General features: G+C 72.2%; 53 protein-coding genes and 4 tRNA genes (2 of these 57 cut by a window edge). 24 read left to right on the plus strand and 33 right to left on the minus strand.

Annotated elements, in window-relative coordinates; translation table 11 throughout:
• Window positions 1–629: the 5' portion of a glycerophosphodiester phosphodiesterase gene (locus ABZ261_RS03180; protein WP_356854834.1), read on the minus strand. 202 nt of this gene lie to the left of the window's left edge; the window shows 629 of its 831 coding nt (coding positions 1–629); the start codon lies at window positions 627–629; the stop codon falls past the left edge of the window.
• Between the two features lie 241 nt (window positions 630–870).
• Between ABZ261_RS03180 and ABZ261_RS03185 the strand changes: the two genes are divergently transcribed.
• Window positions 871–2,301 carry a trypsin-like peptidase domain-containing protein gene (locus ABZ261_RS03185; protein ID WP_356854835.1) on the plus strand — a complete coding sequence of 477 codons (1,431 nt, stop codon included), beginning with the start codon at window positions 871–873 and terminating at the stop codon, window positions 2,299–2,301.
• An 85-nt stretch (window positions 2,302–2,386) separates the two neighbouring features.
• On the opposite strand, the gene ABZ261_RS03190 is transcribed toward ABZ261_RS03185, so the two are convergent.
• Window positions 2,387–3,040 carry a CAP family protein gene (locus ABZ261_RS03190; RefSeq protein WP_356854836.1) on the minus strand — a complete coding sequence of 218 codons (654 nt, stop codon included), beginning with the start codon at window positions 3,038–3,040 and terminating at the stop codon, window positions 2,387–2,389.
• 194 nt (window positions 3,041–3,234) lie between these two features.
• Between ABZ261_RS03190 and ABZ261_RS03195 the strand changes: the two genes are divergently transcribed.
• A tRNA-Ser gene (locus ABZ261_RS03195) sits at window positions 3,235–3,319 on the plus strand.
• Between the two features lie 71 nt (window positions 3,320–3,390).
• Here ABZ261_RS03195 and ABZ261_RS03200 read toward each other — a convergent pair.
• The 4 genes from ABZ261_RS03200 to ABZ261_RS03215 all read right to left on the minus strand — a co-directional run bounded on the left by ABZ261_RS03200 (window position 3,391) and on the right by ABZ261_RS03215 (window position 7,997).
• A complete protein-coding gene (locus ABZ261_RS03200) occupies window positions 3,391–3,711 on the minus strand; it encodes a hypothetical protein (protein WP_356854837.1) in 321 nt (106 codons plus the stop codon).
• 217 nt (window positions 3,712–3,928) lie between these two features.
• Window positions 3,929–4,597, minus strand: a complete 669-nt coding sequence (locus tag ABZ261_RS03205) for a response regulator transcription factor (RefSeq protein ID WP_356854838.1) — start codon at window positions 4,595–4,597, stop codon at window positions 3,929–3,931.
• Complete coding sequence (locus tag ABZ261_RS03210) at window positions 4,594–5,793, minus strand: sensor histidine kinase (RefSeq protein WP_356854839.1); 1,200 nt, start codon at window positions 5,791–5,793, stop codon at window positions 4,594–4,596. The genes ABZ261_RS03205 and ABZ261_RS03210 overlap by 4 nt, the downstream gene beginning before the upstream one ends.
• A gap of 5 nt (window positions 5,794–5,798) precedes the next feature.
• The gene (locus ABZ261_RS03215; RefSeq protein WP_356854840.1) at window positions 5,799–7,997 is read right to left on the minus strand and encodes an MMPL family transporter; all 2,199 of its coding nucleotides are present in this window, start codon (window positions 7,995–7,997) and stop codon (window positions 5,799–5,801) included.
• A 206-nt stretch (window positions 7,998–8,203) separates the two neighbouring features.
• Here ABZ261_RS03215 and ABZ261_RS03220 point away from each other — a divergent pair, with 206 nt between their 5' ends.
• Window positions 8,204–8,533: a DUF6234 family protein gene (locus ABZ261_RS03220; protein WP_356854841.1), complete on the plus strand. Its 330-nt coding sequence runs from the start codon at window positions 8,204–8,206 to the stop codon at window positions 8,531–8,533.
• Between the two features lie 36 nt (window positions 8,534–8,569).
• On the opposite strand, the gene ABZ261_RS03225 is transcribed toward ABZ261_RS03220, so the two are convergent.
• Entirely contained in the window at window positions 8,570–9,442 is an 873-nt protein-coding gene (locus ABZ261_RS03225) for a bifunctional DNA primase/polymerase (RefSeq protein ID WP_356854842.1), read from the minus strand.
• A gap of 309 nt (window positions 9,443–9,751) precedes the next feature.
• Here ABZ261_RS03225 and ABZ261_RS03230 point away from each other — a divergent pair, with 309 nt between their 5' ends.
• Together ABZ261_RS03230 and ABZ261_RS03235 are read left to right on the plus strand one after the other, a co-directional pair.
• Window positions 9,752–10,309, plus strand: coding sequence for a SigE family RNA polymerase sigma factor (locus ABZ261_RS03230; protein ID WP_356854843.1), 558 nt, complete (start codon window positions 9,752–9,754; stop codon window positions 10,307–10,309).
• Window positions 10,310–10,406: 97 nt separating this feature from the next.
• Window positions 10,407–12,062, plus strand: coding sequence for a long-chain fatty acid--CoA ligase (locus ABZ261_RS03235; RefSeq protein WP_356854844.1), 1,656 nt, complete (start codon window positions 10,407–10,409; stop codon window positions 12,060–12,062).
• Between the two features lie 238 nt (window positions 12,063–12,300).
• On the opposite strand, the gene ABZ261_RS03240 is transcribed toward ABZ261_RS03235, so the two are convergent.
• Window positions 12,301–13,515, minus strand: coding sequence for an MFS transporter (locus ABZ261_RS03240; RefSeq protein WP_356854845.1), 1,215 nt, complete (start codon window positions 13,513–13,515; stop codon window positions 12,301–12,303).
• Window positions 13,516–13,668: 153 nt separating this feature from the next.
• On the opposite strand from ABZ261_RS03240, the gene ABZ261_RS03245 reads away from it, so the two are divergent.
• Window positions 13,669–14,253 (plus strand): TetR family transcriptional regulator, encoded by a 585-nt coding sequence (locus tag ABZ261_RS03245; protein WP_356854846.1) that lies wholly within the window; start codon window positions 13,669–13,671, stop codon window positions 14,251–14,253.
• Window positions 14,254–14,298: 45 nt separating this feature from the next.
• On the opposite strand, the gene ABZ261_RS03250 is transcribed toward ABZ261_RS03245, so the two are convergent.
• A complete protein-coding gene (locus ABZ261_RS03250) occupies window positions 14,299–19,284 on the minus strand; it encodes a PAS domain-containing protein (RefSeq protein ID WP_356854847.1) in 4,986 nt (1,661 codons plus the stop codon).
• A gap of 238 nt (window positions 19,285–19,522) precedes the next feature.
• A complete protein-coding gene (locus tag ABZ261_RS03255; protein ID WP_356854848.1) occupies window positions 19,523–19,993 on the minus strand; it encodes an SSI family serine proteinase inhibitor in 471 nt (156 codons plus the stop codon).
• Between the two features lie 348 nt (window positions 19,994–20,341).
• On the opposite strand from ABZ261_RS03255, the gene ABZ261_RS03260 reads away from it, so the two are divergent.
• A tRNA-Ser gene (locus tag ABZ261_RS03260) sits at window positions 20,342–20,432 on the plus strand.
• Window positions 20,433–20,635: 203 nt separating this feature from the next.
• Window positions 20,636–20,708 (plus strand) — tRNA-Arg (locus ABZ261_RS03265).
• A 77-nt stretch (window positions 20,709–20,785) separates the two neighbouring features.
• Here ABZ261_RS03265 and ABZ261_RS03270 read toward each other — a convergent pair.
• The 10 genes from ABZ261_RS03270 to ABZ261_RS03315 form a co-directional block, all read right to left on the minus strand.
• Window positions 20,786–22,021 carry a site-specific integrase gene (locus tag ABZ261_RS03270; protein WP_356854849.1) on the minus strand — a complete coding sequence of 412 codons (1,236 nt, stop codon included), beginning with the start codon at window positions 22,019–22,021 and terminating at the stop codon, window positions 20,786–20,788.
• The gene (locus tag ABZ261_RS03275; RefSeq protein WP_356854850.1) at window positions 22,009–22,215 is read right to left on the minus strand and encodes a helix-turn-helix domain-containing protein; all 207 of its coding nucleotides are present in this window, start codon (window positions 22,213–22,215) and stop codon (window positions 22,009–22,011) included. Before ABZ261_RS03275 ends, ABZ261_RS03270 begins: the two co-directional genes overlap by 13 nt.
• Entirely contained in the window at window positions 22,212–23,492 is a 1,281-nt protein-coding gene (locus tag ABZ261_RS03280; protein ID WP_356854851.1) for a replication initiator, read from the minus strand. The genes ABZ261_RS03275 and ABZ261_RS03280 overlap by 4 nt, the downstream gene beginning before the upstream one ends.
• A 159-nt stretch (window positions 23,493–23,651) precedes the next feature.
• Window positions 23,652–23,897 carry a SpdD protein gene (locus ABZ261_RS03285; RefSeq protein ID WP_356854952.1) on the minus strand — a complete coding sequence of 82 codons (246 nt, stop codon included), beginning with the start codon at window positions 23,895–23,897 and terminating at the stop codon, window positions 23,652–23,654.
• Between the two features lie 25 nt (window positions 23,898–23,922).
• The gene (locus tag ABZ261_RS03290) at window positions 23,923–24,117 is read right to left on the minus strand and encodes a hypothetical protein (RefSeq protein WP_356854852.1); all 195 of its coding nucleotides are present in this window, start codon (window positions 24,115–24,117) and stop codon (window positions 23,923–23,925) included.
• A 16-nt stretch (window positions 24,118–24,133) separates the two neighbouring features.
• A complete protein-coding gene (locus ABZ261_RS03295) occupies window positions 24,134–24,325 on the minus strand; it encodes a mobile element transfer protein (RefSeq protein WP_249457435.1) in 192 nt (63 codons plus the stop codon).
• Between the two features lie 11 nt (window positions 24,326–24,336).
• Entirely contained in the window at window positions 24,337–24,957 is a 621-nt protein-coding gene (locus ABZ261_RS03300; protein ID WP_356854853.1) for a DUF2637 domain-containing protein, read from the minus strand.
• 33 nt (window positions 24,958–24,990) lie between these two features.
• Window positions 24,991–26,367 (minus strand): FtsK/SpoIIIE domain-containing protein, encoded by a 1,377-nt coding sequence (locus ABZ261_RS03305; protein ID WP_356854854.1) that lies wholly within the window; start codon window positions 26,365–26,367, stop codon window positions 24,991–24,993.
• Window positions 26,367–26,723, minus strand: a complete 357-nt coding sequence (locus ABZ261_RS03310; protein ID WP_356854855.1) for a hypothetical protein — start codon at window positions 26,721–26,723, stop codon at window positions 26,367–26,369. Before ABZ261_RS03310 ends, ABZ261_RS03305 begins: the two co-directional genes overlap by 1 nt.
• Before the next feature lie 169 nt (window positions 26,724–26,892).
• Complete coding sequence (locus ABZ261_RS03315) at window positions 26,893–27,681, minus strand: GntR family transcriptional regulator (RefSeq protein ID WP_356854856.1); 789 nt, start codon at window positions 27,679–27,681, stop codon at window positions 26,893–26,895.
• 109 nt (window positions 27,682–27,790) lie between these two features.
• On the opposite strand from ABZ261_RS03315, the gene ABZ261_RS03320 reads away from it, so the two are divergent.
• The 4 genes from ABZ261_RS03320 (at window position 27,791) to ABZ261_RS03335 (ending at window position 30,295) form a co-directional block, all read left to right on the plus strand.
• Window positions 27,791–28,198: an NUDIX hydrolase gene (locus ABZ261_RS03320; protein ID WP_356854953.1), complete on the plus strand. Its 408-nt coding sequence runs from the start codon at window positions 27,791–27,793 to the stop codon at window positions 28,196–28,198.
• 46 nt (window positions 28,199–28,244) lie between these two features.
• A complete protein-coding gene (locus ABZ261_RS03325) occupies window positions 28,245–28,673 on the plus strand; it encodes an ATP-binding protein (RefSeq protein WP_356854857.1) in 429 nt (142 codons plus the stop codon).
• Entirely contained in the window at window positions 28,667–29,050 is a 384-nt protein-coding gene (locus tag ABZ261_RS03330) for a hypothetical protein (protein ID WP_356854858.1), read from the plus strand. Before ABZ261_RS03325 ends, ABZ261_RS03330 begins: the two co-directional genes overlap by 7 nt.
• 972 nt (window positions 29,051–30,022) lie before the next feature.
• Window positions 30,023–30,295 (plus strand): hypothetical protein, encoded by a 273-nt coding sequence (locus ABZ261_RS03335; RefSeq protein WP_356854859.1) that lies wholly within the window; start codon window positions 30,023–30,025, stop codon window positions 30,293–30,295.
• A gap of 232 nt (window positions 30,296–30,527) precedes the next feature.
• On the opposite strand, the gene ABZ261_RS03340 is transcribed toward ABZ261_RS03335, so the two are convergent.
• Window positions 30,528–31,202, minus strand: a complete 675-nt coding sequence (locus ABZ261_RS03340) for a hypothetical protein (protein ID WP_356854860.1) — start codon at window positions 31,200–31,202, stop codon at window positions 30,528–30,530.
• A 375-nt stretch (window positions 31,203–31,577) separates the two neighbouring features.
• Between ABZ261_RS03340 and ABZ261_RS03345 the strand changes: the two genes are divergently transcribed.
• Window positions 31,578–32,483 (plus strand): hypothetical protein, encoded by a 906-nt coding sequence (locus ABZ261_RS03345; protein ID WP_356854861.1) that lies wholly within the window; start codon window positions 31,578–31,580, stop codon window positions 32,481–32,483.
• 418 nt (window positions 32,484–32,901) lie between these two features.
• Here ABZ261_RS03345 and ABZ261_RS03350 read toward each other — a convergent pair whose 3' ends face one another.
• Entirely contained in the window at window positions 32,902–33,384 is a 483-nt protein-coding gene (locus ABZ261_RS03350) for a helix-turn-helix domain-containing protein (protein ID WP_356854862.1), read from the minus strand.
• A gap of 83 nt (window positions 33,385–33,467) precedes the next feature.
• On the opposite strand from ABZ261_RS03350, the gene ABZ261_RS03355 reads away from it, so the two are divergent.
• The 8 genes from ABZ261_RS03355 to ABZ261_RS03390 all read left to right on the plus strand — a co-directional run bounded on the left by ABZ261_RS03355 (window position 33,468) and on the right by ABZ261_RS03390 (window position 43,261).
• Window positions 33,468–33,845 carry an HGxxPAAW family protein gene (locus tag ABZ261_RS03355; protein ID WP_356854863.1) on the plus strand — a complete coding sequence of 126 codons (378 nt, stop codon included), beginning with the start codon at window positions 33,468–33,470 and terminating at the stop codon, window positions 33,843–33,845.
• A gap of 167 nt (window positions 33,846–34,012) precedes the next feature.
• A complete protein-coding gene (locus ABZ261_RS03360; protein ID WP_356854864.1) occupies window positions 34,013–34,885 on the plus strand; it encodes a DUF2797 domain-containing protein in 873 nt (290 codons plus the stop codon).
• Between the two features lie 190 nt (window positions 34,886–35,075).
• Window positions 35,076–35,816, plus strand: coding sequence for a response regulator transcription factor (locus tag ABZ261_RS03365; RefSeq protein WP_356854865.1), 741 nt, complete (start codon window positions 35,076–35,078; stop codon window positions 35,814–35,816).
• Window positions 35,813–37,399 carry a HAMP domain-containing sensor histidine kinase gene (locus ABZ261_RS03370; protein WP_356854866.1) on the plus strand — a complete coding sequence of 529 codons (1,587 nt, stop codon included), beginning with the start codon at window positions 35,813–35,815 and terminating at the stop codon, window positions 37,397–37,399. The genes ABZ261_RS03365 and ABZ261_RS03370 overlap by 4 nt, the downstream gene beginning before the upstream one ends.
• A 13-nt stretch (window positions 37,400–37,412) precedes the next feature.
• Window positions 37,413–38,777: a bifunctional glycosyltransferase family 2/GtrA family protein gene (locus ABZ261_RS03375; protein WP_356854867.1), complete on the plus strand. Its 1,365-nt coding sequence runs from the start codon at window positions 37,413–37,415 to the stop codon at window positions 38,775–38,777.
• On the plus strand, window positions 38,774–40,948 hold the full coding sequence (locus ABZ261_RS03380; RefSeq protein WP_356854868.1) for a glycosyltransferase family 39 protein: 2,175 nt from the start codon (window positions 38,774–38,776) through the stop codon (window positions 40,946–40,948). The genes ABZ261_RS03375 and ABZ261_RS03380 overlap by 4 nt, the downstream gene beginning before the upstream one ends.
• Before the next feature lie 66 nt (window positions 40,949–41,014).
• Window positions 41,015–42,400, plus strand: coding sequence for an MFS transporter (locus tag ABZ261_RS03385; protein WP_356854869.1), 1,386 nt, complete (start codon window positions 41,015–41,017; stop codon window positions 42,398–42,400).
• 102 nt (window positions 42,401–42,502) lie between these two features.
• Window positions 42,503–43,261, plus strand: a complete 759-nt coding sequence (locus ABZ261_RS03390) for a TetR/AcrR family transcriptional regulator (protein ID WP_356854954.1) — start codon at window positions 42,503–42,505, stop codon at window positions 43,259–43,261.
• 168 nt (window positions 43,262–43,429) lie between these two features.
• Here ABZ261_RS03390 and ABZ261_RS03395 read toward each other — a convergent pair whose 3' ends face one another.
• The 3 genes from ABZ261_RS03395 to ABZ261_RS03405 all read right to left on the minus strand — a co-directional run bounded on the left by ABZ261_RS03395 (window position 43,430) and on the right by ABZ261_RS03405 (window position 47,379).
• Window positions 43,430–44,251, minus strand: a complete 822-nt coding sequence (locus ABZ261_RS03395; RefSeq protein ID WP_356854870.1) for a YceI family protein — start codon at window positions 44,249–44,251, stop codon at window positions 43,430–43,432.
• Window positions 44,252–44,348: 97 nt separating this feature from the next.
• Window positions 44,349–46,862: an MFS transporter gene (locus ABZ261_RS03400; RefSeq protein WP_356854871.1), complete on the minus strand. Its 2,514-nt coding sequence runs from the start codon at window positions 46,860–46,862 to the stop codon at window positions 44,349–44,351.
• A 13-nt stretch (window positions 46,863–46,875) separates the two neighbouring features.
• Window positions 46,876–47,379 carry a MarR family transcriptional regulator gene (locus ABZ261_RS03405; RefSeq protein ID WP_356854872.1) on the minus strand — a complete coding sequence of 168 codons (504 nt, stop codon included), beginning with the start codon at window positions 47,377–47,379 and terminating at the stop codon, window positions 46,876–46,878.
• Window positions 47,380–47,607: 228 nt separating this feature from the next.
• Here ABZ261_RS03405 and ABZ261_RS03410 point away from each other — a divergent pair, with 228 nt between their 5' ends.
• Window positions 47,608–47,802 (plus strand): hypothetical protein, encoded by a 195-nt coding sequence (locus ABZ261_RS03410; protein WP_356854873.1) that lies wholly within the window; start codon window positions 47,608–47,610, stop codon window positions 47,800–47,802.
• Window positions 47,803–48,192: 390 nt separating this feature from the next.
• Here the strand turns inward: ABZ261_RS03410 and ABZ261_RS03415 are convergent, their stop codons facing one another.
• From ABZ261_RS03415 to ABZ261_RS03435, 5 genes are all read right to left on the minus strand, one after another.
• Window positions 48,193–49,134 (minus strand): RNA polymerase sigma factor SigF, encoded by a 942-nt coding sequence (locus tag ABZ261_RS03415; protein WP_356854874.1) that lies wholly within the window; start codon window positions 49,132–49,134, stop codon window positions 48,193–48,195.
• 347 nt (window positions 49,135–49,481) lie between these two features.
• A complete protein-coding gene (locus ABZ261_RS03420) occupies window positions 49,482–50,318 on the minus strand; it encodes an RNA polymerase sigma factor SigF (RefSeq protein WP_356854955.1) in 837 nt (278 codons plus the stop codon).
• 191 nt (window positions 50,319–50,509) lie between these two features.
• Window positions 50,510–50,803, minus strand: coding sequence for a Dabb family protein (locus ABZ261_RS03425; RefSeq protein ID WP_356854875.1), 294 nt, complete (start codon window positions 50,801–50,803; stop codon window positions 50,510–50,512).
• 10 nt (window positions 50,804–50,813) lie between these two features.
• A complete protein-coding gene (locus tag ABZ261_RS03430) occupies window positions 50,814–50,993 on the minus strand; it encodes a hypothetical protein (protein ID WP_356854876.1) in 180 nt (59 codons plus the stop codon).
• 396 nt (window positions 50,994–51,389) lie between these two features.
• The gene (locus ABZ261_RS03435) at window positions 51,390–51,605 is read right to left on the minus strand and encodes a hypothetical protein (RefSeq protein ID WP_356854956.1); all 216 of its coding nucleotides are present in this window, start codon (window positions 51,603–51,605) and stop codon (window positions 51,390–51,392) included.
• Window positions 51,606–52,386: 781 nt separating this feature from the next.
• Here ABZ261_RS03435 and ABZ261_RS03440 point away from each other — a divergent pair.
• A complete protein-coding gene (locus ABZ261_RS03440; RefSeq protein ID WP_356854877.1) occupies window positions 52,387–52,620 on the plus strand; it encodes an excisionase family DNA-binding protein in 234 nt (77 codons plus the stop codon).
• A gap of 78 nt (window positions 52,621–52,698) precedes the next feature.
• On the plus strand, window positions 52,699–53,940 hold the full coding sequence (locus ABZ261_RS03445; RefSeq protein WP_356854878.1) for a site-specific integrase: 1,242 nt from the start codon (window positions 52,699–52,701) through the stop codon (window positions 53,938–53,940).
• A gap of 840 nt (window positions 53,941–54,780) precedes the next feature.
• Here ABZ261_RS03445 and ABZ261_RS03450 read toward each other — a convergent pair.
• From ABZ261_RS03450 to ABZ261_RS03460, 3 genes are all read right to left on the minus strand, one after another.
• Window positions 54,781–54,865: transfer RNA gene (locus tag ABZ261_RS03450), tRNA-Ser, on the minus strand.
• 55 nt (window positions 54,866–54,920) lie between these two features.
• Window positions 54,921–55,352 carry a tRNA adenosine(34) deaminase TadA gene (gene tadA, locus ABZ261_RS03455; protein ID WP_356854957.1) on the minus strand — a complete coding sequence of 144 codons (432 nt, stop codon included), beginning with the start codon at window positions 55,350–55,352 and terminating at the stop codon, window positions 54,921–54,923.
• A 59-nt stretch (window positions 55,353–55,411) separates the two neighbouring features.
• A protein-coding gene (locus ABZ261_RS03460; protein WP_356854958.1) for a hypothetical protein crosses the window boundary here: on the minus strand, window positions 55,412–55,548 show its 3' portion. 403 nt of this gene lie beyond the right edge of the window; the window shows 137 of its 540 coding nt (coding positions 404–540); its start codon lies beyond the right edge, outside the window; its stop codon occupies window positions 55,412–55,414.

Consider the following 55,548-nt stretch of genomic DNA (forward strand, 5'->3'; position numbering starts at 1 on the left):
GGCAGCCGCCCGTCGCGCAGCCGGGGCGAGACGAACTGCATCAGGTAGACCGTCGGCAGCGTCGGCGACGCCGCCCGCACCCGGTGCAGCGAACGTGCGGAGAAGCTCATGATCCGGACCGGCGACGCGTCGGCGGAGGCCGGCGCGTCCAGCCCGAACCTCTTCAGCAGCGCCAGCAGCCGCTCCTCGACCTGGCCCGCCCAGCGCGTGGGGTGCTTGGTCTCGATGGCCAGCTCCACCCGCCGCCCGGCGTCCGCGACCAGCTCCAGCAGCCGCTCCAGGGTGAGCACGGAGGTCTCCTCGCGGTCCTCCGGCCGGTGCTCCCAGTCGGGCTCCTCGTCCCGCCCGCGCCAGGCCTCGCGCGTCTTCCAGGAGCCGAAGTCGAGGGCGGCGAGATCGGCCAGTTCCAGCGCGGAGACCGCCCCGCGGCCGTTGGAGGTACGGTTCACCCGTCGGTCGTGGACGCAGACCAGGTGGCCGTCCGCGGTCAGCCGGACGTCGCACTCCAGGGCGTCCGCGCCGTCCTCGATGGCCTTGCGGTAGGCGGCGAGGGTGTGCTCGGGGGCGTCCTCGGAGGCGCCCCGGTGGGCGACGACCTGGATCGGGGGCTGCTGTGGTGCGTGGGTCACCGCGTCATGGTGCCACCGTCGCCGGGCACTCGTGACGGTGCGGGCGCGACCGTGGGACGAGCGGTGGCACCCCTCCGATCATTTATATAACTTTTGCCTGGATGATCCCATAGAGAGCTATATAAAGAGGACCGCCGAACCCACAGCCACGGCTTATGGTGCTCTGACGGCGCGTGGGAAAAGCTGACTGCAGACCAGATGCGACCGACGACGACACAGGCGTGGATCGAGGAGTAGAGCTGTGAGCACCGAGAACGAGGGCAACGCGGTACCCCCGGCCCCGTCCGCACCTCCCGTGCCGGTGGCCTCTCCCGACGCCTCCCCGCAGGGCCCCGCACCCCACGGCAGCGCGCCGACGGCTCCGCTCCCGCCCGTGCCGCAGGACGCCCCGGCGGCGTCCGCGGCGCCCGGGCACGGCCCGGCGCACCGGCCCGGCCCCGCCCCCGACGGCTCCTGGCCGCCGCCGCCGGTCACGCCGGCGTACGCCGACGGCGGCGCCGGCGGCGCGGGCGCCGGCTGGGCAGCCCCGTACCAGCAGCCCGCACCGACGCCGCGCAGCGGGCGCGGCGGACTCGTGGCGGCGGTCCTGGCGGCCGCGCTGGTCGCGGGCGGCCTCGGCGGCGGCCTCGGCTACACCCTGGCCAGGAACCAGGACGACCACGGCTCCACCACCGTCTCCGCGGACAGCAGCGCGGCCCAGGTCAAGCGCGCGCCCGGCACGATCGCCAACGTGGCCGCCCATGCGCTGCCCAGCACGGTCACCATCGAGGCCGAGGGCACCGACGGCGAGGGCGGCACGGGCACCGGCTTCGTCTTCGACACCCAGGGCCACATCGTCACCAACAACCACGTGGTCGCGGACGCCGTGGACGGCGGCAAGCTCACCGCCACCTTCCCGAGCGGCAGGAAGTACGACGCCGAGGTCGTCGGCCACGCGCAGGGGTACGACGTCGCCGTCATCAAGCTCAAGAACGCCCCGTCGGACCTGAAGCCGCTCCCCCTCGGCGACTCCGACAAGGTGGCCGTCGGCGACGAGACCATCGCCATCGGCGCCCCCTTCGGCCTGTCCAACACGGTGACGACCGGCATCATCAGCGCCAAGGACCGCCCGGTGGCCTCCAGCGACGGCAGCTCCGCCAGCAAGGCGTCCTACATGAGCGCCCTGCAGACCGACGCGTCCATCAACCCGGGCAACTCCGGCGGCCCGCTGCTGAACGCCTCGGGCGCGGTCATCGGCATCAACTCCGCGATCCAGTCCACCGGGAGCGGCGGCTTCGGCACCGGCCAGTCCGGCTCGATCGGCCTGGGCTTCGCCATCCCGATCAACCAGGCCAAGTACGTCGCCCAGCAGCTGATCAAGACGGGCAAGCCGGTGTACGCCAGGATCGGCGCGTCCGTCTCCCTGGAGGAGTCCACCGACGGCGCGAAGATCACCGAACAGGGCGCGGGCGGCGCCGCCGCGGTCGAGTCGGGCGGCCCGGCGGACCGGGCCGGCCTCAAGCCCGGTGACGTCATCACCAAGCTCGACGACCACGTCATCGACAGCGGCCCCACCCTGATCGGCGAGATCTGGACCCACAAGCCGGGCGACAAGGTCACCATCACCTACACGCGCGGCAGCCGTGAGCACAAGGTCGAACTGACGCTGGGCTCCCGGACCGGCGACAGCTGACCCGCTCCGGCGATGCCAAGGGGCGCCCCTCGGGAAGGGGCGCCCCTTCGCATCGGACGTCCGGAAGCAGCGCCGGACCGGCGCCTCAGCCTCCGACCGGCTCCCCCACGTTCTGCCGGAAGCGGCCGACGACGTTCCCCGCCGGGCCGTAGGCGCAGACGATGTACGTCTGGTACGCCTCCCCGTCGGCCGGCCGCCCCGCGGCCCGACCGCAGCCGAGCACGTCGGTGTCCCTCCACACGACCTGCGTGAAGGACCCGGTGTCGGGCGAGTAGCCGGGCCGGTCCCAGTCGTAGCCGCCCGTCCAGCGGGCCTCGTACCACTGCTGCACCGCCGCCGCGCACGACGCGGGCGCGTTCTCCTCCGTCGCCGTCCAGAAGCGGTTCTCCCCGTAGCCCGTCGACCCCGGCCCCGGCGGCCGGGTGAGCCCGTCCCGCGCCGAGGCGGCCCGGGCGCGCTGCACGGCCTGTGCGACGGCCGCATCGTCCAGGACCAGCGGCGGGGCGCCGTGCCGGGCGCGGAAGGAGTTGTGCGCCGCGAGGCACTCCTCGTCGAACGCCTCGTCCGTGGCGTCGGGGAGGGGCGGACGCTCGTCCGCTTCCCGCGACGCCGGAACGGGGTGCGCCGGGACGGCCGGGGCCGGAAGCGGTGCTGGTGCGGCCGCCTCGGCGAGGGCCGCGGCGGGCAGGACGGCCGCGCCGGCGAGGACGACGGCGATGAGGTGCTTGGTTGCCTTCATGCCGGAAGAACGGTCATCAGGCTCTGTCGTCACGCCCCCTCGCCGATCCAGGCGAATCGGCCAGGGCGCACACCCGCACAGCATGGCACCTCCGGGCGGAGGCGAGCCGGCGGACCCCGTGTGGACCACGGCCACCGCGCCAGGCTCGATCCCGGTAGGCTGTAGCCCGCTCCGTCCCAGGTGGGCGGCGGCGAGGTGGGTTGCCCGAGCGGCCTAAGGGAACGGTCTTGAAAACCGTCGTGGCGCGAGTCACCGTGGGTTCAAATCCCACACCCACCGCAGCAGGTCAGAAGGGGTGCGGCTCTCCGGAGCGGCACCCCTTCCGCGTGCGGCCAGCCTGCGGCCAGGATTCACGGCTTCGCCGTCAGGTCGGCGACGGTGTCGGGAAGGTCGTCGTCGTGGGTGTCCGCTACGAGTTCGGCGAGGGTGAAGTGAGCTTGGTCCGAGTAGCCCCGGTGACTGACGCGGACGAAGTAGCTGCGCTCAGAGACGCGGAAGACTTGTCGCTGCTGGCGTTTGCTCGGCCTTGCGCTGTGCGCCTTCTGGAAGGCGTCGACCGCGTTCTGCAACGCGGCCAAGGCTTCACCCTCGCTTCCTTCGAGTTCACTGGCGATGTAGTACCGAGAGGATTCCGCGTCTCCATGAGCTGTCACGATTGCCCAGCGAGGCATGGTGTTCTCCAGTCCGTGTCCGTGGGGCGACGTGAGCGTGAAGCTGCGCAGCTCCGTCGCGCAGTCGGCCCGAACCCGGGAGCGGGCTCGGGGATCTCGGCGCTCGGCGCGCGTCGCGGACGGCAGCTCCGACCGGCGGGAGTCGGCCAGGGTTCTGGTCGCGGACTGGCCCTCGGGCCCCGCTGTGGTGTCGGGCGGGTGTTCGGCGGGGGTGGCCTCAATCGGTGGCCCGCGCCGGGGAGGAGGAGTGAGGCCGCGGCAGAAGCCCTCTCTCCATCGCCACCACCACCGCCCTCGTACGGTCGTTCACGTCGAGCTTGGCGAACAGGCGCAGCAGATGCGTCTTCACCGTGGCCTCGGCGATGACGAGGCGTCTGCCGATCTCGGCGTTGGTGAGGCCGTCGGCCACCGCGGCGAGGACGTCGGTCTCGCGGTCGGTCAGCGGCTCCTGGGCCGGCCGGCGCATCCGCGCCACGAGCTTCGCGGCGACCCGGGGAGCGAGCACCGTCTCGCCGCGTGCCGCCGCGTGGACCGCGTCGACGAGCTGCTGCCGAGTGGTGTCCTTGAGCAGGTAGCCGATGGCACCGGCCTCCACCCCGCGCTCGATGTCGGCGTCCGTGTCGTACGTCGTCAGGATCAGCACCCGGGTGCGCGGGTACCTGGCGACGATCTCGGCCGTCGTCGCCACCCCGTCCAGCACGGGCATCCGCAGATCGACCAGGGCGACGTCGGGGGCGAACCGCTCCACCAGGTCCAGCGCCGCGCGTCCGTCCCCCGCCTCGCCGACGATCTCGATGCTGTCCTCGCCGGCGAGCAGGGCGACGACCCCGGCGCGCATCACGGTGTGATCGTCCACCACGACGATGCGCACGCCCTCCCCGCTCATGCCTCTGCCTCGTCCGCCATGGGGATCATCGCCAGGATGCGCGTCCCGTCGCCCACCGAACTCGTCACCGTGAGCCTCCCGCCCAGTTCCGCCAGTCGTTTTCGCATGCCGTCGAGCCCGAAGCCCGTCGTCCGGCCCGCGACGAAGCCCGTTCCGTCGTCGGTGATCTCCAGCTCCACTCCGTGCGGCCGCCGCACCAGCACCACGCCGACCGTGGACGCGCACGCGTGCTTGCGCACGTTGGCCAGGGACTCCTGGGTGCAGCGCAGCAGCGCGATCCGGGTCCGCTGGTCGCAGTCGAGGTCCGCCAGGTCGGCCTCCACGGTGAGCTCGGTGTCCTCCGCGAAGCGGTCCAGGGTGCGGCGCAGCGTCTGCGCCACCGAACCGGACACCACCCGGCCCGGACCCGGCTGCCCGGCCGAGGCGACCAGCTCACGGGCCTCGGCGAGATTCTCCCGGGCGGTTGACTCGATCGACCGCAGTTGCTGGGCACTGCGCGCCGGATCGCCGGACATGCCCGCCCGTGCCGCCTCCGCGAGGACGATGATCGACGCGAAGCCCTGCGCGAGCGTGTCGTGGATGTCCCGTGCGATGCGTTCGCGTTCGTCCGCCGCGCCCTGGCGCTGGTGGGCCTCGGAGAGCCGCGCCTGTGTCCGCTCCAACTCCTCGATGAGACGCGCCCGTTCGCTGCTCTGGGCGACGACCGAGTGCGCCCACAGGCCGATCAGCACGCCCACCGCGACGACGATCAGCGTGGACACCAGCGTCTCGCCGAAGAACTCCGCCGACCAGCCCTGCCGGACGAGGCTCCCGCCCAGCGTGGCGCCGGTGGCGAGCCCGAGGAAGACCATCGAGGCCCGCGGGGTGCGCCCGAACATCCAGTAGTGCGGCAGCGTCACCATGAACAGGGCCGCGTAGCTGCTGCCCAGGTACGCCAGCCCGCCGAGCGCGAGGACGAGCACCGACAGGTAGGCCTGCGGGCGTACGACGGGATTGGCCGGGAAGCGGTCGAGGACGGCGTAGCACAGCACCACGCAGCTGAGCAGCGCGAGGGACGTGTACTTGCTCCCGCCGGGCGGAGCCGTCGTCACCAGCCCGACGGCCATCGCGCCGAACAGCACCCAGCACACCGTGTTCCACCGGCGCAGCGACGCGGCCCACAAGCCGTCGGCCGGGGGAGCGCTCAGAGTGGTCATGCCCGTCAACGTACGTCGGCCGCCGGCCGCCCGTCGGTCTTTTCGGCCGAGACCGCCGCCGTGCGCACCGGGGGCCGCGCGGGCCACCAGCTCACCTCCCCGAGCAGCAGCATCGCCGACGGGAGGATCATGATGCGGACGACGAAGGCGTCGAGCAGCACGGCCGTGGCGAGGACGAAGCCGATCTGCTTCATCTCGATGATGTGCAGGAAGACGAAGCTGACGAAGACCGTCGTCATCACCACCGCCGCGCTCGTCACCACGCTCGCCGACCGGCGGATTCCGTCGAGTACCGCCTGCCGGGTCGGCACGCCCGCGAGCACGGCCTCCCGGATGCGGCTCACCACGAACACCTGGTAGTCCATCGAGAGCCCGAAGAGGATCACGGAGAGGAACAGCGGCACGCGCGACCCGATGGAACCCGTGGAGCGGAAGTCGAGCAGTCCCTCGGCCCACGACCCCTGGAAGACCAGGACGAGCAGCCCGAGCGACGCGGCCGCGGAGAGCAGGTTCAGCGCGACGCCGATCAGTCCCAGCACCACCGAGCGGAACGCGTACGCGGTCATCGCGAAGGTCACCAGCAGCAACGCCCCGAGGACCAGGGGGAGTCTGCTGTTCTGGTGAGCGGGATAGTCGGTGTACCGGGCGACATCCCCGCTCACCCCGAACTCGGCTCCGGCGACCCGGCCGACGGTCGCGGGCAGGTGGGACGTGCGCAGATGCTCGAGGGACGCGTACGCCTGGTCGGAGTCGCCCTGGAACGGCACCCTCAGTTCGAGTGTGCTGATGCGTCGGTCGGCGGACGTCCGGATGCCCGACGCGCCGGTGAACAGCGGGTCGTCGCCGGCGCGTCGGGCCAGCCGGCGCAGGGCCCTGGTGACCTCGCCGGAGCGCGCGGCGTCGGCCCGTACGACGACCTGGTGCGTGACCCGCCGGTCCGGGAACGCCTCGTTGAGCCGGTCGTACACGCGCATGGCGGGGATGTCGCGGGAGTGCGTGTCCCGGCTCATCTCCGTGATCTTCAGCCCGGCCAGCGGGGTGGCGAGCGCGAGCAGGGCGAGGACGGAGACGCCGAGGGTGGCCAGGGGGCGCCTGCTCGCGGGGCGCAGCAGAGCGGCCCACACGCGGCCGCCGTCGTCGTCCCGCAGCCGGCGCGCCGGCTTTCCGCGCGCGGCGCGGCGCAGCGTCCTGCGCTCCTGTCGTTCGCCGAGCTTGACCAGGAGGGCCGGCAGCACCGTCAGGGAACTGGCCACCGCGACCAGGACGACCACGATGGTGCCGGTGGCCAGCGAGGAGAAGATGACGTCGGAGGCGAGATACAGCGTCGCGGTGGAGGCCACGACCGCGAGTCCGGACACCACGACCGCCCGGCCCGAGGTCGCCGCGGCCAGCTCCACCAGCGCCCGGGAACTCAGCCGGCCGCCCGAGCGGACACGCTCCTCCCGCTCCCGCTTGAGGTAGAAGAGCGTGTAGTCGACGCCGACCGCCAGGCCGATCATGAGGATGACGTTCGTGCCGACACCGGCGTCGGGAGAGAGGTGCGACGCGACCATCGACAGCCCGACGGCCGCCGCGATCGAGGACAGCGCGAGCAGCAGCGGGACTCCCGCCATGGTCACGGACCCGAAGACGAGCAGCAGGGTGATCAGGGTGACGGGCAACGTGATCTTCTCCGAGAGCGCCAGGTCGTCTCCGCGCTGCCGGTCGACTCCCTTGCTGATGGAGGGGCTGCCGGTCTCCTCCAGCGACAGTTCCGGATAGGCCCTCCCCACGGCCTCGGTCTGCTCGGTCAGCGCGTCGACCTTCTCCTTCGCGTCCCGTTCCTCGCCCTTCAGGGCCACCTCGACCATGAGGATCCCGCGCTCTTCGGACAGCAGCGGGGCGGCCACGCCCGCCACCTCGGGCAGCCGCTGCATCCGGGCGGTCAGGTCCCGCGCGGCGGCTTCGGCCGCCTTCCGGTCGACCGGACCCGACCGGGAGGAGATCAGCACCTGCTCGGTGGGTCTGCGCTCCAGATGCCCCTCGGCGGCCATCGCCTCCGCCCGGCCGGCCTCGCCGACCCGGTAGTCGGCCGTCGTCGCGCTGTGGGTGCCGACGGCGCTGCCGATCCCCAGGCACAGCGCCACGAACACGAGCCAGCCGACGATGGCCCGCCAGGGGTGCCGGGCGCTCCAACGCGCCGTTCGCACAGTGAAGGAAGTCATACCTGAAGGCTGGCCGGGCGGGGCGGTCGGCGGACAGAGGCGACGGGTTGAACTCCGGGTCCACCGATCGGTGGACCCTCGTCACCGGGCGGTCCCTAGGGGGCGAGGCGTCTGAGTAGCCGTGCTCATGTGCCGTGGCCGGCCCCGCGGCAGGCTGGCGGTGTGCGTGCGACGAGGTGCCGGCGGCGGGCGGGGCGGTGGTGGGCGTGACGGGTGGCAGCGGGCGGAGCGGGCGGAGCGGGCCGTCGGCCGGCCGGCAGATCGCGGTCGGCGTGGCGTTCCTCCTCGTCGACCTGGTGGTCGTCGGCTATCTCCTCTTTCTCCGCCACGGGATGACGAGCTGGGCCGACGCCTATGACGCGGGGAATCCGCCGGACGCGCCCGGGGAGGCGTTGCGGGGGATGTGGATCCTGCTCGGCGGCGCCGTCGTCACGGGCGGCGGCCTCGTTCTTCTGCGGTGGCGGATCGCGGGCGTCGTGCAACTGGTCGTCCTGGGGGGCGCGGCGGGGCTGCTCGGCGGCCTGGCCGCCCGCTGACCGGTGCGCGTCCGCCGCCGTGGCCGCGGAGGCCCCTCACGGGCGGTGGCCGGTCGTCCGGGCCGCCGAGGCGATCGTCGCGCGGGCCTCGCGTTCCGACAGGCCGGCGTGGCGGGCCGCCTCGGTGAGCGGGGCGGCCAGGGCGGGCCCGATGCCGTTCTCGTAGGCGCGGCAGGCCGCCCAGAACAGGCGGGTGTTGCGCCGGCCCGGGTGTGCGCCGAGCACGAACCGGACCAGGCCGCGGCCGTGGTCGCCGGGGGCGGACGGGGCCGGGCGGCCGGAGCGCGGCGGGGGCAGGAGGAGGCGCAGCAGGGGCGGCGGGCACGGGGCCGGGGCCAGTCCGGCGGTGCCGGGTGCGGCGGTGTAGACGCCGTGGCAGGTGCGGGAGCCGGGGCCGACGAGGTAGCCGCCGGCGCCCCGGATGTCGATGCCGGGGGCGAGGCGGCCGGCCGAGTTGGGGACCACGGTGTCCGGCGGGCCCGTCAGCCACAGGTGGCGGCCCCCGCTCGGGGTGCGCACGACCACCGTCTCCGGGATCGTGAACAGGTGGCGCAGGGCCAGCTCGCGCAGGGCGGCCGAGGAGTCCGTGTCGCACGTGGTGTCCAGATCGACCCCGATCAGGTGGTACGGCGGCAGCCCGCACGCGATGCCGTAGCCGGTGGCCCAGGGGGCGGCGGCGAACAGGTCGCGGACGCGGGCCGGGTCGGCGGACGCGTCGTGCACGCCGTGGCCGAAGCGGCCGCACTCGCCGTGACAGCGCGGCGCCGCGGGGTCCGCGTCGCCGCGGTGCGGGGAGCGCAGGGCCGGGAGCTTCGTCCGGCACAGGGGGATGACGGCCAGGCCGCGGTCGGCGGCGGACAGGGCGTGTGCGAGGGCCGGCGTCATGGCCCGCCGGTCGATGACGGCCATGCGTTCATGTTCGTACGTATGTTCGAGAAAGGGAAGAGCGCGGAAGCGGCGCTTCGCCCGGCGGGGCGACCTGGTGCCGGCGGCCGCGGCGTCGCGCTCATGCCTCGGCGGCCGGGTCCGCGCCCCGGTGGCGGCCGGGCCGGTCGCGGTGCGGGCGGGGGCGTTCTCAGGGTCGTACCCGCAGGCGGGGCGGACCCGTGGTCCACCTTCAGGAGGTGGAGCCGGCCCCACCCCTACAACCTGAGGGGGACTCCGCTTCGGCACCTGCGGCCGATCCGCCGCCACGGGGCCCGCTCCTAGCGTGGGGTCATGACCGCACCCGTCTGCACCAGCGCCTCGGTCGCCGCCGCACCAGCGCGGCAGACCCCCGCCTACCCGTCGTTCGCGTCGTACGTGCGAGCCCGCCAGCCGGTCCTGCTGCGCACCGCGCGCTCGCTGACCGCGAACCCGAGCGACGCCGAGGACCTGCTGCAGACCGCGCTCGCCAAGACCTACGTGGCCTGGGAGCGGATCGAGGACCAGCGGGCGCTCGACGGGTACGTGCGCCGGGCGCTGCTGAACACCCGCACCTCGCAGTGGCGCAAGCGCCGGGTGGACGAGTTCGCGTGCGAGGAGCTGCCCGAGCCGGAAGCCGTGCCCGGCGACGACGACCCGGCCGAGCGGCAGGCGCTGCACGACGCCATGTGGCGCGCGGTCCTGAAACTGCCGGCGCGGCAGCGGGCGATGGTCGTCCTGCGGTACTACGAGGATCTCAGCGAGGCCCAGACCGCCGAGGTGCTCGGCGTGTCGGTGGGCACGGTGAAGTCGGCGGTCTCACGGGCGCTCGGCAAGCTCCGCGAGGACCCCGAACTGGTGCTCGCACGCTAGGCCAATTTCCCGTCCCCTAGTGACATACCGCGCGGTATGTGCGCAGAATCAGCGCAACCTCTACCACCGCGTAGGCAATGTCGCCCGGGAGGACGCCGTGCTGAGCACCATGCAGGACGTACCGCTGCTGATCTCGAGGATCCTGACCCACGGGTCGACGATCCACGGCTCGTCGCGGGTGACCACCTGGACCGCGGACTCCCGCCCGCAGCACCGCACCTTCGCCGAGATCGGGGCCCGCGCCGCCCAGCTGGCGCACGCCCTGCGCGACGGACTCGGGGTCCGCGGCGACGACCGGGTGGCCACGCTGATGTGGAACAACGCCGAGCACGTCGAGGCCTACTTCGCGATCCCGTCGATGGGCGCGGTGCTGCACACGCTCAATCTGCGGCTGCCCGCCGACCAGCTGGCGTGGATCGTCCAGCACGCGGCCGACAAGGTCGTCATCGTCAACGGCTCGCTCGTCCCGCTGCTCGCGCCCCTGCTGCCGAAGCTGCCGACGGTGGAGCACATCGTCGTCTCCGGACCCGGCGACCGCACCCCGCTGGCCGGCGCCCGCGCGCGGGTGCACGAGTACGAGGAGCTGATCGCCGGCCGGCCCACCGCCTACGACTGGCCGGAGCTGGACGAACGCCGCGCCGCCTCCATGTGCTACACCTCCGGCACCACCGGCGACCCCAAGGGCGTGGTCTACAGCCACCGGTCGATCTACCTGCACTCCATGCAGGTCAACATGACCCAGTCGATGGGCCTGACCGACCAGGACACCTCGCTGGTCGTGGTCCCCCAGTTCCACGTCAACGCCTGGGGCCTGCCGCACGCCACCTTCATGACCGGCGTCAACCTGCTGATGCCCGACCGCTTCCTGCAGCCGGCCCCGCTCGCCGAGATGATCGAGCGCGAGCGGCCGACCCACGCGGCCGCCGTGCCCACCATCTGGCAGGGGCTGCTCGCCGAACTCACCGCCCGCCCCCGCGAGGTCTCCTCCCTCACCCAGGTGACGATCGGCGGCTCGGCCTGCCCGCCCTCCCTCATGGAGGCGTTCGACCGGCTCGGCATGCGGGTCTGCCACGCCTGGGGCATGACCGAGACCTCCCCGCTGGGCACGGTCGCCCGCCCGCCGGCCCACGCCGTCGGCACCGAGGAGGAGCTCGCCTACCGCCTCACCCAGGGCCGCTTCCCGGCCGGCGTCGAGGCCCGCCTCACCGGCCCCGGCGGCGAACGCCTGCCCTGGGACGGCGAGTCGGCCGGCGAGCTGGAGGTACGCGGCCCGTGGATCGCGGGCGCCTACTACAACGGCCCCGACGCCGAACCGCTGCGCCCCGCCGACAAGTTCAGCGAGGACGGCTGGCTGAAGACCGGTGACGTCGGCACCATCTCCCCCGACGGCTTCCTCACCCTCACCGACCGCGCCAAGGACGTCATCAAGTCCGGCGGCGAGTGGATCTCCTCCGTCGAGCTGGAGAACGCGCTGATGTCCCACCCGGACGTCGCCGAGGCGGCCGTGGTGGCCGTGCCCGACGAGAAGTGGGGCGAGCGTCCGCTGGCCACGGTCGTCCTGAAGGAGGGCGCCACCGCCGACTTCCGGACCCTGCGCGCCTTCCTCGCCGAGGAGGGGCACATCGCCAGGTGGCAGCTGCCGGAGCGCTGGACGCTGATCGAGTCGGTGCCGAAGACGAGCGTGGGCAAGTTCGACAAGAAGGTCCTGCGCAGGCAGTACGCGGACGGCCGGCTGGACGTCACCCACCTCTGACGGCGCCCGGACCGGTGCCCGCGCCGGCGCCGGTCGGGGCTCCCTCGCCGACGTCCGGTTCGCCGCCGTCCGGCGGTCCGGGAGACCTCCCACTGCTGGGGGAGGCCGTCCCGCTGCCGCTCGGCCGGGGGACTTCCTCGGCCGCCCGGAGGGAACCCGCAGCCGGTCGGTTCGGGGGCGCCTGTGCGTGCCGTCCCCCTCGGGGCGCCCCGCTGCCGTCCGGGCCGGGCGGTGCTGCTCACCGACGCCCGGCCGGAGCCGCCGTCGCCCCCCACCCCAGCACCAGCCACAGGCCCGCCACCCCGCACACCCCGGCCCAGCCCCAGTGCCCGAAGGCGGGGCCCGCGGCGGCCGAGGCGAGGGCGCCGCCGGCGAAACCGGAGACGACGTAGGCGGTGTTGGCGGTGGCCGGGGCGGACGTGGTGGTCAGCGCCAGCGTCTGATTGGCGACGTGGGAGGCCACCAGCGCGGCGTGGATCGCGATCGAGGCCGCGAACAGCGCCGCCAGGACGTGCCCGCCGAGCCAGAACAGCGGCACCGACACCGCGGCCAGCAGATACGCCGCGCCGACGACGCGCGCGGCGCCGAACCGGTCCACCAGGCCCCCGGCCAGCGGCGCCACCGCGCTGGCGGTCAGCCCGAACAGGCCGAACAGCCCGGCGGTCGCGGTGGACAGGCCGTAGGAGGGGCCGGTCAGCAGCAGGGCGAGGGAGGTCCACAGGGCGCTCCAGGCGCCGAACATCCCCGCCTGCCGCAGGCACGCCCGCCACAGCTCGGGCGAACCGCGCAGCAGCCCCGGAATCTCCGCGATGCCCGCCAGCAGCCCGCCCTGCCGGGTGCGCCGTTCCACCGGCAGAGCCAGGGCGGTGGCCAGCCCGAGGACGAGGGTCAGCGCCGCGGACCCGCCGAACACCCAGCGCCAGCCGAAGGCCTGCCCGGCGAGACCGCCGAGGACGCGCGCCGCGACGATGCCGGTGAACAGCCCGGCTATGACGGCGGCGACGTGCCGGGCGCGCCGGTCGGCGGGCGCCCGCTCGGCGACCAGCGGGACGAGCAGCTGCGGTACGACGGTCGCCGCGGCGGCGGCGAACACGGCGGCGGCGAGGGCCGTGGTGCCCGGGGCGGCGGCCGCGACGACCAGCGCGGCGGCGGTGGCCACGGACAGGCCGGCGACGAGCGGACGCCGGTTCACGCGGTCGCCGAGCGGTGCGAAGAACAGCAGCCCGGCCGCGTAGCCGAACTGGGCGACCGAGGCGATCCAGGTCACGGCGGGCGCGACGGTGCCGAAGTCGTGGGCGATCAGGGGGAGCAGCGGGGCGGCGAGGTAGATGTTGGCGGCCGTGACGGCGGTGCAGAGGGCGATGAGGGGGAGGAAGAACCGGCCGGTGGCGGCCTGCTCACGGCCGGTGTCCCGGGTCCCGGGCGGCGTGGAGGTGGTGGTGGCTGACGGCATGAGTGGGAGTACTCCTTGGAGCCGACTCTCGCCGGGCACCGTCGCCCGGTCTAACTAACTGGTTGGTTGGACTGCTTCAACAGCGTGCCCCGGCGTGGCATTCCCGTCAACCACATAGTTGGTCACCCATGCCCCGGGCCCTACCCTGTCCGCATGGGAGCAGTCAGGGACCCCGAGGCCACGAAGGCCCGCATCTTCGACGCGGCGGTCGCCGAGTTCGCCCGGCACGGCATCGCGGGCGCCCGCATCGACCGCATCGCCGAGCAGGCGAAGGCCAACAAGCAGTTGATCTACGCCTACTTCGGCAACAAGGCGGAGCTGTTCACCCGGGTCCTGCAGAAGACGATGCTCGACCTGGCCGTGGCCGTCCCCGTGGACCCCGATGACATCGAGGGCTGGATCGACCGCGTGATCGACTACCACGCCACCCACCCCGAGGTCCTCCGCCTCCTCTTCTGGGAGGGCCTGGAGTACGGCGCCGACACCGAACTGCCCGACGAGAGCGAGCGCCGGGACCACTACCGCCGCAAGATCGACGCGCTGCGGGACGGCCAGGAACGGGGCGTGATCACGGACGCCGTCCCGGCCCGAGACCTGCTCTTCCTCCTCATCGCCCTGGCCAACTGGGCCGCCGTGGTCCCGCAGATGCGCCGGATCGTGGTCGGCGTCGAGGACGCCGACCGCGACCGCCTGCGGGCCTCCGTCAAAGAGGCGGCCCGCAGGCTGGTCGCCCGCTAGGACGGCGGGGCGCGGTCGCCGCCGGTCCGGCCGCCCGGCCGGGCCCTAGTTCGTCCCGATCCGTGCCAGCAGATCGACGATCCGGTTCTGGACCTCCGTGCTGGTGGACCGCTCGGCGAGGAACAGCACCGTCTCGCCCGAGGCCAGCCGGGGCAGGTCGGCCGGGTCGACGGCGGCGGTGTAGACGACCAGCGGGGTGCGGTTGAGCTGCCCGTTCGCCCGCAGCCAGTCGACGATCCCGGACCGCCTGCGGTGCACCTGCATCAGGTCCATCACCACGAGGTTCGGCCGGAACTGGCCCGCCAGCGTCACCGCGTCGCCGTCGCTCGCGGCCCGCGCCACCTGCATGCCGCGCCGCTCCAGCGTCGCGGTCAGCGCCAGCGCGATCTCCGCGTGCTCCTCGATCAGCAGCACCCGCGACGGATGCTGCTCGCTGTCCCGCGGGGCCAGCGCCTTCAGCAGCACGGCCGGATCGGCGCCGTACGCCGCCTCGCGCGTCGCCTGCCCGAGGCCGGCCGTGACCAGCACCGGCACCTCGGCCGCCCCCGCCGCCTGGCGCAGCGACTGCAGCGCCGTCCGGGTGATCGGCCCGGTCAGCGGGTCCACGAACAGCGCGGCGGGGAACGCCGCGATCTGCGCGTCCACCTCCTCGCGCGAGTGCACGATCACCGGCCGGTAGCCGCGGTCGCTGAGCGCCTGCTGGGTCGTCACGTCCGGCGCGGGCCACACCAGCAGCCGGCGCGGGTTGTCCAGCGGCTCCGGCGGCAGCTCGTCGTCCAGCGGCTGCGGGCGCGGCGGGTCCGCCACCTCGACGGCCCCACCGGGACCGTCCAGCGGCTCGGGTCCCTCGGCCGCGTCGGGCTCCGGGGCGCCTATGGCGTACGAGCGTCCCGCGCCCTCGGTGCCCGGGGCGGGCCGGGACTGCCCGCCGAGCGAGGGCTGCGGCACGGGGGCCTGGCCGCCGAGCGAGGGCGGGGACACGGGCGTCCGGCCGCCGGGCGACGGCTGCGCGGGCGCCGGTTCGGCCGGCGGGTGCGGACGGGCCGCCTGCCCGGGCTGCGGCTCGGGGCGCGTGGCCGGGTCGGGGGGCGTGCCCAGCTTGCGCCGCCGTCCCGAACCGCCGGGCGCGTGCGGCGGCGGGGTGGCCGTCGGCTGCTGCACCTGCGCGGCCTGCCGGGCGAACGGCACGCCCTGCCCGAGGGTGCGGACGCTGATCGCCCGGCCCTGCGTCGAGTCCGGGTCGGCCGGCGCCGCGCCCGCCGCCTCCGCGGGCAACGGCTGCGCGGCCCGCTGCGGCTGCCCGCCGGGGAGCGGCGCGCCGGGCGCCGGGACGGGCGTGCCCGCACCGGAGGTGGCGTCGGCGCCCGGCCACTGCTGGGGCACGGCGGCGGGCGGCACGGGTGCGTCGCCGGCGGCGGGCGGCGCCGGCACGGCCTGGCCCGGCTGCGCCGCCGTCGCCCGGCCGGGCCCCGTCTCGGGGGGCAGCGGGAGAGCGACCGGGGGAGCGGCCGGGGTCCCCGGGTGGGCGACCGGGGGCTGCGGCGCCTGAGCGGCGGGCGCGGGCCGGCCGGACGCCGTGCCCTGCGCGGGGACGACCGGCTGCTGCGGCGCCGGTGCGGCGGCTGCGGAGTGGCCGCCCTGCGCGGGGACGACGGGCTGGGCCACCGCCGCCTGCGACTCGGGCGCCACGGCCCCGGGGCCCGCCGGCACACCGGGCCCGGCCGCGACGGGGGCCACGGGACCTGCCTGATGGGGGATGCCCTGCCCGGCCGCACCCTGCGCCGGCACGCTCTGCGGCATGCTCTGCGCCGGGGCCCCCTGCCCGGGGATCTGCGGCACGGCCGCGCCCTGCGGGGCCTGGCCGGGAATCTGCGGTACCGCCGTGGCCTGCGGTGCCTCGGCGGGCGCCGCCTGGGCGGGAAGCGGCTGCTGGGGAGCCGGCTGTCCCGGCGCGGCCTGCCCGGGAGCGGTGACCGGCGCGGCACCCGGCGCCACGGCCTGCGCGGCGTCGGCCGGCCGGGCGGCGGCCCGGCGGCGCCGGCCGGTCGGGGCGGTGGTGGGATGCGGCTGCGGCGGGGTGTGGTCCTCGGCCTGGTCGAGCGGCACGGCGTCGTGCCGGCCGTCGCCCGGGACGGCCTCGACGGACGCCGGCATCGGCGCGGGCGCCTGCACCTGTCCGGGCGCCTGCACCTGTCCGGGTACCTGCGCCTGACCCGGCAGCGGCAGCGGCCCGGGCAGCGGCCCGGCGCCGGCCGGCGCACCGGCGACCTGGGGTCCGGCGCCGCCCGCACCCGCGGCGGACGGCTGATCGGCACCCGGAACGACGGGCGCCCCGGCACCCGGAGGCACCGCGACCCCGGCGTCCGCCGCGGGAGCCGCGGGGACACCCGCGCCCGGAGGCACGGCAGCACCGGCGGCCGGAGCCACTGCGGTTCCGGCGTCCGCCCCGGCGGCCGCGGGCGCCGCCCCGGCGCTCGCGGCGGCTGCCGGAGGCACCGGCCCGGCGGCCTGCGCACCCGGGGCCGGAGCCGCGGGGGCGGACGCCCCCGGAGCCACCGGTACCGCAGTGCCCGGCACCCCGGTGCCCGGCTCCGTCGCGGTCGCCGTACCCGGCGCCGCGCCATTCGTCGTGCCAGGGGGCTGAGCAGCCCGGTCGGCCTCGGCCGGCGGCAGGGCGAAGACCGTCCGCGCGGCGCCCGTCTCCTGCGCCGCGGCACGCTCCGCCGCGGCGGCCAGCGCCCTGCGGCGCCGTCCGGTCGGCTGCCCGTCGTCGGCCGGAACCGCCTGCGCGTCCTGCCCCGCGACCGCCCCGGCGCCGTCCGCCGCGACCTCCTGCGCGTCCGGCGCCGAAGCCGCGCCGGGCGCGGGCAGAGCCGGGGGCAGGGCGGCCTGCGGGGCGCCGGGGTCGCGGCGGGCGCGCCGGCCGCTGGGCACGGGCACGCCCTGCGGGGGCACGGCGCCGCCGAGCCCCGTACCGGAGGCGGCCGCCCCGGCGGCATGCTCGGCCGCGGTCACCACGGCCCCCTCGGCCACGCCGCTGCCGTCCCCGGCACGCGCACCGGCGCCGAGTTCGGCGGGGCGGCCGCGGCGCCGTCCGGTTCCGCCGGACGCGGGTTCGACGGCCTCGGCCGGTACCGGGGCGGGCGGCTCGGCGGGCGCGGCGGCCCGCCGCCGGCGCCGCCCGGTCGGCGTGCGGGCGCCCGCCTCACCGGTGTCGCCGGCGCCCGGGAGGTCACCGTCGAGGAAGGCGTCCGTGGACGCCCGGCGGGCCCGCCGCCGTCCCCCGGCGCCCTGGTCGGCCGTGCCGGTGTCGTCCGGGGCGGCCTCGTCGGCCTCCGGCAGCTGCGCGGCGGCCCCCGCGACCGCGCCCGCGCCACCGCCGAGCGGCACCTCGAGCACGTACGCGCTGCCGCTCATGCCCGGCACCTCGTGCGTCTGCAGCACACCGCCGTGGGCGCGCACGATCCCGCGCACGATCGGCTCGTGCACCGGGTCGCCGCCGGCGTACGGCCCGCGCACCTCGATCCGCGCGACCTCACCGCGCTGCGCGGCCGCCACGACGACGGTGTTGTCCAGGTAACCGCCCGCCGACACGGGCGTGTTGCCGGTGGCGTCCACCCCGGCGACGTCCGCCACGAGGTGGGCCAGGGCGACGGCCAGGCGCTGCGGGTCGACTTCGGCCTCGATGGGCGGCGCGTGCACGGCGAACTGCACCCGCCCCGGCCCGATCAGCTCCACCGCGCCGTCCACACCGGCGGCGACCACGGCGTCCAGCATCACCTTCGTCCGGGTGATGTCCTCACCGCCCGCGTCCAGCCGCTGGTAGCCGAGGACGTTGTCGATCAGGGTGGTGATCCGGGAGTACCCGGCGGACAGGTGGTGCAGCACCTGGTTGGCCTCGGGCCACAGCTGCCCGGCGTCGTCCGCGGCCAGCGCGGACAGCTCGCGCCGCAGCTCGTCCAGGGGGCCGCGCAGCGACTGCCCGAGCAGGGTCAGCAGCTGCTCGTGCCGCCCGGCGAGGGCCTCGTAGCGGTCCTTCTCCCGCTCGGCGAGCGCCGCGTACCGCTCCTCGCCGGCCGCCAGCTCCTCGGCGTGCTTCTCGCGCAGCTCCTCCAGTTCGGTGACGTGCTGCTGGCGCAGCGCGGTCAGGTCGGAGGCGTGTTCCTCGGAGAGCCGTTCCAGCTCCTCGGCGTGCGCCTTCTCCAGCGCGGCCTTCTCCTCGGCCAGGGCGTCGTACGGCCGCCGGTCGGCGAAGGTCATCACCGCGCCGACGAGCTGGTCCCCGTCCCGCACCGGCGCGGTGGTCAGGTCGACCGGCACCTTCTTGTCGCCCTTGGACCACAGCACCTGCCCGCGCACCCGGTGCTTGCGCCCGGAGCGCAGGGTGTCGGCGAGCGGCGACTCCTCGTAAGGGAAGGGCGAGCCGTCGGCACGGGAGTGCAGCACCAGCGTGTGCAGCTCCTTGCCGCCCAGCTCACCGGCCCGGTACCCCAGGATCTGGGCGGCGGCCGGGTTGACGAGCACGATCCGCCCGTCGGTGTCGGTGCCCACGACGCCCTCGGACGCGGCCCGCAGGATCATCTCGGTCTGCCGCTGCGAGCGGGCCAGCTCGGCCTCGGTGTCGACGGTCCCGGACAGGTCCCGTACGACGAGCATGAGCAGCTCGTCGCCGGTGTAGCCGGAACTGTCGTACGCCTGCTGCCCGTTCTCCAGGTTCGCGCTCGTGACCTCGACCGGGAACTCCGTCCCGTCGGTGCGCCGCGCGACCATCCGGGTCGGCTTCGTGCGCCCGCGGGGGTCCATGTGGTCGGGCCGCCGCATGGAGCCGGGGATCAGCCGCGAGTCGAACTGCGGCAGCAGGTCGAGCAGCCCGCGCCCGACGAGCGCGGTTCCCGGCGCCTCGAAGGCCTCCAGCGCGATGGTGTTGGCGTTGACGACCGTTCCGTTGGCGTTGACCAGGACCAACGCGTCCGGCAGCGCGTCGAGTATGGCTGCGAGGCGAGCAGCGCCTCGGGATGGCCTGCCGCTCACGAGACGCCTTCCTCCCTGTTACCGCACCTTGCCGACCGCTCGGGCCATCTTGCCAACCGGCCCGCGACGTGTCACGCGAGGGAGTCTAAGGGCACGGGTCGCGCTCGCGACGCCGGATGAGAGGGAGGTCCCACGAGGAAGTGACGACGAACGCGTGACCGCACGCCCCGGCTCCCCCGTACTTTCGCGGGACCTTTACGGAAGCGGAGCTTCCGTCAACGGCCCGCGCCCCGGCCGCCTACAGAGAGCCGCCGGTCTCCGGGAGCAGCGGCACCATGCGGTCCCACCGTTCGACCTGGCACCCGTCGCCGCGGTCGTACCGGGCGTCGACCGGGCGCCCGGCCCAGGTGCCGGTGACCTGGGCGGTGGCCGGACCGCCGTAGAGGAAGGAGCAGAAGGCGCCGGGGGCCACCGGCGCGAAGGGATCACGCCCCCACCGCGTGTTCGCGTCGAGCGTCCGGCAGGCCCCGGCCACGTCCGGGTGACGGCCGGCGTCCGGATGACAGCGCACCTCGTACGTGCCGTCCCGTCCGGCTCCGGCGTTCCGGACGACCACGGTGACGTGATCACCCCGGTCCTCGGGGCGGACGGGCGGCGGCACGGCGCCGGCCGCGGCGGCGGACCCGGCGGTCAGCGGGACGAGGGCGGCGACGGCGCCGAGGGACGCCGACAGGAGCCGGCGGCCGGCGCCCGGGAGGAGGAAGACCATGACCTGTCCAACGCCGGAACCGTGAAGACGTTGCGCACCCACCGACCCACCGACCCGCCGACCCACCGACCCGCCGACCCGCCGACCCGTCCGTCCCCCGTCCGTCCCGCCGCCCCCCTCCTCCTGCCGCCCCCTGGTCGTACGCGCCGTCCCGCGCCCGCCCGGGTCCCGCCGTCTCCTTCTGCCGCCCGTCCCGCGCCGGCCCCGATGCCCTGCCCGCCCCGCCGGGAGAAGCCCTTTGCCCTGCGCCCCGCCCGCCTAGTACCGTGGGGGGCGATTGGTGACACGGCGCTCGACTGTGTCATCATCTGCACGCACCGATCTCGCGCTCGCGTGAGCGGTTGTGCTGGAGGCGTCGCCTAGTCCGGTCTATGGCGCCGCACTGCTAATGCGGTTTGGGCCTTACAGCCCATCGAGGGTTCAAATCCCTCCGCCTCCGCACCGATCCCGAAGCCCCGGTCCCCAGGACCGGGGCTTCGGCTTTCCGGGGCCTGCCGCTCCCGGCGCCCCCGTCACTGGTGTTTTCGCAGGTCACAAGGGGTGTGCTCATCGGATTTCACATGACGGCGGCAGTCATGTAATGTTCTTCCTGTCGCCGCGAGCGGGCCGAAAGGGCCGGGAGCGGAGGCCACAAAAGAACAAGCACTCGTAGCTTAACGGATAGAGCATCTGACTACGGATCAGAAGGTTGCAGGTTCGAATCCTGCCGAGTGCACACAGACAAGAGGCCCCGGATCACTCCGGGGCCTCTTGCGTTTCAGGGGTGTACAGCAGCGAAGTACAGCAACCGCGTCAGCCGGCGCCGCCCATGGCATCGGACAGCTTGCCGAGCGCGGCCCGCACCTCTTCCTCGCTGGCTTCGGCGTAGACCTCCATCGTCATGGCGATCTGCGAGTGCCGCAGGATTCGCTGTGCGACCTTCGGGTGCACCTTGAGCGCCACGAGGAGCGAGCTGCAGGTGTGCCGGGTGTTCCGGAGCGGGATCACCCGGAGCCCGGCGCGCCGGGCCCGCAGCGCGAACATGCGGGTGAGGTTGCCCGGCTCGATCGGCGTCCCGTACTTCGTCGTGAAGATCAGGCCGCGGGTGTCCTGCCACAGCTCCCCGGCCGCTTTCCGGTCCCCGGTCTGCTGGGCACGCCGCATCCGGAGCGCCCGGAGGCAGAACTCGGGGAGCGGAAGGAAGTCGTCGGACTCCTCCGTCTTGGTCTCCCGGTGGAGGATCTGTCGGCCCGCCCTCTGGATCTGGTGATCCACGTACAGCTCACCGGCCTCGAAGTCGATCGACTGCCAGGTCAGTCCCAGGGCCTCGCCACGCCGCAGGCCGAGGCAGAGGACCAGGACCCAGGCCGCGAAGAGCGGATCTTCACGGGCGACCGAATCGGCCAGGAAGCGTCCCGCCTCGGCCACGGACCAAGGCTTGATCCGGCGCCGCCGAGGCTTGGGCACCTTGACCAGGGATGCCACGTTCTTGCTGATCTCCTCCTCGGTCACGGCGTGCGCGAGAGCGGCCCGCAGGGCGTCGCGGGCGGCCTGGACGACGCGCCGGGACGGATAGGCCTCGCAGCACTCTCCGACCGCACAGCACCGCCGACGCGGCTCGGCCCGCTTGGCGTCCTTGCCCTGGGCGCAGCACTGGCAGATGCCGGCCAGCTTGGTCAGCCACTCCCGCACGTCCCGGACGGTCAGCTTGTCGAGCCGCTTCCCGCCGAGGTGCGGGTTGATGTAGAGCCGCACCGAGCCCTCGTACGAGACGTACGAAAGCGGAGCGAGGTTGGGCTTCACGATCGAGTCGAGCCAATAGGACAGGAACGCCTGAACCGTGCGGTGCCGGGTCTGCACCGGGCCCTTGCTGGCTTCACTGTGGAGCCTGATCCACTTCTCGTGGGTCTCCTCGCGGGTCTTGCCGTACACGTACTTGCGCTTGCGGTCGCCGTCCGGCGTCGTGACCCAGGCGTAGGCCGCGAAGCCGTTCTTGTACGGGTAGATGGACCCCTCGCCGTTGGCCCGCTTTCCGCTCATGCCGCCCACTCCCCGGCCTCGGAGGCGCAGCGGTTCACGTACTCGTCGACCCAGGTCGGCAGGATGCGGCGGTTGCGGCCAATCTTCACGGACCGGATCTCCCCGCTCAGGATGAGCGCCTTGGTCTTGGAGAGGCCGAAGCCGAGCATCTCGGCGACTTCGGCCGTGGTGTGCCACTTGCGAGTGATGGGCACCGTGGTCATGCGGTGGGCTCCCCTTCGGTTCCGGGTGCGGGTTCGAGAGATGCGGCCAGCCAGGCTTCGGCGTCGGACAGGCCGGTGCCGGCGAAGACCCAGTGGGCGAGGACGTACGTCGTTTCGGTCTCCGGGCTGTTGGCTGTTGCCGCTTGTGCTCGGCGCCATTCGGCGCGGGCGTCGCGGAGGGCGCCGAGGGTGGTGGAGTAGCGGCGGGACTTGGTGGAGAAGTGGCCGCGGAATCCGAGCATGTGGGCCCAGGCGCGCAGGCGGAGGTGTTCCAGGTCCTTGCGGGCGCCGAGGGTCCAGGCCGTTCGGATGAGGCGGCGGGCGTGCTCGCTGATGTCGAGCTGGGCGAGTTCGGCGGCGAACTTGAGCGGGCGGTCGAGAACTCCCGTGGCGGTCTCGGCGCCCTTGGTGGCGTACTTGGCGATGTAAGCGGCGACGGCTCGCTCGGTCAGCTCCTGACCGCCGTCGAAGTCGGCCGAGCGGATGGTGCGGACGTCGAGCTGTCGGCCGAAGGCGAAGGTGTGCGCACGGCCGTCGATGACCGGGCCGTCGACGCGGACCTTGGTGGCGGCGGCCTCGATGGCGTCCGTGAGAAGTTCGGCGGTCGCCCAGGCCGGGGGCGGAGTGTCGCCGCCGCCGGGCCCGTCGAGGCGGATCACGGCGTGGAAGTGGACGGCTCCGCGCTTCTGGTACTCGGCGACCTTGGCGAAGGAGACGCGGGCGTGTTGGCGGAAGTGGCGCTGTGACAGGCCCGCGCGCTTGGCGGCCTCTCGGCGGAGGTAGATGGAGAAGCGCCGCCAGAGCTGTCCGGCGTGCGCGTTCCAGAGGACGGCTGCTTCGTAGTCGTACGTGTCCGGGGCGAGCGGTGTGCCAAGGGCGTCGTCGTCCGGGCCGTGGTGGGTGCCGCAGCGGCAGGGACGACCGTCTGTGCGGCGGTTGTGGACCGGGCCGAAGCCGGGGGCGGTGAAGGTGGCGAAGACGCGAGGGTGGGCGGCGACGTGCTCCGGAATGCCCTTGCCGCCGCGCAGTCCGGCGGTGATCAGGTGGAAGGTGTCGCGGCGGTAGACCTCGGCGCAGGCCGGGCAGCGGGTGGTGCGACGGTTGTTGCAGCGGACGAGGAGTTGGCCGGCCGGGAGGGCGGTCGAGTCGAGGTGCTGGAGAACGCGGCCGATCTCGCCGGTCGTGGTGTCGACGTCGTACTCGGTGCGGTGGCCTTCGAGGCGGATCGGGTGGGTGCAGCCGCCTAGGCCCGAAAGCTGGCGGAGGATACCGGGCAAGGTGCCGCCTGCGGCGAGGTTGCTGAGTTCCGGGAGTGGGGGCGAGGTGACGCGGGCGAAGATGACGGTGCTCCTTCTGACGGGCCCTTAGGGAGGAGTGGGCCTCCAGGGCGGTGAGTACATGGCGGTGTCTCGCCGCCCCGGAGGTCTGGCCGCAGGTCAGCGGCGGTGGTGGTCGCGGAGCAGGGAGCGCAGGACCACGGCGGCGATGGCCACGGAGATGGCCGTGATGGCGACGGCGGCCAGGAGCGCGGTGAGGACCACGCCCGCGACGACCACGGCCGCGACCGTCTTCTGGTCGATGGAGATCGACGGCAGGGCGCGTCGGGCGGGAGCCGGGTCGGTCGGGGCGTGCGTGTGAACCGGCGGCGGGGTCGGGTTGTCCGGGTACTTGGGCAGGAACACGGCGGGCTCCTCCTTACCTACTCGTCTAGTCATGTGAGCCGTTTAAGACGCCCACGCCGGATCGCGTGCCGGACTCGATGGCGGGCGCGAGGAAGGTGTGCGAGAGCCAGAAGCCGAACAGGGCGATCAGGACGACGATCCAGGTCCGGACACCGAGGAACTTGATCGCTCCCCAGGCGAAGAAGCCGAGGACGACGACCAGCGGCAGGTTGACGGTCACGGTGGTCCGGGTCCTTTCAGCGGACGGGGCAGCGATGGGTGCGGGCGGCCAGTTCGGCGGCGGCGCGGCTGTCGTAGTCGGCGGAGAAGCCGCAACGCGGTGCGGTGCAGGCGGCGGTGTGCTTCTCGCGGCCTCGGTTGTCGTAGGCGGTGCCGACCTGGACGGGGCCGATGCGGGTGACGTTGCGGAAGCTGCGGTTGGCGGACATTCGGTCTCCTCTCAGAGGTGGGCGGCGATGGCTTCGGCCATCGGTGCCGGGACGCCGAGGCGGGTGCGGAGGGTCGGGGTGTCGATGGGGGTGCCGGTACGGGCGTGGTGCTCGGCGGCGACCTTGCGGGCGTGGGCAACCAGGGCGGAGGGGACGGGTACGGGCGGGGGCTGCGGCGGTGCCTCGATGGCGGGTTGGGCGGGCAGGTCGGGCGCGGTTTCGAGGCGGTCCTCCTGGTCCTCGATGACCTCCGGTTTGGGGTCCGTCTTGGGCGTGCCGTGAGCGAGGAGGGTGCCGCCGAGGAAGGCGACGGCGGGCCAGCCCGCGACGAGGATGCGTAGCCAGGCCGGGACGTTGCCGAGGTCGAGGAGGCCGGCGGTGGCGACGTTGGCGCCAAGGGAGGCGGCGAGGGCGATGACGAACCAGCACCAGGCCGCCGCTTTGCCGTGACCGGAGCGCAGTCGGCGCCAGGCGGCGACGAGCAGCAGGTCGACGGAGACGGGGTAGGCCCAGGCCTTCCAGCCGTCTTGTCCGGCCGCCACGGCGACGTCGTGCAGGTGGGCGAAGGACAGTGCGGCGGCGATGAGGGCTTGGACGAGTACGGCGTCGACGCGGGCCAAGCGGACGCGCATGATGCGGCTCCTTCCGGAGTCGAGCAGAGGAGATCAGTCGGTGACCGGGCGGGGCAGGAAGACCGGGGCCGCGGTCTCGACCGGGCGCACGGGTGCGTCGGGCTGGTAGGGCTTCAGCGCGGGCAGGTCGGGCACCAGGTGGGCCGACTCGCGGCAGGTCTCGGCAGCGTCCCCGAGGGAGAGGTACGGCGTGCGGATGCGGGACCAGCCGCCAGAGGTGTCGCCCGCTACGGCCAGGCCGGGCCGTTCGGGAGCAATGGAACAGGCTGCCTGGACGGCTTCCGGTGCGATGTCGCCGAGGGCCATCTTTGCGGAGGCCTCGTCGTTGACGCGGTGGCAGACACGGCCGGTGAGCTGGGCGCGGAGCATGGTGGCGCCCTTGCCGAGTTCAGCGCCGAAGCGCTGCCCGCACACCTCCAGATAGATGCCGGCGGCGCGGCCGAGCTGGGCGAGCCGGATGAGCTGGGTGACCATCTCGTCGCGGCGTTCCTCGTCCTTCTTAGTCGCGACGAGGAAGAGTTCAGCGACCTCATCCACGAACAGGACGATGGGCACGGGGCGTTCGCGGTCGGGCAGGCCCCAGATGTCGGAGGTGATCTCCTCGTCCGGAGTGCTTGGGGCGATGCCCTGCCGGGCTTTGATCAGGTCGTATCGGTCCTCCATTTCCTGGACCAGGACGGGCAGCAGCTCGGCCGCCTGCTCCGGGTCGGTGGCGAGGGCTGACAGCCGGGATGCGAAGGGCGCCAGTTCCACACCGCGCTTGCAGTCGATGCCGACCAGAGCGACCGGCTGAGGAGCGAGCCCGGTGATCAGGTGCCGCAGGTACATGGACTTGCCGGACAGGGTGGCGCCGAGGGTGAGTTGGTGGGGAATGGTGTGGTAGTCGCGTATGAAGGGCGTGGCGTCCTCTCGCACCGCGACCGGCACCTTGAGGAAGCCGGCCGCGATCTTGCGCGGCATGCGCACCCGTCGTAAGACGTCGTAGCCGACGAGTCGCAGTTCGATGACTCCCGGCTTGACGGTGGTGACGTACACGGCGTGGACACCCCATGCGTGCCGCAGTCGCTCGGCGGAGGCGACGAAGTCAGCGGGTTCCTGGCCGGGTGCCAGGCGGAGGCGCAGCCGCAGTCCGGTCGTGGTAGCTCGGATGAGGCCCCGGCGCGGCGGTACGGGCCGCACCTCGCGCTGCGTCATGGCCTTCACGGCAAGGGCCCGCAGCCGGGAGGGCGTCACGGTCAGCCCGCACGCCTCCATGACCGAGCCATACGAGCTGAGCAGCCGAATCGTGGACGCCGGGAGACCGACCGTGGACCAGTACGCCGCCGGGTGCTTGGCCCGGGCGTAGGCGGCCCCGCCGCCGAGCGCGGCGACAGGACCACCCACTTCGAGAAGCGTCGTCAGGTCGGACATCAGGCTGCGGCCCCAGAAGCGGCCGGGAAGGCGGCCGGAGTGACAGCCGCGGCGCGGAAGGCGATGCCGTGGCGCTGCTGGCCGTTGAAGACCGACTCCCACGGCCGGGCGACGAGGCCCGGCAGCGAGACCGGAGCACCGAGGGCCAGCCCCTCGGAGATGCCGCCTTCCGGGACGGTGACCTTGATGAGCGAGGACTCGCCGTCCTCGATGTAGACGACGCCGATGGTCATCAGCGCCTCACCGCTGTTGGCGTCCTTGGCGATCTCGCCGGTCTGCCGGTCGCGGACCTTCGGCTCAGGAGCCTCGGTGAGGAGGATCGTGGCGGCGGAGGTCTCTACGCGGATGGTACGCAAGGAACTACCCCTATCTACTCGTCTATACAAGAGACGGCCTGTGAACCCGATTTCCGGGATCGCATGGATCACCTTGCCACACAACTTGCCCACTCGTCTATACGAGTACGCGTGTTGGGGTGTACGAGTTCGGAGAAGCGTCCCCGCGCACCACCGCGAACCATGCCGATCAGGTCGCCGGAAGCTGGTACGACAGAACGTATGCGTCCGCTGCCATGACCGTGTCGCAGACCTCGACGGCCCGCCCTTCAGAGTCGAAGGCAGTCCGGATCAGATGGATGACGGGCACGCCGGCCGCCAGGTGCAGCGTCTTGACCTCGGCAGGCGAGGGCATCCGGGCGCGGATCTCCTCCTCGAAGTGGTCGAGGTGGTGACCCAGCTCTTCGAGACGGGCATAGATGCCGCCGGGGCCGGGGTTGGGCTCGGCGATCGGGGTCCCGCGGGCGATGTCGAGCGGGAGGTAGGAGGTGGCGAACTCGACCGGCCGCCCGTCGAGGAGATACCGGCGCCGACGGGCGAGTACCCGCCGCACCGAGCCGAGCCGGGTGGAGATGTCCTGGCTCGCCTTCTCTTCCTTGACCTCCAGGCTGTCGACCGTGGGGTGACTGCCGGCGGCGTCGGCCTCCACGATGAAGGCGGACTTGCCCTGCTCACGGTGCCGCCGGGCGAACCGGTCGGAGGCGAGTCGGCGCACCGGGGGGCGCGGCCGGACGAAGACGCCCTTGCCGTGCTCGGCGTGCACCAGGCCCTCGCCCGTGAGGACGGAGAAGGAGTTCCGGACGGTCATCCGGGAGACTCCGTAGTGCTCGACAAGTTCCGCTTCGGAGGGCAGCTTCTCGCCCTCGCGGAATCGCCCACGGTCGATGGCCTCGCGCAGCTGGTCGGCGATCTGCCGGAAGACCGCACGATCGCTCGTGGGGTCGAGATCACCGAGGAGGCCCGAAGGGAGAGGGCTCACGTGAGTACTCCTTTAGGTATCTAGACGAGTGGGCGAGTGGTGTTGCTACGGTGGAGAGCCTAGCCAGCCGAGAGGGCCGAGGAACGTGAGCACTGAACGCCCGCACTCCGTGAGCGTCGCCGGGGTCGTCGTGGACGACCAAGGCCGGGCCCTCCTGATCCAGCGCCGGGACAACGGTCACTGGGAGCCGCCGGGCGGCGTCCTCGAACGCGAGGAGACCATCCCGGAAGCTCTTCAACGCGAAGTCCTCGAAGAGACCGGCATCAAGATCGCGCTTCCCGCGACCCTGACCGGCGTCTACAAGAACATGACGGGCCTGATCGTCTCGCTGGTCTTCCGCTGTGAAGCCGCCGACGGTGTGCCCACCACCGGTGACGAGACCCGCGCACTGCGCTGGGCCACCCGCGAAGAGGTCACCGAGCTTGCCGACGAGGCATACGCGATCCGCGTCTTGGACGCACTCGACGCGGCGTCCCCGCCGGCCATTCGCGCCCACGACGGCGTGAAACTCGTCTAGCCCGAACCCGCTGCACATGGCGGCCTACCAGCACGAAGGAACTTGTATGCACGAGTATACGAGTACAGCCCGGGTCTGGGGGCTGAGTTGCCCAGGATTCCCAGAAGAAGTGAGCCGGGCCCGCCGATGGACCCGTGACATCCTGCGCGGCTCCCCCTTAGCCGACGACGCCGAACTGATCGTGAGCGAGCTGAGCACGAACGCGATCCGCCACACGGCAAGCGGCTGGGAGTCCGGCAGCTTCCACCTGGCCGTCGCGGTCTCCGCTCAGGTGGTCGCGGTCTCGGTCACGGACGACGGCGGTACGGGCACGGCCCCGAAGGTCGAGCACCAGGACCAGGACGCCGAGCGCGGCCGAGGACTGGGCATGGTCAGCGCCATCGCCCACCGGGTCGTCGTGCACGACAGCGACCAGGGCCACACGGTAACTGCGGAGCTGTACGCGGATGCCCGGTGGGGAGGTCGCCCATGCTGATGAAGCCACCACAGCGGGGCTACTGGTGCGAGTGCTGGACCGAGGACCTGACCGAGGAGTGGCCGCCGGCACTGCTGGCATCGTTCGACGCCTACACCGCGCCGCAGGCGGACCGCTGGGTAGCGGTCGTACTCCGCACGATCTCACCGGCACTGGACGCGGACGCATCGGACGCGGCGTGGCAGTGGCTGTACGAAGGCCGCATCGAGACCCGCCGAGCCCTGCTGCGTGCCGAGCCGTGCACTGTGTCTGTCACCCACGCCAGAACCCGGATCACGTGGACCATCCGACCGGTGCTCTTCCTGCCCCTGGCTCACCGCCAGGGTGCCGAACTACCGGCGTGTGCGTACGTCTTCAAGCCCCACGGGACCTACTGAGTTACAACTTTCTCTACTGGTTCAAGGCGGCTCGCTCCGCTCCCCGCGCGCGGCCCGGCCCCCGGCCGGGCCTGCGCTCCTGCCTCCGTCCCGCTCCAGCCCGGCCGGTGTCCGTGCCGCGCGCATAGCAGCGAGCCGAAGAGACCACAAGGCGGGTGCCACTAGGAGCGGCCACGGTCAGAACGATGCCTCCGGCGGGGGATCGGCCGGCACCGGGATGGAGGGGGCGCCGTTCCCGGCTGCGGGTCCGTAGTGGCGTGCATGGGACGCTCCCATCCCGTACACCGTCGACCCAGGCAGAGCCGAGCAGACGCGGCCCCTGGCGTCCAGGTCGTTCGTACAGTGGCGCGCTCCACCTGGACGCCAGGAACCACGCCCGCTCCACGGTGTGTGGGTCGACGGCGTACGGGATGGGAGCTGGGGGTGGGTGGTGGCTTGGGCAGGGAAGGCCAAGCGGCATCAAGGTAAGGGATGCAAATGCGCACAGCCTCTTACTCTGTGGCTCATAGCGTGTACTCCTGTGCACCGTTAGAGGCGATCTTGATCCAGCTGGGGAAGTTTTTCTTCTACACAGCTGGGGGCGAGGAAACTTGCTGGTCAGTGGGCCTCTCTCATGTGATGCGGGCGGTTATCCACAGGCTCGTCCCGCAGGTTGCACACAGCTGTAGGTCAAGTCTCCACAGAACCGGCGGGGTTGTGCCCAGGGCCTGTGGATAACCAGATTGGCTGGTGGCGAGGGGCGTGCCACTATCAGCAAGCCAAGCGGCGGGACTGTCCTACCAGACAGCGCAGTTGACGTTGAGCGGGTTTCACGTGAAACGGCCGATGGAAACAACTCCCGAGTCACTAAGTGGAGTTGGCCCTCTCATTTGTCAGTGGCGTGCCGTAGAAAGGTCAGGCCCAAACGAGACGCGGGGCGCACCCGAGCACTTTGGCGAGAGGCAGGTGCGCCCCGAGAGAGCCAGGAGGAACATGAACACGCCCCGTCTGACCCGCGACGCCCAGCTTCAGCACGGAAGCTTCGGCGCTAGTACCACTGTTCCACGAGCCACTGACAACGCCCAGTGGGTATGGCTCGGAGCAGTAGTCAGCTGCGTGATCGGAGCCCAGCCCCTTGCCGCAGCCCTCGATTCGGCGACGCAGCTGGTCACAGTGATCATCGTGCTGTTGCTTGTCCGAGCGCACCTGCAGAGTCAGCCTCGACTGCTGTCGCGGGAACTCGTCAAGGACAACGCTGATGTCTGAAACCAGTGGCTGACACCCACAGAGGCGAATAATGACGGATGTCGCTGGACCTGCACGGACCAGCGATGCAGGTCGAAGGCCGATTGATCCAGTACGTCCAACCGGCGTGATTGACCTGACGGGAATGTGCACGGACATATAGTGTCGCCCATATGGGCGCCGGCCTTTCCTCGGTCGGCGCCCAACGGCGCGAATCACTCATTGAAGCCCGGAGCGTACGACTGCCTTTGTATCAGTCGCCCTGTTCTAGCTCAGGGGTGATTTTCGATGGCTGTACTGAGCGATAGACAGCGAGCGGGATGACGGAAATTGCTGGCCAGGTGGGTGCTTCACTGAAGCCGAAGCCCTCCATCGCCCTGCTTGTCTCTTGGATCATCCTTTCAAGGACTTGGCGGTTCACTTCGCCGTCTGCCACTGCCTCTTGAAGCGTCGCCATTATACGTTCGTAGCGAATGGTCGGCGAGATGGTGTCGCGCTCAGGGATTCGACTGATCGTTGCGAGGGTGGTCCACTCCTGAGGGTCTGCCCCCAAGCGCGAGAATAGGACCGTCTTCTCCCCTGCCAAATAATTCCCAGGATCAGAAATGACGCCTGAAAATTGATAGTCCCATTCATTCTGACCGCAAGGGTACACGCGAAGCGTGAGATGCTCCCCATACATCGCATTAACGATCTTTTCCACATCGTGCGAAAAGGCGGAGTCGTCAGTCACCGAGGAAAACGCGTTCACGGATGCTGCGAATGAAGCAGGGTAAATGATACTTGTCGGTCCTTTGACTCGAATTAGTGATCCCGGATTCAGTGCTCGATGAATACGGCCTCGATTCCAGTTCTTAGGCTTCTTGGATACTTCACTGACATCTAGGAGCATCTGGGCATACTCGGCGTCGTCTTCGAGCATCGCCACGTGCAAATCCGCGAGGGAGCGAACCTCCTGGTTCCTTGTTCCCTCGTCATGTTGTGGGCTATCCAAGTCCGTGAGGGAAGCAGTCCACTGTCGCGTGTGGTCTGAGCGTCTCGTTTCTGGCAGGCCCGAAGAGAGTTGAGCAAGGAGAGTCCTGACCCGCAAGGTGTCGACGTAGAGGTACTCGCGCACACTCACAGCAGCATCACTCGGTCTGTCAGGCATGAAGGCTCCGGACGCTCGGGCAGGCAACATTGGGCCTACTGGCCTAGACGCGGTCGCTAACGATGTCAAGCTTTGGCCAAACGTTACTGGCTGGTAGCCGTGCTCGGAAACTTCTTCTGGAGGGTTCGCCCCCGGTGGCGGTACGCTCGCCAGGTGTCTATCGGGGCAGATGAGTTGAGCATCCTGGAGTACATCTACGACCAGTCTGGTGGTGACCTGGATCAAGGCGTGCATCTTTGGCCACATTTCGAGCAGCGCGACTTTGGGCCTGCCGTGCGTAGACTCCATAAGGCTGGCCTCATTAATTTGCACTCAATAGCGGGCGACTACAGCATCAGCTATTTTGGAATTAGCCAAGTATCCGAACTGCGCGCGAAAAGGCGTAACGGCCCCGCTCGTACGGCGGCTCTGCGTAAAGCATTGGTGCTGTGGCTGTATGATTCCTATATCGGTGCGGAAGCGCCAGCGACAACTGAGGAGTTCGGGGCCTCGGATCGAGCCTTGTTCTTCGGGCAACCTTTCAGTGATCGTGAAACGGGACTCGCCGTTTCCTATCTGCACTCAGTCGGCCTGATTCAAGGGCTGAAAGTCGATCAATCTAACCATCTGCTCGCCCCATCGCTCACCGTTAAAGGGGTTGATTGTGCAGAGAGTGAGAAGCCAGTGTCTGATTTCTTGAATCCTCCGGCGTCCAACGGGCCGACGTTCAACGTGCGAGTCGATGGGTCGCAGAACGTCGTGGTTGGAACTCAGTCCGCCTTTACGCAAAACAACAACTCGGGAATCGATCCCGCCGTCCTCGCTCAGCTCACCCACTTCGCGACTGTCGCACGCCAGGGAATTCCCTCCTATGGCCTGCCGGAAGAGCAGCAGGTCGAAGTCGAGCGCATCTCAAACGAGTTGGAGGCGGAGGCGAGTGGCGATGCACCGGAGCGTGGCCGCCTCCGTCAGCTGTCTGATCGTCTCATGGCTGCGATTGCACCGGCTGCGGGCAACGCCTTGGGTGGAATGGTCATGGCACTTGGTGAGCAGGCTGCGCACGCGATCGCAGGGTCCTGATAGGAACCAAGCTTGCGGCGGTACAGCAGCCAAGTACAGCAACCACAGCAACCGGCTCCGTCCGACAGTGTCTGTGGAGGGCCGTAGTGCGACCGGTATGACCCTCCCCGACCTTTGCGCATAGAGCTACGGATCAGAAGGTTGCAGGTTCGAATCCTGCCGAGTGCACACAGACGAGAGGCCCCGGAGAGATCCGGGGCCTCTCGCGTTTCCGGGGGGCGGCAGCGAATCGCGGCAGCGGGGCGTGATCGCCGGCTGCCGTGCGCCGGAGGCTCCGGGCGTGCCGGAGCTCGCGACGCCGCGGACGCTCGCCGGGCGTTCCTCCGGGGGCGCCGTCCCATCGCCATCGCCCGGAAGGTGCCCCGCAGCGCGCCGATCGACAGGGGAAGCGGTGGTGACGCTTCCAGGTGACAGCTGCTCAGGCCTCGGGGTCCCGGTTCAGGTCCTCCAGGGACTCGTGGGCCAGGGCCGTGGCGCGGGTGAACCAGTCGGTGATGACCGCCAGTTCCTCCGGGGAGTAGTCGGAGAACAGGGCCGCCAGGCGCTGGTAGTGGCTCGCGTACACCGCCTCGACGCGGGAGACGGCGGCCGGTACGGCGGCCACGCGGACGCGGCGGCGGTCGGTGGGGTCGGGGCGGCGGGTGACGTAGCCGGCGCGTTCGAGGCGGTTGAGGATGCCGGTCACCGCACCGGTGGTGACGTGGGCCCGGGCCGCGAGGTCGCCCGCCGTCAGCAGGTCGTCGCCGGCCTCCAGGACGAAGCCGAAACAGGTCAGGTCGGTGACGTTGAGGCCCAGTCGCCGGGCCGCCTCCTGCTGTCCGATCAGGTGGGCGGCGATGAGGTGGTCCATCGCCGACAGGGCCTGGGCCGGAGTGGCGGGCGGGCGCGGCGTGCCGTCCATCTTTCGCAATCCCTTAGCTCGTGAGATATTAGGGTTGTAAATCTCTTAGACCGTGAGGCAATCTCGCCTGTGGAGGCGTTTCCATGAGTCTGTACGACGAGGGTCACACGATCGCCGGATGGACCGGCGTGGGCATCGTCGCCGTGGGCGGCAGCGTGGCCGGCTGGGGAGTGTGCACGGCCTCGCTGCCGCTGATCCTCGGCGGGCTGGCCGTCGTGGCGTCGAGCGCCGTGGTGACCTGGGTCCTGCACCTGTCCGGCTGGGGCAAACCGCCGGGGGTGCGGCCGCGGGAGCAGTGGGGGATGCGGGTCCGGGACACCCAGGCCAGGGAGGGTCATCCCGGCTGCGTCGGGTGCCGGCTGGCGGGACGGGGGCGGCGACGGCACGCGACCGCGCCGGTGACCGCGGCGCCGCTCGTGGGCGCGGACGCGGAACCGGTGCGGCTGTCTCCCGTCGAGTGACCCCGCCCGCCCGCCGGGCGGGGCGGTCGCGGGTGGTCCGAGCGCCGCGGGGTGCGGCCGGCCTCCCGGATCCGGCGCACGGCGGGCCCGTCCGGTGACGTCGTCGCCGGCGCCGGCCGTCACCGTGCCCGGGCCGTTGTCGGTGCCGGCCCTTACCCTCGCACCCGATGGCACAGGTGTGGAGATGCGCGGGGCTGCGGTGGGCGCCGGACGGCCCGGTGCTCATGTGGGACGGCGGGCGGCGCAGCGAGCCGGCCCCGGGGAAGCCGGTCGCCTTCGCGGTGCCGGAAGGGGGCGTCCGCAGGTGCGTGGGGGCGCGGGGGCATGCCTGCCCGCGCGGCGCCGCCGTGCCCGGGCGCGGTACGGGGGCCCGGTGCGAGGAGTGCGCCCGTCTGGACCGGGCGCACTCGGTGGCCGCCGACACCCTCGCGGACGACCCCCGCCCCTACCGGGTCTACCTGGCCTGGTTCGGACCCGGCATGGTCAAGGTCGGCATCACGGCCGTCGAGCGCGGCCCGGCCCGGCTGCTCGAACAGGGCGCCGTCTGCTTCAGCTGGCTCGGCACCGGTCCGCTGATGGCCGCGCGGCGCACCGAGGAGCTGCTGCGGGCCGCGCTGCGGGTGCCCGACCGGATCCCGTACGACCGGAAACGGGCGGTGCGGTCGGCGCTGCCCGCGTCGCGGGCGGAGCGCGCCGCCGAGGTGCGGGAGCTGCACGCGCGGGCCGCCGCGCTCGCGGGGTGGCCGGAGTCGCTGCGGCCGGAGCCGTGCGAAGTCGTCGACCACGTAGGGCTCTTCGGGTTCGAGGGGGCCCCGGAGGCGTGGGGCGAGGTGGTGGAGATCGTGCCGGGCGGGGAGGTGCGCGGGGAGCTGGTCGCGGCCGCCGGGCCCGACCTGCATCTGCGGGCCGGCGGTCGCGGGGCCGTCGTCCTCGACACCCGGCTGATGGCGGGGTGGGACCTGGTGCCGGCCAGGTCCGCGGCGGTCCGGTGCACGTTCCCCGTCCGGGAGTTCAGGAGGGAACCGGACGGGCTGTTCTGAGGGGGCGGGGGCGCGGGCGTCCCGGCGCGGGAACCATCGAAGGCGCCGGCGCGCGAGCCCGTGGACCGGCGCCGGCGTGCGGACTCGCAGGAGGAGCACGGGAGTTGGCCGGCGGGCGCCCCGGTGTTTCTCAGGGAAATCACAGAATCGTGCAAGCGTCTTCTCAGAGGCTCCCGTCATGGTGGCCACCATGACCACGACCTCGCCCCAGGGACGCACCGCACTGCTGAGGCCGGACGGGAGCCCCGTCCGGGTGCTTGTGGTGGACGACGAGCTGTCCATCACCGAACTGCTGAGCATGGCCCTCCGCTACGAGGGCTGGCAGATCAGGAGTGCCGGGGACGGGCAGGGGGCCGTCCGCACGGCCCGTGAGTTCCGGCCCGACGCCGTCGTGCTCGACATGATGCTGCCGGACATGGACGGGCTCACCGTGCTCGGGCGGCTGCGCCGCGAACTGCCGGACGTGCCGGTGCTGTTCCTCACCGCCAAGGACGCGGTGGAGGACCGCATCGCCGGGCTCACCGCCGGCGGCGACGACTACGTCACCAAGCCGTTCAGCCTCGAAGAGGTCGTCGCCCGGCTGCGCGGGCTGATCCGCCGGTCCGGGGCCGCCGACCGGCGCTCGGACTCGGTGCTGGTCGTCGGCGACCTCACCCTCGACGAGGACAGCCACGAGGTGTCGCGGGCCGGGGAGAGCATCCACCTCACCGCGACCGAGTTCGAGCTGCTGCGCTTCCTCATGCGCAATCCCCGGCGCGTGCTCAGCAAGGCGCAGATCCTGGACCGCGTGTGGTCGTACGACTTCGGGGGGCAGGCCAACGTCGTCGAGCTGTACATCTCCTACCTGCGCCGGAAGATCGACGCCGGGCGGGAGCCGATGATCCACACCCGGCGCGGGGCCGGTTACCTGATCAAGCCCGCCGTGTCGTGAGCGGCCGGCGGCCGCGACCGCCGAAGCGGCGGGCCGGGCAGCCGCGCACCCTGCGGACCCGGCTCGTCGTCGCCTCGCTGACGCTGATCGCCGTGGTGTGCGCGGTGATCGGCACGGTGACCGCGCTCGCGCTGCGCTCGCATCTGTACGAGCAGCTGGACGGGCAGGTCGCGGAGGCCGGCAAGCGCCTGTCGGGGCCCGTGCGGCCCGGCGCCGCCAGGGACCCGGCGGCGGCGGACCGGCTGACGGGCTTCGTGAGGGGGCCGACGCAGCCGGGGACCGTCGCCGCCGAGATCGGCGCCGACGGCACGGTCACCCGTGCGGTGATCGCCGAGCAGGCCACCGCCGAGAACGGCCCCTTCCAGCGCAACGAGGCCGTCGCCCTGACCGCCCGGCAGCGGGCCGCCCTCGCCGGGACACCCGCCACGGGCACGCACACCGTCGGCATCCCGGGCCTGGGCGAGTACCTCGTGCGGTACGTCACCGGAGCCGAGGGCGACTACTACGTCGCCCTGCCCACCGAGTCGGTCACCTCCACCGTCGACACCCTGATCCTCGTGGAGGTCAGCGTCACCGTCGCCGGCCTGGTCGCCGCCGGCATCGCGGGCTCGGTCCTCGTCGGCGTCGCCACCCGCCCCCTGCGCAAGGTCGCCGACACCGCCACCCGGGTGTCCGAACTCCCCCTGCACACCGGCGAGGTGATCCTCAGCGAGCGGGTCCCCGAGTCCGAGTGCGACCCGCACACCGAGGTCGGCCGGGTCGGCGCCGCGCTGAACCGGATGCTCGACCACATCCACGGCGCGCTGCACGCCCGGCAGGAGAGCGAGACGCGGGTCAGGCAGTTCGTCGCCGACGCCGGCCACGAGCTGCGGACGCCGCTCGCCTCGATCCGCGGGTACGCCGAACTGACCCGGCGCGGCAGGGAACAGGTCGGGCCGGACACCCGGCACGCGCTCGGCCGGATCGAGTCCGAGGCGGGCCGGATGACGCTGCTCGTGGAGGACCTGCTGCTGCTCGCCCGGCTCGACGCCGGACGGCCGCTGCAGTTCGAGCGGACCGACCTCGTCCCCCTCGTCGTGGACACGGTCAGCGACGCGCGCGCGGCCGGGCAGGACCACGTGTGGCGCCTGGAGCTGCCCGAGGAACCCGCGCTCGTCCGCGCCGACCCGGCCCGGCTCCAGCAGGTCCTGGTCAACCTGCTCGGCAACGCCCGCACCCACACCCCGCCGGGCACCACCGTCACCGCCCGCGTCCGGCGGCGCGGACCCTGGCTGTGCGTGGACGTCGAGGACGACGGCCAGGGCATCCCTCCCGAGCTGCTCCCGCACGTCTTCGAACGGTTCGCGCGCGGCGACTCGGGGCGCTCCCGCGCCACCGGCTCGACGGGGCTGGGCCTCGCCATCGTGCAGGCCGTGGCGGCGGCGCACGGCGGCGCCGTGACCGTCGACAGCGAGCCCGGGCGGACCGTGTTCACGGTGCGCCTGCCCGCGCTCCCGGGGCGGCCGCGGCGGCCCGGCCCCCGCGGCGCACAGCACTCACAGGTGCGCCACAGCGCCACCACACGGGCACGACAGGGCGGTTGACGACGGTCGGGTCATGCGAACCGACTCTTTCCCCGGCACCCTGCCGGCGCGGGAGCACCTCCCGGCCGCAGACGCCGGTACGCCTGTCCTGGACGTGGTGATACCCGTCCACAACGAGGAGAAGGACCTCCAGCCGTGCGTCCGCCGGCTGCACGCGCACCTGACGCGCACCTTCCCGTACGCCTTCCGCATCACGATCGCGGACAACGCGTCCACGGACGCCACCTGGCTGGTGGCGGCGCGGCTGGCACGGGAGATACCCGAGGTGGGCGCACACCACCTCCCGGAGAAGGGGCGGGGGCGGGCGCTGCGGGCCGTGTGGTCGGCGTCGGACGCCCCGGTCCTCGCCTACATGGACGCGGACCTGTCCACCGACCTCAACGCCCTGCTGCCGCTGGTGGCGCCGCTGATCTCCGGTCATTCCGACCTGGCGATCGGCTCCCGGCTGTCGCGGACCTCACGGGTGGTGCGCGGCCCGAGGCGGGAGGTGATCAGCCGGGCCTACAACCTGATCCTGCGCGGTTCGCTGCGGGCCCGCTTCTCGGACGCGCAGTGCGGCTTCAAGGCGATCCGGCGCGATGTGGCGCGGGTGCTGCTGCCGCTGGTGGAGGACACCGGCTGGTTCTTCGACACCGAGCTGCTGGTGCTCGCCGAGCGTGCGGGCCTGCGGATCCACGAGGTGCCCGTGGACTGGGTCGACGACCCGGACTCCACCGTGCGCATCGTGCGGACCGCCCTGGAGGACCTCAGGGGCGTGTGGCGGATCGGCCGGGCCCTGGCCACCGGTTCGCTGCCGCTGGACCGGCTGACCCGGCCGTTCGGCGACGATCCGCGCGACCGGGAACTGACCGGGGTGCCCGGGGGCCTGGCCCGCCGGCTCGTCGGCTTCTGCGTCGTGGGCGCCGCGTCCACCCTCTTCTACCTGCTGCTGTACAGCCTGGGCCGGCGGTTCTGCGGGGCCCAGACCGCCAACGCGCTCGCGCTGCTGGTCTCCGCGATGGCCAACACCGCCGCCAACCGCCGGTTCACGTTCGGCGTGCGCGGCCGGCGCGGCGCCGTCCGGCACCAGGCGCAGGGCCTGGTCGTGCTCGGCATCGGTCTCGCCCTGACCAGCGGCTCGCTCGCCGCGCTCGACGCGGCCGCCGACAGCCCGGCGCACTCCACCGAGCTGGCGGTGCTGGTCGCCGCCAACCTCGCGGCGACCGTGCTGCGGTTCCTGCTCCTGCGCGCCTGGGTCTTCCCGGACCACGGCGCGCACCGGCAGCCGTACCCGGCCCAGGTCCGCGCCGGCGACGCCGCGGACGGCCACCGCGAGGACGCCGCCCCGCGAACGCGGCCGGCGCGCCCTCACGACAGCACTCCGGGGGACACCCGATGACCGCCTACGACGGCCCGCCGACGGCACAGCGGGGCGGTACGACCGCCGGGGAACCCCACGCGGCCGGTCCGGCGCGGGCCCCGGGGGCCGGTGAGCCCCGGCAGCCGTTCCCGCGCGGTCTGTGGCGCGGGAAGCCCGAGGACCCCCGCTGGGCGCGCCCCGCCCTCCTCGGCCTGCTGGCCGCCACCTGCGTGCTGTACCTGTACGGCCTGAGCGCCTCCGGGTACGCCAACTCCTTCTACTCCGCGGCCGTCCAGGCGGGCAGCACGTCCTGGAAGGCGTTCTTCTTCGGGTCGCTGGACGCGGGCAACGCCATCACCGTCGACAAGCCCCCGGCCGCGCTGTGGCCGATGGAGCTGTCGGTGCGGCTCTTCGGCCTGAACCCGTGGGCGATCCTGGTCCCCGAGGTGCTGATGGGGGTGGCGACCGTCGCCGTCGTGCACGCGGCCGTGCGCCTCCGGTCCGGCCCGGGGGCCGCCCTGATCGCGGGCGGGGTGCTGGCGCTCACCCCCGTCGCGGCGCTGATGTTCCGGTTCGACAACCCGGACGCGCTGCTGGCGCTGCTGACGTCCGCGGCCTGCTACCTCGTCGTGCGCGGCCTGGCGGACGGCCGTACGAAGTGGCTGGTGTGGGCCGGCGTCGCGCTCGGCTTCGCGTTCCTCACCAAGACCCTGCAGGCGTTCCTGGTCCTGCCGGCGCCGGCGGCCGTGTACGCGGTGTGCGCGCCGGTGCCGCTGCGGAGGCGCTTGGGGCAGCTCGCCGCGGCGGCGCTGGCGCTGGTCGTCTCCGGCGGCTGGTGGGTCGCGGCGGTCGAGCTGTGGCCGGCCTCCTCCCGCCCGTACATCGGCGGTTCGCAGCACAACAGCTTCCTGGAGCTGACCTTCGGCTACAACGGCCTCGGCCGTCTCGACGGCGACGAGACCGGCAGCGTCGGCGGCGGCGGCCGCGGCGGCGGCATGTGGGGCGAGACCGGGTGGGACCGCATGTTCAACTCCGAGGTCGGCGGCCAGATCTCCTGGCTGCTGCCCTCCGCGCTGATCCTGCTGGCCGCCGGCCTCGTGGCCACGCGCGGGCGCGGGCGGACGTCGGTGACCCGCGCGTCGCTCCTGGTGTGGGGCGGTTCCCTGCTGACGACCATGGCGGTCTTCAGCTACATGGCGGGCATCTTCCACCCGTACTACACGGTGGCCCTCGCCCCCTGCCTCGCGGCCGTGACCGGCACGGGCGCCGGACTGCTGTGGGAGAGGCGGCGGGAGCCGTGGGCGTCGGTCACCCTCGCCGCGTCGGTGGCCGCCGCCGCGGCCTGGGGGTACGTGCTGCTGAACCGCACCCCCGACTACCTGCCCTGGCTGAGGTGGCTGGTGCTGGTCGGGGGGCTGGTCGCCGCGCTGGGCCTGGTCCTCGCGGGCCGCGTGCCGCGGTGGCCGGCCGCCGGGGCGGCGGCGGCCGGCCTGCTCGCCGCGCTGGCCGGGCCGGCCGCGTACACCCTGAGCACGCTGGGGCAGGGCCACACCGGTTCGATCGTCACGGCCGGTCCGGCGGGCGCGAACATGCGGGGCGGCCCAGGCGGCCCGGGCGGTCCGGGCGGCGACGGCAGGCGGGGCGGCTTCCGCGGCGCGCAGCCCGGCCCGCCGGGGCAGCAGAACCCGCAGGGCCGGCAGAACCCGCAGGGCGACGGCGCGCCGGGCGGCGGCTTCGGCGGCGGCACGCCCGGTGCGCGGGGCGGGCAGGGCGGGCGGACCGCGCAGGGCGGCGGATTCCCCGGCGGCGGCCGGCCCGGCGAGGGCGGCCCGGGCGGCGGCTTCGGCGGCCTGCTGAACGGCGCGCGGGTGTCCTCGGCGGCCCAGAGGCTGCTGGAGAAGGACGCCTCGCGGTACACCTGGGTCGCCGCCTCCGTCGGCTCGCAGAACGCGGCCGCCTACCAGCTCGCCACCGGTGACCCGGTGATGGCGGTCGGCGGCTTCAACGGCACCGACCCGTCCCCCACCCTGGCCCGGTTCAAGACGTACGTGGCCGAGGGGAGGGTCCACTGGTTCATCGCCGGCGGCGGCATGGGCGGCCGCGGCGACAGCGGTTCCGCCTCCCGGATCAGCTCGTGGGTCCAGAGCACCTTCACGAAGGTGACGGTCGGTTCGGCCACCTTCTACGACCTCACACAGAAGGCGGACTAGCGGGCACGGCCGGCCGTCCGGAAACCGCGTTGTACACCGTATAGCACTGGCTATACGGTGTACGGCATGTCCGCTCCCGAAGGCCATCCCCGGCGCTGGCTGATCCTGGCCGTCATCTGCCTCGCACAGCTCACCGTGCTGCTCGACAACACTGTCCTGAACGTGGCCATCCCCTCGCTCACCCGCGAGCTGCACGCGAAGACCTCCGACATCCAGTGGATGATCAACGCCTACTCCCTGGTGCAGTCCGGCCTGCTGCTCACCGCGGGCAGCGCCGCCGACCGCTACGGCCGCAAGAAGATGCTGATCACCGGACTCGCCCTGTTCGGCGCCGGTTCGCTGGTGGCCGGACTCGCCGGCAGCACCGGCCAGCTGATCGCCGCGCGGGCCGGCATGGGGGTCGGCGGCGCGCTGCTGATGACCACCACGCTGGCGGTGGCGATGCAGATCTTCACCCCCGGGGAGCAGCCGAAGGCGATCGGCATCTGGAGCGCGGTCAACGCGCTGGGCTTCGCCGGCGGCCCGCTGATCGGCGGTCTCGTCCTGGACCACTTCCGGTGGGGCGCGATCTTCCTGATCAACCTGCCGGTCGCGGCGCTGGGCGCGGTCGCCGTGGCCGCCCTCGTGCCCGAGTCCAAGAACCCCCGGGGCGACCGCCCGGACCTGCTGGGCGCGCTGCTGTCGACCATCGGCATGGCCGCCCTCGTCTACGCGATCATCTCCGGGCCGGGACACGGCTGGACGTCGGCGCGGGTGCTCGGCACCGGGACCGTCGGGGTGCTGGTGCTGGCGGCGTTCGCCTGGTGGGAGAGCAGGGCCGACGAGCCGATGCTCGACGTCCACTTCTTCCGCGACCGGCGGTTCACGGGCGCGGTCGCCGGGGCCGTGCTCATCGTGTTCGGCATGGGCGGCGCGCTGTTCCTGCTGACGCAGCACCTGCAGTTCGTGCTCGGCTACGGGCCGCTGGAGGCCGGTGTGCGGACCGCTCCGCTGGCCCTGACGGTGGTGGTGCTCAACTTCAGCGGGCTGTCGGCGAGGTGGTCGGCACGGCTGGGCACTCCGGTGTCGATCGCGTCGGGGATGGTGTGCATGGCGGGCGGCCTGGTGTCCATCGCCGAGGTGGACTCGGGGGGCTATGCCGGCACCCTGCTCGGGCTGCTGCTGATCGGCGTGGGGTGCGCGGTGGCGAACCCAGCGATGGCGCACGCGATCATGAGCGCCATCCCTCCGGAGAAGGCCGGGGTGGGGGCCGGGATCAACGGCACGCTCGCCGAGTTCGGCAACGGTCTCGGGGTGGCCGTTCTGGGGGCCGTGCTCAGCGGCTCGGTGGCGTCCGGGGAGTCGCTGGCCGGGGGGCTGGGCGCCGGGCAGCTGGTGGGGGCCGTCGCGGTCCTGCTCGGCGGGTTCGTGGCGGCGGGGCTCCTGCGGCGGGCGGAGCAGGTGTCCGCCTAGGGTCCCCGGCAGGCGGGTAGTCGGGCGGCTGCGGGTGCGTTGTGGCTGGTCGCGCGGCGCCCCTAGGTTGGGACCGTGAGCGGAGACGAGGAAGGGCCGCCGGTGACGAAGCGGGCAGGTCGGTCGGCGCGGACCAGTGTGTGGCTGGAGGAGAGGGCCCGCCGGGGCGGACGGGGCGGGCAGCCCTCCGGGCTCGACCGGGAGCGGATCACACAGGCGTCCGTGCGGCTGCTGGACGCCGAGGGCCTGGCGAAGTTCTCCATGCGGCGGCTGGCCGCCGAGCTGAACGTCACCGCGATGTCCCTGTACTGGTACGTCGACACCAAGGACGACCTGCTGGAACTCGCCCTGGACGCGGTCTACGCCGACCTGCGGCTGCCCGACCCGGACGCCGCGGACGAGGACTGGCGGGAGCAGTTGCGGGCGCTGGCCACCGCCTACCGCGGGCTGCTGGTCCGCCACCCCTGGCTGTCCCCGCTGGCCGGGCGCTACCTCAACATCGGCCCGAACTCGGTCGCCTTCTCCCGCGTCGTCCAGCGGGTGGTGGGCCGGGCCGGGCTGCCCGCGCACGGGGTGACCGGGGCGATCTCCGCCGTCTTCCAGTTCGTGTACGGCTACGGCACGATCGAGAGCCACTTCCTCGCCCGGATCGCGGACACCGGGCTCAGCGCCGACGAGTACCTCGAACAGGCCATGACCATGGTGGCCGAGATCCCGGGGACCGCGGACGTCGTCGAGGAGTCCCGGCACCTCATGGCGGCCCGCGGCGGCGACACCGTGGCCGAGATGCTGGACCGCGACTTCACCTTCGCCCTGGACCTGCTGATCGCCGGCATCGAGGCGATGGTCGCCCGCGGCTGACCGCCCGGCGGCCACCGGTCGCCGTCGGCGAGCCGGGCCGGGAAGCCGCCGGTGGCCGCCGGCCCCACCGCTGCGGCGTCATCCGAGCCGTCGCTGAGGACGACCGGGCGGACCCGCGGGTCGCGCCCGGCGTTGCGGATCTCGCCCCCGCGGCCGGCCCTGCCGTGCCTACGCCTGGGGCAGCGAGTCCCCCTGCACGGCCTGGATGTCCAGTTCCACCTTCAGCGTGGTGCCGATGGCGGCGATGCCCGCCTGGAGGACCTGGTTGTAGTTCATCGCGAAGTCCTCGCGCCGCAGTTCGGCGGTGGCGCGGAAGGCGGCGCGGGTGCCGCCCCACGGGTCGGCGCCGGTGCCGAGGTAGGCCAGGTCGAGGTCGACCGGCCGCACCACTCCGTGCAGGGACAGCTCGCCGTGGACCGTCCAGCGGTCGGCGCCGGCGGCGGTCAGCCCGGTGGAGCGGTAGGTGATCTCCGGGTGCCGTGCGACGTCGAGGAAGTCCGCGGACTTCAGGTGCGTGTCGCGCATGCCGTTGCCGGTGTCGATGGACGCGGCCCGGACGACCGCCTCCACACGCGACCCGGTGACGTCGTCGGGGGCGATCTCGATCCTGCCGCCGAACTCGGTGAACCGGCCGCGCACGCTGGAGATCCCCAGGTGCTGGGCGACCGCGGCGACGGAGGAGTGCGCCGGGTCGATGGTCCAGGGGCCGGGCGGGGGCAGCTCGGCGCCGCCCTGCCGGGCCAGCGTGACCGTGCCGACCTCGGCCCGGCCGCTCGCGGTGACGATCGCGCTGGACGCGGCGGGCGCGTACCCGACGGCGGTCACGATCACCGTGTACGCCCCCGGCGCCAGCTCGGTGGCGTCCCGCACGGCGCCCTCGGCGTCCGCCTCGGCGCGCAGCACCTGCGACCCGGCCGTGTCCGTCACCGTGACGACCGCGTGCGACACGGCCCACCCGTCCCGCGTACGGATCTTCGCGGTCAGTCCCATGCCGTTCTCTCCCTGAACATGTGCGAAAGCTGCTCGTACGAGACCGGCCCGCGGTGGGCGCCCTCGCTCGGGGCGCCCGCCGCGGGCCGGGTGATGACTACTCGCCGGGGTGGGCGAGTGCGATGTCGTGGCCGTCGACGCCGGTTGCAGACACGGTCAGCGCGGTGGCCACCGGCGGGTAGCCCGTCGCGATGACGGTGTACTCGCCGCTGTCCAGGTCGGCGAAGGCGTACGCGCCGTCCGCGCCGGTGGTGGCGGTGCCGACCACGTTGCCCGCCTGGTCGACCAGGGTCACCCGGGCGTCGGCCAGCGGGCCGTGCGGGGACCGGACGACACCCTTCAGGTGTGCGCCGGGGTCCAGGTCGACCTCGATCCGGGTGACGCCGGTGGCGCCGACCTCGACCGGCAGGGCGCGCGGCCGGAACCCGCTCGCGTTGACGGCGACGGTCACCGTGCCGGGCACCAGGTCGGTGAGGGCGAAGTCGCCCTGCTCCCCGGTGGCGGCGGTGGCCAGCAGGTCGCCGCGCACATCGGTGACGATCACCATCGCGCCCTCGACCGGCAGGGCGCTGCCGGCGGCCCGGACCACGCCGGTCAGCCCGCTGGTGCCGCTCAGCAGGATGTCGTACGACAGCGGTTCGCCGCCCACCACGACGGTGGAGGCCTGCGGCTGGTAGCCGTCGGCGGAGGCGATCAGGACGTAGCTGCCGGCGCCCGGGGCGTCCAGCGCGTAGGAGCCGTCGGCCTGGGCGACCGAGCGGCCGAGCTGGCGGCCGGACAGCGAGATGAGCGTGACCGCGGCCTGCGGGACCGGGGCGTTCTCGGCGCCGCGGACGAAGCCGCGCACCGGGATGCCGCCGGCGCTGTCGGCGGCCGTGCCGTCGGACGCCCCTCCGGCGCCCTCGGCGCTCTCGGCGGCCGCGGCGGGGACCGGTCCGGCGGCCGGGGCCTGCGCCTCGGCGACGGCGGGCGCGGCGGCCGGGTCGGTCACCGGAGCCTGGCTTGCGGCGGCCTGGCTCTCGGCGGCCTGGGCGAGCGCGCCCTTCGTCTGGAGCGGGACCTCCTTGATGAACAGGGTGATCAGGAAGGCGACGGCGGCGAGACCGCCCGCGATGAGGAAGACGTCGGCGATGCCGTGGCCGTAGGCGCTCTCCAGCAGCGTCCGGATGGGGGCCGGCAGCTTGTCCATGTCCGGGATGCTGTCGGTGGATCCGGAGCCGCCGGCCAGGGCGGCCCGGTACCGGGGGCTCAGGTCGGCCACGCCGTCGTGGACGTAGTGCGTGATCCGGCGGGCCATCACGGCGCCGAGCGCGGAGACGCCGATCGCACCGCCGAGGGAGCGGAAGAAGGTGACCGTGGAGCTGGCCGAGCCGAGGTCGGAGGGGGCCACCTGGTTCTGCGTGGCGAGCACCAGGTTCTGCATCATCATGCCGATGCCGAGACCCAGCAGGCCCATGAAGACGGCCATCTTCCAGTACGCGGTGTCGTACCGGATGCCGCCCAGCAGCGCCAGCCCGGCCGTCACCAGGACGCCACCGCTGACCAGCCACGCCTTCCAGCGGCCGGTGCGGGTGATGAGCTGTCCCGAGACGGTCGAGGAGACGAACAGGCCGCCGATCATCGGGATGGTCATCACGCCCGACATGGTCGGGGACTTGTCGCGGGCGAGCTGGAAGAACTGGCTGAAGAACACGGTGCCGGAGAACATCGCGACACCGACGAACAGCGAGGCCAGCGACGCCAGCGTGATGGTGCGGTTGCGGAACAGGCGCAGCGGGATGATCGGCTCGCTCGCCCTGGTCTCGACCAGCACGAACAGCGCGCCGAGGACGATCGAACCGCCGACCATCGTGTACGTCTGCCAGGACAGCCAGTCGTACTTGTCACCGGCGAAGGTGACCCAGACCAGCAGCAGGGAGACGGCGGCGGAGATCAGGGTCGCGCCGCCCCAGTCGACCTTGACCTCCCGCTTGACCACGGGCAGGTGCAGGGTCTTCTGCAGCACGATCAGCGCGATCACCGCGAAGGGCACGCCGACGTAGAAGCACCAGCGCCAGCCCAGCCAGTCGGTGTCGGTGATGACACCGCCGAGCAGCGGGCCGCCGACGGTGGCGACGGCGAAGGTGGCGCCCAGGTAACCGGAGTAGCGGCCGCGCTCGCGCGGGGAGATCATCGCCGCCATGACGATCTGCGCCAGGGCGGACAGACCGCCGACGCCGATGCCCTGGAACACCCGGAAGGCGATGAGCATGCCCGGGTTCTGCGACAGGCCGGCCGCCATCGAGGCGACCACGTAGATGATCAGCGCTATCTGGACGAGCGCCTTCTTGCTGTACAGGTCGGCGAGCTTGCCCCACAGGGGTGTGGCCGCGGTCATCGACAGCAGGGCGGCGGTGACCACCCAGGTGTAGGCGGACTGTCCGCCGCCGAGGTCCGCGATGATCTCCGGCAGGGCGTTCGAGACGATCGTGGACGACAGGATCGCCACGAACATGCCGAGCAGCAGCCCGGACAGGGCCTCCATGATCTGCCGGTGCGTCATCGGGGCGTGGCCGGTGCCTCCCCCGTGCTTGGCGTGAGCCCGCACACCGGCTGGTGTGGTCGTTGCCATGGGCTTCCTTCTCTTACGTGCTTGCGGGTGTACGGGTGGTCTCTTCGCATACGGGTGCGGCCGCCGAGGGGTGCCGGACCGGGGCGGACCGGCAGTCGCCGAAGGACGCCCGCAGCCGCGTCATCAGCCGGATCAGCTGGCCGACCTCGTCGTCGGTCCAGTCGGCCAGCCGTTCGGCGAGCAGGTGCGTGGTCCGCCGGGACAGCTCGTCCAGCCGCGCCAGGCCCTCGGGCGTCAGGCGCAGGATGCGTGAGCGCCGGTCCGCGGGGTCGGGGCGCCGCTCGATCCAGCCGCGTGCGGCGACGTGCGCGACATGCCGGCTCGTCACCGACATGTCCACGGCGAGCAGCTCGGCGAGCTTGCTCATGCGCATGTCGCCGTGGCGCCCGAGCAGGGTCAGCACGGCGGCCGAGCCGGCCGGGCAGTCGGGCGGCAGGATCCGGCCCATGTCCCGTTTCACGGCTCCGACGGCACTGAGCTGACGCGCCAGCTCCTCGAACTGCGCCTGCCCGGCCATCACACCTCCCGTATTCGTTGCTTGAAGCAACCATAAGTCTGCTTGGTTGCTGCAGGCAAACAAATGCGGTGGGGGCGGCGCAAAAAGTTGGCAAAGGCAAGTCATTGCGACCGTGAACACGCAGGTCGCGGCGGAGGCGCCGCCCGGGCACCGCCCGGGCCGTCGCACCGGCCGGCTTGCGGGCCCTGGCTTGGGCCGCGCGGGACGTCTTCGCTAAGGTCTCGGGGCATGGCTAACACCCAGGGCCCCCAGGGCAATTACGACCCCGCAGGCAGCACCCAGATGTTCCGCGCGTTCGTCGACGAGGCTCCGCAGGGCCCGCAGCAGCAGGCAACCTCCTCGGGCCTCCGCATGGGTCTGATCGTGGGCATCGTCGTGGTGCTCGCCGTGGTGGCGGGAGTCGCCCTGCTGGCGCTCAACTAGGCCCGTCCTCGGCGTTCTGCCGGGTCGCGGGGCCCGGCACGCACCAGCGCGGCGTCGGCCGCGGGCCCGCGCGTCTGCGGGCGGTGGACGGCGCCGCACCCCGGCACACCCGCGTGCGGCCGCGCCGCCCGGGCGCCGGCCGCCGGAACGGCCGTCCTCCCGCGCCGCGTCGGCGCCGCCGCGCCCGAAGACGAGGGCGCCGACGCCGCCGTGACGGCGCCTCGGCGGCCTTCCCTGTCGTACGCCCGTCCCCGACGGCGTCTCCTGTCCCGCCCACCCGTCGGGGTGAACTTCTCCGACGTACCGTCGAGGTGAGCCGGACGCACAGTGGGCCGGACGCCCGGAAGGGCGACCTCCGGTGCGGAGGCCGCTCGCCCGGCGAGGCCGGTCTCAGTCCGAGATCAGTCCTTCCCTGAGCTGCGTCAGCGTCCGGGTCAGCAGCCGGGAGACGTGCATCTGGGAGATGCCGACCTCCTCGCCGATCTGCGACTGCGTCATGTTGGCGAAGAAGCGCAGCATGATGATCCGCCGCTCGCGGGGCGGGAGTTTCGCCAGCAGGGGCTTGAGCGACTCCCGGTACTCCACCCCCTCCAGCGCCGTGTCCTCGTAGCCGAGCCGGTCGGCGAGCGAGCCCTCGCCGCCGTCGTCCTCGGGGGCCGGGGAGTCGAGCGAGGAGGCGGTGTAGGCGTTGCCGACCGCGAGGCCGTCGACGACGTCCTCCTCGGAGACGCCCAGCACGGTGGCCAGCTCGGTCACCGTGGGGGAGCGGTCCAGTCTCTGGGACAGCTCGTCGCTGGCCTTGGTGAGGGCCAGACGCAGCTCCTGCAGCCGGCGCGGTACACGCACGGACCAGGAGGTGTCGCGGAAGAAGCGCTTGATCTCCCCCACGACGGTCGGCATCGCGAACGTGGGGAACTCCACGCCGCGTTCGCAGTCGAACCGGTCGATCGCCTTGATCAGGCCGATGGTGCCGACCTGGACGATGTCCTCCATCGGCTCGTTGCGGGAGCGGAAGCGCGCCGCCGCGTACCGCACCAGCGGCAGGTTCAGCTCGATGAGGGTGTCCCGGACGTAGGCCCGCTCGGGGCTGTTCTCGTCCAGCGCGGCCAGGCGCAGGAACAGCGAGCGGGACAGGGTGCGGGTGTCGATGTTCGCCGTGGCCTGCGAGGCCGGGACAGCTTCGGCGGCCGGCTCGGCGGCCGGGGACGGCACGGCTTCGAGGGCGGTGACGCCCTCGAAGCCGTCGAGGACGTCGAGAGCGTCGAGCTCCTTGGGCGCTGCCACGCTCTTCGTGGGCGTCAGCACCTTCGAGCTGCCCTGGTCTGCGGACATGCCACCCCCTTTGGGTCGCGGGACGGTCGCGGCGGCGTCGCCTTCGAGACAACGCAGCCTTCACCTGAATACCGGAGCCGAAGCTTCGGCAAACGCTCTTCCCGCAGAATGTCACATGTCGGCAACGCGCTGTACTGACATGTCGACACGTGAGGAGCGAATCGCTCCTGCAAGCAGGGGGTCTGACGGCCCGTCGGGGCCGAACCGCCGGCAACGGCCCTGGTGAGCGATTCGCTCGCGGCGGTGATTACTCGTTCAGGTTTGCGATGCAGTGCCGTTCGGGCCGGTGCTTCCGTGCGCCCGTCATGCATCGGCCGGAGGGCCGCCGTGCTTCGGTCCGACGCCGCTCACGCCTCGATCCGGTTGGCGGACCGCAGCCGCTGGAAGCTGCGGGCGAGCAGCCGGGACACGTGCATCTGCGAGACGCCCAGTTCCGCGCTGATCTGCGACTGGGTGAGATTGCTGTAGTAGCGCAGGAGGAGGATGCGCTGTTCCCGTTCGGGAAGCTGGACGAGGAGGTGGCGCACCAGGTCCCGGTGCTCCACGCCGGCCAGGGCCGGGTCCTCGTAGCCGATCCGGTCCAGCAGGCCGGGCAGCCCGTCGCCCTCCTGCGCGGCCTCCAGCGAGGTGGCGTGGTAGGAGCGGCCGGCCTCGATGCAGCTCAGCACCTCCTCCTCGCTGATGCGGAGCCGGTCGGCGATCTCCGCGGTGGTCGGCGAGCGGCCGTGGAGCGTGGTCAGGTCCTCGGTGGCGCTGTTGACCTGCACCCACAGCTCGTGCAGCCGGCGCGGGACGTGGACGGTGCGGACGTTGTCCCGGAAGTACCGCTTGATCTCCCCGACCACGGTGGGCATGGCGAAGGTCGGGAACTGCACGCCCCGGTCCGGGTCGAAGCGGTCGATGGCGTTGATCAGACCGATGGTGCCGACCTGGACGACGTCCTCCATCGGCTCGTTGCGGGAGCGGAAGCGGGCGGCGGCGTACCGCACGAGCGGGAGGTTGGCCTCGATCAGCGCCCCGCGTACCCGGCTGTGCTCCGCCGTGCCCGGCGTGAGCTGCTTCAGCTCGGCGAACAGCACCTGCGTCAGGGCCCTGGTGTCCGCGCCGCGGCGCTTCTCGGGGGCCGGCGGGGCCGGGGCGGGCGCCTCTTCCTGGGGCGGCGCAGAACTGGCCGACACGGTCAACGCCACCTCTTCATCGGTCAATCATCCGTCAAAAGCGGTCATAGCATCACAAGACATGTGCACTGTGTGCAAGCACCGCATAACCCCGTGTTGTGGCCTCCCGCCGACAAGTTGGGGTCCCTGACACACGGAGAGCCCCCCGCCCGAACGGCGGAGGGCTCGTGGCGGCCGCGGGGCGCGGCGCGCGGGGGTCAGACCTCGTAGTCGGCGATCACCCAGGTGGCGAACTCGCGCCACAGCGCCACACCGGCCTGGTGGGCCGGGTGCTCCAGGTAGCGCTGCAGGGCGGCGGCGTCCTCGACGGCCGAGTTGATCGCGAAGTCGTAGGCGATCGGCCGGTCGCTGATGTTCCAGGCGCACTCCCAGAACCGCAGCTCCTCGATCTGGTCGCCGAGCGCCCGGAACGCCTCCACGCCCGCCACGACCCGCGGATCGCCGCGCTCGACGCCCTCGTTGAGCTTGAACAGGACCAGGTGCCGGATCATGGGGCGTGCCTCAGCTCTTTCCTCCGTTGGCGAGCCAGGTCATGAAGTCGCCGATGGCCCGGGCCGCGTCCGATATGCCCTCGAAGCCTATCTGGACGTAGTCGGCCGCCTTGGCCGGGTCCGTGATGATCACGTACAGCGCGAAGACCACGAGCGCGTACACGGCGATCTTCTTGGCGTTCACCGCCACCGCGGCCTCCCCTGTGCCAGTGCCCCGAGGGCCCCCTGCTGCCGGCCGCGAGTGTAACCTCCGGCCCGTTTCCCCCGGTCGACGGCCCGCCGGGACCGCGCGGACGCGGGCACGCGAAAGGCCCCGCCGGTCGGCGGGGCCTTCTGCGAAGCGGTAGCGGAGGGATTTGAACCCTCGGTGACTTGCGCCACACTCGCTTTCGAGGTCTGTTCGTGCTGGTCAGAGGGGCATTCAGAGCCGTTCAACCTGGTCCGTTCCCGTCTGCTCGCCCGCTGGGTGAACCGCTGCGGACGGCCGCGAACGGGGCTATGAGACGGAAACTGAGACGGAGCACCGTCCGGCTGACCTGCGCGTCTGCCCTCTAATCGTCGGGGTGGGAGGCTTCCAAGGCCGCGATCACAGCCGCCGGGTCACCGTCGTACAACAGGTGCGGCTCGTCTGTCCCGGGGGGACGAATCGCGTGCGGTATCGCTGTAGGTCGCTCTCGGAGAAATAGATCGAGTTGGGGTCGTTCGCGTGGAATTCGTTGCGCTTGCTGATCCGCGCCCACAATTCGTCGTGGCTGGCCGCCAGGTAGACGAGCACAGGGGTCGCGCCGGCGTCCGTGGCGATCGCTCGCCATTTCGCCCGGTCCTCCGGGGTCCAGAACCGTGATCAACGGCGACGTCGTGCCCAGCCTTGAGTTGTTCGCGCAGGTCGGCTGCCACGTCTTCGAGGACGTGGGGAAGACGCCCCGGGGGAAATCCACGCCATACACGCCGTGCCGACGGAACATCTCCTCGTCCGGGCACAGTCGTATGAACCCACGGGCGGTGAGCGCGCGAGAAAGAGTTGTCTTGCCAGAGCCGGGCAGCCCGGCCATAAGGACGCAGAACGGCGGATGTGGGGGCATCGATCCCCTCATGGTTCGGGAGATGGCAGCCACCTCCGCTTCGGCTTCGGGCGTGATTGTGCCAGCCCTGCGAGCCGTAAGCAGTACCGCCAGATGCTTTTCGAGCACGCTCACGAGCGTGTCGTCCACGACCGTCAAGGCGCCACCTCCGGTCGCGCCGCGAAGCGGCTCGTTCTTCAAGCCCTGAGCGGACGTAAAGACCTACAGACACCACCCCTTTCTGTTTCCTAAGTAGGGAAGATCTGCGTCACTGCGTCACCACGGGCCTCACAGACGGCCGCTCACCTGCGGCGACAGCAGTGACGCAGACGGCGAATCCTGCGTCATGCCGCGTCATCAGCGTCACCCCGTGACGAGCGCCCGTGTCATCGGTGACGCAGGGCCCGAGCCGCTGCGTCACCGGAATCCGCAGGTCAGGCGCCTGTTTGACGCAGGTGACGCGATGACGCAGAAATCCGGGCTTCGGACAGCACAGGCCACCCCGTCCCGAGGAGATCTCGCGTGAGCATCGCCAGCGTGGAACTCACCCGACCGGCTGAGGCCAGGAACCTGGCCCCCGTTCTCCTGACCGTCGAAGAGGCTGCCCGTTGCCTCCGTGTCGGTCGCACTACCTGCTTCGCCCTCATCCGCAGCGGTGAGCTGGAGTCCCTGATGGTCGGCGGACTCCGTCGCGTCCCTGCCGACGCCCCGGCCGCCTACCTCGCCCGCCGCCGCGCTGAGCGGCCGGCAGCCTGACTCACCTTCCCGGAGCGCCGCCCCATTAGGGGGGGCGCTCCGGTCGTTTCCAACCGCCCCTACGCGACGAGTCCGCCCGTGGCGGAAGACAAGAAGCGCACCCGACAGCCCAACGGCCGCAGCTCCATCTACCAGGGCAGCGACGGTAAGTGGCACGGCCGCGTAACCGTAGGCATCCGTGACGATGGCAAGCCGGACCGCCGCCACGTCGAGCGCAAGACCCGCGCTGAGGTGACGGCCGCGGTCCGTGAGCTGGAGCGACAGCGCGACGCGAAGGCCATCAGGAAGGCGGGTCGCCCGCGGACCGTCAAGACGTGGCTCACACACTGGGTCAACATCGCCCCGCTCGCGGTGAACGAGAACACGATGGTCGGGTACGGCGTTGCCGTGCGGAAGCACTTGATCCCCGCCCTCGGCGCTCATCGGTTGGACAAGCTGAAGCCGGAGTACATCGAGAGCTTCTACGGGCGCATGATCGCCGACGGCCGCAAGGCGGGCACGATCCACCAGATTCACCGCACCTTCCGTACGGCGCTGAACGAGGCGGTACGGCGTGGCCACCTCGCCCGGAATCCCGTCCAACTGGCCAAGGCGCCCCGCGTCAGCGAAGAGGAGATCGAGCCCTACACCGTCGAAGAGGTGCAACGGCTATTGCGAGCGGCCGACGATCGGCGGAACTCCGCACGATGGGCGGTCGCGCTCGCCCTCGGCCTCAGGCAGGGCGAGGCCCTTGGCCTCAAGTGGTCGGATGTGGACCTGGACCGGGGAGTCCTGATGGTCCGGCGGAGTCGCCGCCGGCCGCGCTACGCCCACGGATGCGGGGAGACGTGCGGGAAGAAAGCCGGGTATTGCCCGCAGCGGCAGCGGACGAATCCTGAGACGGCCGACACGAAGTCCCGCGCGGGACGTCGCGCGGTCGGGCTGCCCGCCCAGCTTGTCGACCTGCTCAAGGTCCACCGGGTCAAGCAGGAAGCCGAACGAGCGGCGGCCGGCGACGACTGGTCCGACGAGGGATGGCTATTTACGACGCTGACCGGTCGGGGCACGTCCCCCCGGACGGATTACGACGACTGGAAGGAGTTGCTTGACCATGCGAAGGTCCGGGACGGCCGTCTGCACGACGCCCGGCACACCGCTGCCACTGTCCTGCTGATCCTCGGGGTCTCCGAGAGGGCGGTGATGGGGCTCATGGGCTGGTCGTCCACGGCGATGGCCGCCAGGTATCAGCACATGGTGGACACCGTTCGTAACAACATCGCGCAGCAGGTTGATGGGCTCATTTGGCAGTCGGATAAGCACATGCCAGGCACTGGCGGCTGAGCATCCCCGGCGGGCGCCTCGCCCCTTTCGGGGCGGGGCGCCTTCGCATAGATCAGTGACGAATGTCGTTGGACGTGGGAGACGACGGTGGACATGTGGTGGTGACGGTCGCGGGCTTCACCTCTGGCGCCCTGGCCGCCTGATCGTCCTTGCCGATCTCTCCAAAGAGAAGCATCAACACGGTGATCACAGCACACGCCACAGTGATCGCCCCGACGACGTCTCCACGCGTTGCAGGAACGCCCGGGTGCGCGCTCGTGGAGTGTTTGAAGGCGGAGTAACCAATCAGACAGCCAACTGCCATGATCGCGATCCGTACACCTTCGATGTGTACCGTCAACATAGGCCCCCCTGTGGGCTCCGGGGGCCTGTCCGCTTCGACCCGCCAAGATCCGGCGGGCAGGCCCCTCTTGCCAGGGCCTCGCGGGTTTGCGCGGCCCTCACCCCTTCTCAGGGCTCGTTGGGCCTCAGACAGCAAGAAAGCCCAACACTCCTTTGAAGGAAGTTGGGCTAGGCCCCGGAGGGCGATGGAATTACGTTGCATGATTGCTCGCGGAATTTCAAAGACGATCATGTTTTTTGTGGCGCACGCCACAATTGTCCGGGTGTAAAGTTCGCATAGAGGGGCAATTCGCGGCGGAACGGATCGGGGCAAACCGCCCTATGGAGCAAAGCTATGCGATCGCCGCATAAAGGGACGAAGTGAGTGCTCCTCGCGCTCTTGTTGGTAACGCGTCTGGGAGGCGAGTTCTTGATCGCTGTCCGGCCAACTGAGACGGGAAGTGAGACGGGTGACGGACGAAGGGCCCAGTCCAGTGGACTGGGCCCTTCGTCTACCTGCGGTAGCGGAGGGATTTGAACCCTCGGTGACTTGCGCCACACTCGCTTTCGAGGCGAGCTCCTTCGGCCGCTCGGACACGCTACCGAGGGAGACCTTACAGCACAGTGGGGCGTGGTTCTAAATCGGTGAGCGGCAGCGGTCAGCGGTCCCGGAAGAACGCGGTGAGGAGCCGGGCGCACTCCGCCGCGAGCACGCCTTCGACGACCTCGGGACGGTGGTTGAGCCGCCGGTCGCGCAGCACGTCCCACAGGGAGCCGGCGGCGCCCGCCTTGTCGTCCCGGGCGCCGTAGACCACCCGGTCCACCCGGGACTGGACGAGCGCGCCCGCGCACATCGTGCACGGCTCCAGGGTGACGACGAGCGTGCAGCCCGTCAGCCGCCACTGCCCGAGCCGCGCGGCGGCCCGCCGGACCGCGAGGACCTCCGCGTGGGCCGTGGGGTCACCGGTGGCCTCGCGCTCGTTGTGCCCCGCGCCGAGCACCGTCTCACCGTCCGGGGACAGCACGACGGCGCCGACGGGGACGTCCCCGCCCCGGGCGGCCCGTCCGGCCTCGTCCAGGGCGAGCCGCATCGCGTCCCGCCAGCGGTCGCGCACCGGGTCCGGCACGCGCCGGGCGTCCTGTGCCCCGGTCAGCGGACGGTCTCCAGCACCTCCGAGGCGCCCAGGGCCTCGGCGATCGTGTTCAGCGCGTCGTCGGCGTCCAGGGCGCGCAGCTCCTTCTCGCTGATGCCCAGGTCGTCCAGGATCGCGCTGTCGCCCACCGGGC

The organism is Streptomyces sp. NPDC006193, from assembly GCF_040613915.1.
Classification (GTDB): Bacteria; Actinomycetota; Actinomycetes; order Streptomycetales; family Streptomycetaceae; genus Streptomyces.

Excerpts from the sequence above, each read along its gene's own strand:
- ABZ261_RS03190 (WP_356854836.1), bottom strand. The coding sequence starts at position 3,040 with ATGAAGGCAACCAAGCACCTCATCGCCGTCGTCCTCGCCGGCGCGGCC.
- ABZ261_RS03200 (WP_356854837.1), bottom strand. The coding sequence starts at position 3,711 with ATGCCTCGCTGGGCAATCGTGACAGCTCATGGAGACGCGGAATCCTCT.
- ABZ261_RS03205 (WP_356854838.1), bottom strand. The coding sequence starts at position 4,597 with ATGAGCGGGGAGGGCGTGCGCATCGTCGTGGTGGACGATCACACCGTG.
- ABZ261_RS03210 (WP_356854839.1), bottom strand. The coding sequence starts at position 5,793 with ATGACCACTCTGAGCGCTCCCCCGGCCGACGGCTTGTGGGCCGCGTCG.
- ABZ261_RS03215 (WP_356854840.1), bottom strand. The coding sequence starts at position 7,997 with ATGACTTCCTTCACTGTGCGAACGGCGCGTTGGAGCGCCCGGCACCCC.
- ABZ261_RS03225 (WP_356854842.1), bottom strand. The coding sequence starts at position 9,442 with ATGGCCGTCATCGACCGGCGGGCCATGACGCCGGCCCTCGCACACGCC.
- ABZ261_RS03230 (WP_356854843.1), top strand. The coding sequence starts at position 9,752 with ATGACCGCACCCGTCTGCACCAGCGCCTCGGTCGCCGCCGCACCAGCG.
- ABZ261_RS03240 (WP_356854845.1), bottom strand. The coding sequence starts at position 13,515 with ATGCCGTCAGCCACCACCACCTCCACGCCGCCCGGGACCCGGGACACC.
- ABZ261_RS03245 (WP_356854846.1), top strand. The coding sequence starts at position 13,669 with ATGGGAGCAGTCAGGGACCCCGAGGCCACGAAGGCCCGCATCTTCGAC.
- ABZ261_RS03255 (WP_356854848.1), bottom strand. The coding sequence starts at position 19,993 with ATGGTCTTCCTCCTCCCGGGCGCCGGCCGCCGGCTCCTGTCGGCGTCC.
- ABZ261_RS03275 (WP_356854850.1), bottom strand. The coding sequence starts at position 22,215 with ATGACCACGGTGCCCATCACTCGCAAGTGGCACACCACGGCCGAAGTC.
- ABZ261_RS03295 (WP_249457435.1), bottom strand. The coding sequence starts at position 24,325 with ATGTCCGCCAACCGCAGCTTCCGCAACGTCACCCGCATCGGCCCCGTC.
- ABZ261_RS03300 (WP_356854853.1), bottom strand. The coding sequence starts at position 24,957 with ATGCGCGTCCGCTTGGCCCGCGTCGACGCCGTACTCGTCCAAGCCCTC.
- ABZ261_RS03305 (WP_356854854.1), bottom strand. The coding sequence starts at position 26,367 with ATGTCCGACCTGACGACGCTTCTCGAAGTGGGTGGTCCTGTCGCCGCG.
- ABZ261_RS03325 (WP_356854857.1), top strand. The coding sequence starts at position 28,245 with ATGCACGAGTATACGAGTACAGCCCGGGTCTGGGGGCTGAGTTGCCCA.
- ABZ261_RS03330 (WP_356854858.1), top strand. The coding sequence starts at position 28,667 with ATGCTGATGAAGCCACCACAGCGGGGCTACTGGTGCGAGTGCTGGACC.
- ABZ261_RS03335 (WP_356854859.1), top strand. The coding sequence starts at position 30,023 with ATGAACACGCCCCGTCTGACCCGCGACGCCCAGCTTCAGCACGGAAGC.
- ABZ261_RS03350 (WP_356854862.1), bottom strand. The coding sequence starts at position 33,384 with ATGGACGGCACGCCGCGCCCGCCCGCCACTCCGGCCCAGGCCCTGTCG.
- ABZ261_RS03355 (WP_356854863.1), top strand. The coding sequence starts at position 33,468 with ATGAGTCTGTACGACGAGGGTCACACGATCGCCGGATGGACCGGCGTG.
- ABZ261_RS03360 (WP_356854864.1), top strand. The coding sequence starts at position 34,013 with ATGGCACAGGTGTGGAGATGCGCGGGGCTGCGGTGGGCGCCGGACGGC.
- ABZ261_RS03365 (WP_356854865.1), top strand. The coding sequence starts at position 35,076 with ATGACCACGACCTCGCCCCAGGGACGCACCGCACTGCTGAGGCCGGAC.
- ABZ261_RS03375 (WP_356854867.1), top strand. The coding sequence starts at position 37,413 with ATGCGAACCGACTCTTTCCCCGGCACCCTGCCGGCGCGGGAGCACCTC.
- ABZ261_RS03380 (WP_356854868.1), top strand. The coding sequence starts at position 38,774 with ATGACCGCCTACGACGGCCCGCCGACGGCACAGCGGGGCGGTACGACC.
- ABZ261_RS03385 (WP_356854869.1), top strand. The coding sequence starts at position 41,015 with ATGTCCGCTCCCGAAGGCCATCCCCGGCGCTGGCTGATCCTGGCCGTC.
- ABZ261_RS03395 (WP_356854870.1), bottom strand. The coding sequence starts at position 44,251 with ATGGGACTGACCGCGAAGATCCGTACGCGGGACGGGTGGGCCGTGTCG.
- ABZ261_RS03400 (WP_356854871.1), bottom strand. The coding sequence starts at position 46,862 with ATGGCAACGACCACACCAGCCGGTGTGCGGGCTCACGCCAAGCACGGG.
- ABZ261_RS03405 (WP_356854872.1), bottom strand. The coding sequence starts at position 47,379 with ATGGCCGGGCAGGCGCAGTTCGAGGAGCTGGCGCGTCAGCTCAGTGCC.
- ABZ261_RS03410 (WP_356854873.1), top strand. The coding sequence starts at position 47,608 with ATGGCTAACACCCAGGGCCCCCAGGGCAATTACGACCCCGCAGGCAGC.
- ABZ261_RS03415 (WP_356854874.1), bottom strand. The coding sequence starts at position 49,134 with ATGTCCGCAGACCAGGGCAGCTCGAAGGTGCTGACGCCCACGAAGAGC.
- ABZ261_RS03425 (WP_356854875.1), bottom strand. The coding sequence starts at position 50,803 with ATGATCCGGCACCTGGTCCTGTTCAAGCTCAACGAGGGCGTCGAGCGC.
- tadA (WP_356854957.1), bottom strand. The coding sequence starts at position 55,352 with ATGCGGCTCGCCCTGGACGAGGCCGGACGGGCCGCCCGGGGCGGGGAC.